Source organism: Nodosilinea sp. FACHB-131 (genome assembly GCF_014695395.1).
Taxonomy (GTDB): domain Bacteria; phylum Cyanobacteriota; class Cyanobacteriia; order Phormidesmidales; family Phormidesmidaceae; genus Nodosilinea.
Window position 1 is genome coordinate 57,672 of record NZ_JACJOF010000042.1, and the last position, 41,496, is coordinate 99,167.

The 41,496-nt window shown below is 52.0% G+C and carries 31 protein-coding genes (1 of these 31 cut by a window edge); 20 read left to right on the forward strand and 11 right to left on the reverse strand.

Annotated features, from left to right (window positions below):
- The 5 genes from mobF to H6F75_RS27045 all read left to right on the forward strand — a co-directional run.
- On the forward strand, nt 1-722 hold the final stretch of the coding sequence (gene mobF, locus H6F75_RS27025; protein WP_277874294.1) for a MobF family relaxase. 1,837 nt of this gene lie to the left of the window's left edge; the window shows 722 of its 2,559 coding nt (coding positions 1,838-2,559); its start codon lies off the left edge, out of view; the stop codon is at nt 720-722.
- Nucleotides 723-734: 12 nt separating this feature from the next.
- Nucleotides 735-1,211 carry a hypothetical protein gene (locus tag H6F75_RS27030; protein WP_190756391.1) on the forward strand — a complete coding sequence of 159 codons (477 nt, stop codon included), beginning with the start codon at nt 735-737 and terminating at the stop codon, nt 1,209-1,211.
- Nucleotides 1,211-3,310, forward strand: coding sequence for a type IV secretion system DNA-binding domain-containing protein (locus tag H6F75_RS27035; protein ID WP_190756393.1), 2,100 nt, complete (start codon nt 1,211-1,213; stop codon nt 3,308-3,310). The genes H6F75_RS27030 and H6F75_RS27035 overlap by 1 nt, the downstream gene beginning before the upstream one ends.
- A gap of 182 nt (nt 3,311-3,492) precedes the next feature.
- Nucleotides 3,493-4,494 carry a CBASS cGAMP-activated phospholipase gene (locus H6F75_RS27040; RefSeq protein WP_190756394.1) on the forward strand — a complete coding sequence of 334 codons (1,002 nt, stop codon included), beginning with the start codon at nt 3,493-3,495 and terminating at the stop codon, nt 4,492-4,494.
- A gap of 2 nt (nt 4,495-4,496) precedes the next feature.
- On the forward strand, nt 4,497-5,927 hold the full coding sequence (locus H6F75_RS27045; protein ID WP_190756395.1) for a cyclic GMP-AMP synthase DncV-like nucleotidyltransferase: 1,431 nt from the start codon (nt 4,497-4,499) through the stop codon (nt 5,925-5,927).
- A 21-nt stretch (nt 5,928-5,948) separates the two neighbouring features.
- Here the strand turns inward: H6F75_RS27045 and H6F75_RS27050 are convergent, their stop codons facing one another.
- From H6F75_RS27050 to H6F75_RS27075, 6 genes are all read right to left on the reverse strand, one after another.
- Nucleotides 5,949-6,665, reverse strand: a complete 717-nt coding sequence (locus tag H6F75_RS27050; protein ID WP_190756396.1) for a SprT family zinc-dependent metalloprotease — start codon at nt 6,663-6,665, stop codon at nt 5,949-5,951.
- The gene (locus tag H6F75_RS27055; protein WP_190756398.1) at nt 6,665-9,751 is read right to left on the reverse strand and encodes a type I restriction endonuclease subunit R; all 3,087 of its coding nucleotides are present in this window, start codon (nt 9,749-9,751) and stop codon (nt 6,665-6,667) included. The genes H6F75_RS27050 and H6F75_RS27055 overlap by 1 nt, the downstream gene beginning before the upstream one ends.
- Nucleotides 9,744-11,036: a restriction endonuclease subunit S gene (locus H6F75_RS27060; RefSeq protein ID WP_190756400.1), complete on the reverse strand. Its 1,293-nt coding sequence runs from the start codon at nt 11,034-11,036 to the stop codon at nt 9,744-9,746. Before H6F75_RS27060 ends, H6F75_RS27055 begins: the two co-directional genes overlap by 8 nt.
- Entirely contained in the window at nt 11,027-13,447 is a 2,421-nt protein-coding gene (locus tag H6F75_RS27065; RefSeq protein WP_190756402.1) for a class I SAM-dependent DNA methyltransferase, read from the reverse strand. Before H6F75_RS27065 ends, H6F75_RS27060 begins: the two co-directional genes overlap by 10 nt.
- A gap of 141 nt (nt 13,448-13,588) precedes the next feature.
- A complete protein-coding gene (locus tag H6F75_RS27070) occupies nt 13,589-14,599 on the reverse strand; it encodes a restriction endonuclease (protein ID WP_190756404.1) in 1,011 nt (336 codons plus the stop codon).
- 200 nt (nt 14,600-14,799) lie between these two features.
- Entirely contained in the window at nt 14,800-15,870 is a 1,071-nt protein-coding gene (locus H6F75_RS27075; protein WP_190756406.1) for a PDDEXK nuclease domain-containing protein, read from the reverse strand.
- 257 nt (nt 15,871-16,127) lie between these two features.
- On the opposite strand from H6F75_RS27075, the gene H6F75_RS27080 reads away from it, so the two are divergent.
- From H6F75_RS27080 to H6F75_RS27090, 3 genes are all read left to right on the forward strand, one after another.
- A complete protein-coding gene (locus tag H6F75_RS27080; RefSeq protein ID WP_190756439.1) occupies nt 16,128-17,036 on the forward strand; it encodes a tyrosine-type recombinase/integrase in 909 nt (302 codons plus the stop codon).
- Nucleotides 17,037-17,157: 121 nt separating this feature from the next.
- The gene (locus H6F75_RS27085; RefSeq protein ID WP_190756408.1) at nt 17,158-18,432 is read left to right on the forward strand and encodes a hypothetical protein; all 1,275 of its coding nucleotides are present in this window, start codon (nt 17,158-17,160) and stop codon (nt 18,430-18,432) included.
- Nucleotides 18,433-18,440: 8 nt separating this feature from the next.
- Entirely contained in the window at nt 18,441-19,553 is a 1,113-nt protein-coding gene (locus H6F75_RS27090; protein ID WP_190756409.1) for a hypothetical protein, read from the forward strand.
- A gap of 1,706 nt (nt 19,554-21,259) precedes the next feature.
- On the opposite strand, the gene H6F75_RS27095 is transcribed toward H6F75_RS27090, so the two are convergent.
- A complete protein-coding gene (locus tag H6F75_RS27095) occupies nt 21,260-21,466 on the reverse strand; it encodes a tetratricopeptide repeat protein (RefSeq protein WP_190756411.1) in 207 nt (68 codons plus the stop codon).
- A 179-nt stretch (nt 21,467-21,645) separates the two neighbouring features.
- Nucleotides 21,646-21,783 carry a diguanylate cyclase gene (locus H6F75_RS27100; RefSeq protein ID WP_190756413.1) on the reverse strand — a complete coding sequence of 46 codons (138 nt, stop codon included), beginning with the start codon at nt 21,781-21,783 and terminating at the stop codon, nt 21,646-21,648.
- A 175-nt stretch (nt 21,784-21,958) separates the two neighbouring features.
- On the opposite strand from H6F75_RS27100, the gene H6F75_RS27105 reads away from it, so the two are divergent.
- From H6F75_RS27105 to H6F75_RS27115, 3 genes are all read left to right on the forward strand, one after another.
- Nucleotides 21,959-25,459, forward strand: coding sequence for a PAS domain S-box protein (locus tag H6F75_RS27105; RefSeq protein ID WP_190756415.1), 3,501 nt, complete (start codon nt 21,959-21,961; stop codon nt 25,457-25,459).
- Nucleotides 25,460-26,448: 989 nt separating this feature from the next.
- On the forward strand, nt 26,449-29,085 hold the full coding sequence (locus H6F75_RS27110) for a PAS domain S-box protein (protein ID WP_190756417.1): 2,637 nt from the start codon (nt 26,449-26,451) through the stop codon (nt 29,083-29,085).
- Between the two features lie 519 nt (nt 29,086-29,604).
- The gene (locus H6F75_RS27115; RefSeq protein ID WP_347710719.1) at nt 29,605-29,970 is read left to right on the forward strand and encodes a response regulator; all 366 of its coding nucleotides are present in this window, start codon (nt 29,605-29,607) and stop codon (nt 29,968-29,970) included.
- Between the two features lie 138 nt (nt 29,971-30,108).
- Here H6F75_RS27115 and H6F75_RS27120 read toward each other — a convergent pair whose 3' ends face one another.
- A complete protein-coding gene (locus H6F75_RS27120) occupies nt 30,109-30,276 on the reverse strand; it encodes a hypothetical protein (RefSeq protein WP_190756421.1) in 168 nt (55 codons plus the stop codon).
- Nucleotides 30,277-30,564: 288 nt separating this feature from the next.
- Between H6F75_RS27120 and H6F75_RS27125 the strand changes: the two genes are divergently transcribed.
- The 3 genes from H6F75_RS27125 (at nt 30,565) to H6F75_RS27135 (ending at nt 35,585) form a co-directional block, all read left to right on the forward strand.
- Nucleotides 30,565-31,746: a HAMP domain-containing sensor histidine kinase gene (locus H6F75_RS27125; RefSeq protein ID WP_242020387.1), complete on the forward strand. Its 1,182-nt coding sequence runs from the start codon at nt 30,565-30,567 to the stop codon at nt 31,744-31,746.
- Nucleotides 31,747-31,911: 165 nt separating this feature from the next.
- On the forward strand, nt 31,912-32,160 hold the full coding sequence (locus tag H6F75_RS27130) for a helix-turn-helix transcriptional regulator (protein ID WP_190756423.1): 249 nt from the start codon (nt 31,912-31,914) through the stop codon (nt 32,158-32,160).
- Nucleotides 32,161-32,180: 20 nt separating this feature from the next.
- On the forward strand, nt 32,181-35,585 hold the full coding sequence (locus H6F75_RS27135) for a PAS domain S-box protein (protein ID WP_242020391.1): 3,405 nt from the start codon (nt 32,181-32,183) through the stop codon (nt 35,583-35,585).
- Nucleotides 35,586-36,228: 643 nt separating this feature from the next.
- Here the strand turns inward: H6F75_RS27135 and H6F75_RS27140 are convergent.
- A complete protein-coding gene (locus H6F75_RS27140) occupies nt 36,229-36,423 on the reverse strand; it encodes a hypothetical protein (RefSeq protein WP_190756427.1) in 195 nt (64 codons plus the stop codon).
- Between the two features lie 170 nt (nt 36,424-36,593).
- Between H6F75_RS27140 and H6F75_RS27145 the strand changes: the two genes are divergently transcribed.
- The 4 genes from H6F75_RS27145 to H6F75_RS27155 all read left to right on the forward strand — a co-directional run bounded on the left by H6F75_RS27145 (nt 36,594) and on the right by H6F75_RS27155 (nt 40,081).
- Nucleotides 36,594-38,510 (forward strand): bifunctional diguanylate cyclase/phosphodiesterase, encoded by a 1,917-nt coding sequence (locus H6F75_RS27145; RefSeq protein ID WP_190756429.1) that lies wholly within the window; start codon nt 36,594-36,596, stop codon nt 38,508-38,510.
- 383 nt (nt 38,511-38,893) lie between these two features.
- Nucleotides 38,894-39,052, forward strand: coding sequence for a hypothetical protein (locus H6F75_RS27150; protein WP_190756431.1), 159 nt, complete (start codon nt 38,894-38,896; stop codon nt 39,050-39,052).
- The gene (locus H6F75_RS28660) at nt 39,052-39,177 is read left to right on the forward strand and encodes a hypothetical protein (protein ID WP_277874295.1); all 126 of its coding nucleotides are present in this window, start codon (nt 39,052-39,054) and stop codon (nt 39,175-39,177) included. The genes H6F75_RS27150 and H6F75_RS28660 overlap by 1 nt, the downstream gene beginning before the upstream one ends.
- A gap of 202 nt (nt 39,178-39,379) precedes the next feature.
- Nucleotides 39,380-40,081 (forward strand): hypothetical protein, encoded by a 702-nt coding sequence (locus H6F75_RS27155; RefSeq protein WP_190756433.1) that lies wholly within the window; start codon nt 39,380-39,382, stop codon nt 40,079-40,081.
- Between the two features lie 598 nt (nt 40,082-40,679).
- Here H6F75_RS27155 and H6F75_RS27160 read toward each other — a convergent pair.
- Nucleotides 40,680-40,904 (reverse strand): hypothetical protein, encoded by a 225-nt coding sequence (locus tag H6F75_RS27160; protein WP_190707978.1) that lies wholly within the window; start codon nt 40,902-40,904, stop codon nt 40,680-40,682.
- Between the two features lie 142 nt (nt 40,905-41,046).
- Between H6F75_RS27160 and H6F75_RS27165 the strand changes: the two genes are divergently transcribed.
- Nucleotides 41,047-41,220 carry a hypothetical protein gene (locus H6F75_RS27165; RefSeq protein WP_190707975.1) on the forward strand — a complete coding sequence of 58 codons (174 nt, stop codon included), beginning with the start codon at nt 41,047-41,049 and terminating at the stop codon, nt 41,218-41,220.
- On the forward strand, nt 41,217-41,414 hold the full coding sequence (locus H6F75_RS27170; protein WP_190756435.1) for a hypothetical protein: 198 nt from the start codon (nt 41,217-41,219) through the stop codon (nt 41,412-41,414). The genes H6F75_RS27165 and H6F75_RS27170 overlap by 4 nt, the downstream gene beginning before the upstream one ends.
- The last annotated feature ends 82 nt before the right edge of the window (nt 41,415-41,496 follow it).

The following is a 41,496-nucleotide window of genomic DNA, read 5'->3' on the forward strand; positions in this document are numbered from 1 at the left end:
AGGAGTGGACCCGTGAGTCCGTTGACCTTTTCCGCACGGGGCATGCCGAGGCAGCGCTTGAGCAGTACGAGGCAAGGGGCATGGTTGTTGTTCGGCAAAACCGGATGAAAGCAATTGAGTCTTTAATCGCTGACTGGGCAATGGAGGCACGGCGAAACCCACGCGATCACCTCATGATTGCAGCGACCAATGAGCAAGTGACCACGTTAAATCGTAGGGCACAGCAGGAACGGTTTCGGAACTTTGAGCTCGGATTGGGATTTCTTCGTGTAGGAAAAGAGCGGTTCCATGTTGGTGAACGAGTGCTCTTTACTGAGAACTCGTACCGGGACGGGGTGTTTAACGGCGACCTGGGAACGGTGAAAAAGATTAACCCCCTCGATCGAAAATTCACCATCAAGCTTGATAGCGGCAAAACCGTTGAAGTGAATGCAAATCGGTACAAGGGATTAAAGCTTGGGTACGCCATTACGACCCACAAGGCCCAAGGGATGACGATTAAGCGCAATGCCTATGTGCTTGTAGAGAGCCTAATGCAGGAGCTTCAGCTGGTCTACGTGCAGGCGACACGGGCAAAGGAAAAGACCAAGTTTTACGTTGATAAACCGACTTATCAGCATTTCCGTACAGCAGCAAGTCAGGGCCGGGAGAAGCGGCTTGCGACCTCTGTTCTTAATGAAAAAACAACACAGCGAAGACACGAACAATCTTTAGAACTTTAGGCGGTAACTATCATGCGGCATGGTGTTATTTGGCTTTTGAAGATGATTGCCCTAGTGGGCCTTATTCCGATTGCAGTGGGAGGATATCGACTAGCAGACTACTACCTCCCTGATTCACTCCCTACTTCCATTGTTTGGTTTCTGAGTGTGTTTGCGAGTGTGCTCGCCTTGCAGCTCTACAACCATTACCTGGGGGGGCTCTTCTTTCAACTCGACATTGATAAGTCCATCCGCCACATCTGGATTGTGGTGTGTGTGGTGAAGTGGACCATCCTGTTTGGGCTTGGCGTTATATCCATTCCGCTCTGTGTCTACTTTTCGTACAGCATCTTTCTTCATCAGGTAGGAACGTCTTCATTCTTAAGCTGGGCACTCGGAGGCTTTTTTGGATTTGGGATTTCGCTCGTGCTTCAGGAATCGCTCGTGGTGATGTACCGAAATGCAATCGCCGAGAAAGTAGGGGCCGAGTACCCCCATCGGAGGAAGTGATGAACAAGATCGTTTGGTTGTGCGTTTCGTTTGCTCTCTATGGATTGGTTGGTTGTGTTCTTTGGCAGGGAATTCATCCGGCAGCATTGCTTATAACTGAGGGACTTACGTTCCTTGGGTTTGAGTGGATAACTGAAGGAGGCATTGTTCCGTTCCTTATTTACGGAGGGTATGCCCTGTGGGTGCTTTCGGTCGTAGGGTACAGCCTCACCTTGGTGCGGATTCGAGGGGAAGGTAAAGGGCTCGGATCTTGGCTCTTACTTGGCATTGGGGCAGGTGCTTTGGCGATGCTCTTCTGGGTACTTCCTATTGTGGGCGGTGTTCTTGCGTATCGTCTCGCGTTGTCTCAGTTGTCTGATGCGCCGCGATTAGCGGCGTTAGTCGGCATCATTTTTGGCGCAGGGGGAGTGTTTGGTTTTTTGGGGCCAGTGGTAGTGCGGGTGCCTGGGCAGCCATCAAGGGAGGTTCATCTTCGGGGAAGTCACCAGATTGGTTTCTCCAAAATGCGGCGGCTCCTTCAAAAGAGGGAGCGGTTTAGCCCCTTTTTGGGTGGCGTATATCTCGCAGTAGCAAGAGCTACCCAGCACTTTCTCTTTATCGGGCGTACGGGGGCAGGGAAGTCGTTCAGTATTGATGTGCTTCTGTGGAACGTGCTGCCTGCTGTTGGGAGGGAACCTGATCACCGAGCGCTCGTGTACGACCACAAAGGGGTGGCCATTCCCTTTGTGACTCGAATGGATGTGCCGTGGAAGCTTTTTAACCCCTTTGATATGCGGTCAGTGGCTTGGGATATCCAAGCTGATTGTGAAGACGAAGCCGGGGCTCGCGAGATGGCGGAGATACTTCTACCGCTTCGCAAAGATGCACAGCCTTTTTTCCCTATGGCAGCACAAGAGCTTTTTGTTGGGATTGCCATGACCTTCCTTACCAATGAGGAGACATGGGATCTGTTTGATGTAGTAAGCACGATGCGCGATCAGGAGAAGCTTAAAGCACTGTTAGCGCGGACGCCTGCTGGGCGGAATCTCATGGGGCTTTATTTTGAGATGCGTGAAGGTATTGAATCAAAGAGCGGCCACGATGTAAGAGCGACGGCGTTTACCTACTTAGGGAGGCTTGCCACGGTTGCTGCGGCATGGCGGAAGCTTGGGGAGATAAACGGTAGGATAAGCCTCCAATCGTGGGCTAATAATCGTGGCCGCGACAACTATGTACTTATCCTCGGGCGCGCGAACCGAAACGATGTCGTGATGCAGGCAATGTATCAGCTCATTTTTGCGCGTGTGGTGCAGGAGATTGAAGGCCAACAGGATTCAAGGAAGCGAAGAACCTGGGTGGTTTTTGATGAGGCATTTATGGTGGGGCGGTTGCCAAAGCTTGAAAACCTCCTTGTGTTTGGGCGCTCTAAGGGGGCGGCTATTGTTTGGGGCTTCCAATCATGGCTTGGCATTGAAGAGTTGTATGGGCGGGAGATCGCAAGCCAGATTATCGGCCAGTTCGGGCATTGTGGATTCTTCCGGATGGATGCTGATTCTGCGAAGAAGGTCTCTGATGCGATTGGGCAGCGGCAGCTTGAGCGGTATCGGCAGAGCCGCTCGGTGAATGGGAGTGATCGGAGTATATCGATCTCTCACCAGTGGGATGAAAAGATCGAGCCCTTGACACTCCCCAGTGATTTGTCTGGGAAGCAAATGCAGAAGCCAGGTGTCGGACTCCCCGGTTCTTATATGTCGGTTGACCTCGATACGGAGGTCGGGATGCTCTGGGAGCATACACTGTCGTCTTTGTGGGTCGGGTGGATGCGGCACCAGCTCTACGGTGAGCGGTTTCTCATCTTTCCTGCACAGCAGTCTAAAGAAGTGCCTGTAGAGCGCATTCCTTCTAGCTGGGCAACATCTGGGGACTGGGCCTTTGACGGTGGTGGTGGGGATAAGGAGAATGGTGTGGTGAGTATGAGTAGCGGCGAGGAGGGGTCTCCTCAGGTGGTGTATCCACTTATTTGGATGGAAGAAGAAGATGACGATGAGAATGTCGCTGAAAGTATGGGGCGTGGTGAAGATGATAGCGCCGCGCCGGGATATGATTTTCCACCGATGTGAGCGGTGTTCCGCGTATTAGTCATTAGGTTTATGCAGGCTTTTGCTAAGTAAATCCTGTAGTAAATTGAGCTTTGAATAGCCATTTAGCTATAACGACATTAGTTTGTAGGCAATATACTGGATTCGTCGTCATAGCTCTGCCTCATTTAGAATTGAGAGAGCTATAAATCCAGGTAATGTGAATGAATGAAGGTATAGTTGAGCAGAAAAAAAGACGTATTTTATCGATAGATGGTGGAGGAATACTAGGAACATTCCCTGCTGCTTTTCTTGCTGGAATTGAAAGCCAACTCGATAGACCTATTGGCGAATACTTCGACTTGATTACAGGTACTTCTACCGGAGGCATTATTGCTCTTGGCCTTGGGATGGGGCTTCGAGCAGCTGATATTCTAGACCTTTATGAAAGACGAGGCCCGGAGATCTTTGGACAACATCAGACTCCGCTCCAGAATCTTCTCAATAATAAGCTGCGTGCCATACGCTGGCTCTACCAGAGAAAATATAGTTCAGATAGCCTCCGAGCAATCCTCGTTGAACTTTTTGGAGAAAAGCGCTTGGGAGAAGCTAAGCATCGGTTAGTTATCCCTGCGTGGAATCCAATCGCGCAGACTGTCTATATCTACAAGACACCCCATCACTCACGGTTTAAGACAGATTATAAATCTCTTGTTGTGGATGCAGCTCTTGCTACTTCAGCAGCCCCTACTTACTTCCAGCAACACATTACCCAAGAGAGCGTGGGTCTTATCGATGGAGGAATCTGGGCCAATAACCCTATTGCTGTTGGCGTTACTGAAGCTGTTGGAGTTCTAAACTGGCCTGGAGACCAAATTTCTGTGTTGAGCTTAGGGTGTTTGGATGAGGTCTATACACTACCAAAAGCAGCTGGTATTGGCTCCCTTGGAACAAAACTCGTTTCCTTATTTATGAGTGGCCAGTCCCACGGGGCTATGGGAATCGCTAAGCTTCTTACCGGACATGAACATGAGCGAGACGCTATATTTAGAGTCAATCAGGCAGTTCCATCGGGAATCTACTCTATGGATGGAGTGTCTGCAATCAAAGATCTGAAGGGACTTGGTTTTTCCCACGCACGGGAGAGGTTCCCAAGTTTAGAGAGAGTTTTCTTTGCGGAACCTGCTGAGCCCTTTGAACCTCTGTACACACTTCCTGAGAATTAGTCATGAAACTAACTGAGCAATTTGAAACATTCCTAGAGGATGTCGTAAACCTCAATCAGACCCGAATCGATAGACTGGAAGGCCACGTCAAGGCAATTCAGGAGTTCCTGGAGCCCAGTGGCTATGAGGCAACAATTATCAGATTTTCGCCTCAAGGGTCATGGGCACATCAGACAATCATCAAGCCGCAGACTGACAAAGAGTTTGATGCCGATTTGGTGATGTTTGTGGAACGTCATCCTGACTGGGAGCCACAAGACTATGTGAACAACCTGTATGCTCTCTTCAAGGCCTCTGGGGTTTACGAAGATAAGGCAACCCGTGGAAACCGCTGCGTTGTGCTCGACTATGCGGGTGATTTCCACCTTGATGTCGTTCCATGTGTTACTACGGATTACTATAGTCAGGCGTTTGAGGTCTGCAATCGCAACGACAATGAATTCGAGGATGCAGCACCTGAAGCATACTCTGCGTGGTTTGCGCAGAGAAATGAGTGGACGGGAAACAACATGCTTATCCACTCAGTGCGGCTGCTCAAATACCTTCGAGATATCAAAGGTAGGTTTGGCGTTAAGTCAATTCTGTTGACTACCCTTGTAGGGAATATGGTTGAGGTTCTCGATTCCTATAATCGGGCTCTCCATTACCCAGATTTGCCTACGTCTCTAAAGACATTGGTAGATCGGCTGGATAACTTTCTTCAAGAGAACGAAGAAATGCCTCTGGTCGAGAACCCAGTGTTGTCTACCGAAACCTTTAACCGTCACTGGGATCAGGCAAAATACGATAACTTTAGAGACTGTATTCACCGGTACCGGGAGTGGATTGATGATGCCTACGATGAAGAGGATGAGAACGAAAGTATTCGGAAATGGAGGCGAGTATTTGGTGATGACTTTGCTAAAGGTGAAGTAATTGCAAGTGCCACCTTTTCAAAGACATTGCTGCTACAGACATTTCAAAGTCGTGATGTAGTAGCCGCAGTAATTTATCATGGGAGTGGCATCTTAGATGGGCTAATTTCGCCGAGGTTGCCTTATGTAGAGCGACTTCCTTGGCGGGTTGATAATCAACTCAATGTGGCGTTGCGAGTTACGGAGGTTTCTGGAAGACGGCGCAACGATAACCTGAGGCTTCTTCGCTCTGGGGATGTGCTGGACAAAGATCGATGGATTCGGTTTGAAGCATTTCAGGAAAATGGACTTTCCCTGCCAGCTAACAGCTTTGATGTACATTGGCAGGTTGTGAACACCGATCAGGAAGCGGCAATAGCAGATACTCTGCGAGGGGAGATCTACTCCTCTCATGATCCCGGCGTGCGGTGGGAATCAACCGAGTACCACGGAGCACACTGGGTAGAGGCTTTCGCGGTGTCTAAACGGACTCGGACATGTTGGGGAAGGAGCGGTCGGTTTTTCGTGGTGATTCAGTAACTATCAAGGGTGCTGCCAGGGCTACTTCTGCCAAGGCTCTGCCGCAAGCGGCAGCTCATTGAGCTCGGCCCGAGCTTCGCGCCAGGTAGGATAGTGCTCATTGAGGATGGTAACAAAGCGATCGCTGTGTGTTGGCTCCAAGAGATGCGCCATCTCGTGAACGATGACGTATTCGAGGAGATCCTTGGGCTTCTTTACAAGCTCAGTGTTGAGCCTGATATGGCCAGCCTGATGGTTACAGCTGCCCCACTTGGTCTTCATTCGCTGGAGAAAGTAGCTCTTTACCTCTACCCCAAGCTTTGGCTCCCATTTCTGGATGAATGATGGGATGACCTCGTGTAGCAATGACTTGTGCCACTCATGAAAGACTTCAGCTCGTTTCGTGGCATCGCTGCCAGGCCGAATGTGGAGGGTGATGCGCTTGTGGTCAAGCGTTACGTTTGGCTTGGCTTCCTGCTGAACAACAGTGAGCAGGTAGCGTCGTCCCCAAAGATAGTGGCTCTCTCGCTCAATGAGTTGTCGGGGAGTTTCCCGGGCCTGATTGAAGAGTTTGCGCTGCTGCTCTCGGATCCAGGTGAGTTTGCTAATCGCATAGGCACGAGCCACGTCAAGACGGGTAGATATGGGAGCGACCAGAGTCACGCGGCCATCGGGGGGATGAACAGATAGGTGAACGTTACGCACATCCTTGAGGGTGACGGTGATAGGGATTTCCCCAATTTGAATTGTTTCGGCCATCAGTAGCTGCCCTGATTCTTGATGATCTCGAAGATCGCCAGTGTCGCTGTTCGATCACGAGACATTATAGGGAATATAGCGTTGAGAACCTGGGCTTCGCGAGTTTCGTCACCTTTCCAGCCCGCTGGTGCTCGCTCGCGCATAGCCTTATCCAGTGTGAGGGCGAGCACCGCTATCTCCTCAGAGCTTTCAGGGCATTGGAAGGTTGTGGCCTCAATGGTTGGTAGGTTGTTAAACAAGACGATCGCCCCAGGCTTGCCATGTAATTCGGCAGGTACTCCGTCGGTAGGCTGCTTGCGCCCGAGCTTCTGGGCTAAAGCTTCAGCTGCTTTTAGGAACTCCTCGTAGGACTCGGTATCATCCCGTTTCTGCTTGATTAGGTCATCGAGCAGTTTCGACATCTCATCGTAGAATCTGGGATCGGTGAGCTGGTCTCGGATGATGGTCTTACGGACGTTGTTGATGATGCCTTCGGCGATCGCATTCTTCGAGAGATTCCCCTTCTTGTTAAGTTTTTGGGCAATCGTGTCATGGATGCCGGTGGCGATGATTGCGTCGGTGAGGGTGAGGTCGCTTAAGTTGCCGAGTGTCTCAGAGGGGTCAGCCTGGATGTAGGTGTTAATGAGGTGGCGCATATCAGCCTCATACGGCTTAATGTCTAGCTCCTCACCAGAATGCTTTTTAATCGCTGCTCGCGTGTCGGTGTAGAACTGTGCTTCCTGCTCTAGGCTAGCGATTTCAGCCGCAGAGTAGCCAGCGGATTCAAGATTGCGGCTCATGGCAGCGTAGGCCCTGAGAAAGGTGACTGTGGCCTTGTAGAAGGAGATACGAAGCGGTTCGGTGGTGCTGAGCGCCAATGGGTCGTCAGCACTGCCGCAGAAGTAATGGAGGTACTGCTCTAGTTCGCGGGGCAGTGGCACCGGCTCACAGAGGTAATGCAGCGCTTCGCGAGCGGCGTCGAGTTGGGCTCTTCCCTCCTGCACATAGTCCTTCACAATGACGTTTGCATTGTCGCCGTTGTCGGGGTCGAGTTTGTCGGAGTTGTAAACGGCAATGGAGTGCTCCACCTGCTCAAAGAGCTCTTTGTAATCGACGATATAGCCAAAGTCCTTATCGTCGCCATCTAAGCGATTGGTGCGGCAGATGGCTTGAAAAAGAGTGTGATCGCGCATCTCGTTGTCGAGGTAAATGTAGGTGCAGGAGGGGGCATCAAAGCCTGTCAGGAGCTTGCTCACAACGATCAGCAGCTTGCAGTTGGCGGGTTCCTCAATGAATCGGCGCTTTGCTTCATCCTCGTATTTCTTGGTGGTCTGACCGTGCTTTAGAACGTGCTTGGTGTAGGTGTCGTACTTGTAGCGTTCGTCGCTGTTGGCCGGTTCTTTTGAGATAGCTGTGGCATTGGGTTCATAGGAGGTGATGATGCCGCAGTATTCGCCAAAGGACGTGTTCTGGAAGAGGCGAAAGTAGTGGCAGGCATCGAAGATGGAAGCGGCTACTAGGATAGCGGTGCCGCGATTGTTATTGAGGCGAGGCAGTACGCCAAAGTCGTGAATGATGTCGGCGATGATGCGCTGCTTTCGTTCGCCAGCGCTCATCAGCTCTTCTAGCGTGGCCCAGCGCCTGCGGAGAACGGCTTGCTGATAGCTATTAAGCCCCTTGGTCTTTTGGTCAAACCAGGCATCAATAGCCTTTGGGGAGGTGAGACGCTGGGGAACGGCGCGAGCTTCGTACTTTAGATCCAGCACTACCTTGTCTGCCACGGCCTCATGGAACTTGTAGGTATGGATGTAGGTGCCGAAGACATCGCGGGTGGTTTCCTTGTCTCTTCGCAGGAGAGGTGTGCCGGTGAACCCGATGAAGATAGCATTCTCAAGCCAGCGCTTCATCTGTTTGTTAAGGTTCCCGCCTTGGGTGCGGTGGCATTCGTCCACAAAGACGTAGAAGCGCCCGTGAGGGGTTGGTGGTTCACTGTTGATGTTCAGGTCAAACTTGTGAATGAGGGCGCACAGCACGCGGGGAATGGGAGCTGTGAGCTTCTGCACGAAGTCAGCACGGGAGGTAATGCGGGGCGATGGCGAGTCGGGGCTAATAATGCCCGCGTTTTTCATGACTCCTTCGATCTGCTTATCTAGCTCGTCACGATCAGTGATGATGAGGATGCGGCCTTCGGGGTCGTGTTCTAGTAGCCACTTGGCAATGAGCACCATGAGGATGCTTTTGCCGCTGCCTTGCGTGTGCCAGATAACACCGCCTTCTCGTTGGCTGATGCGTTTTTGAGCAGCTTTGACCCCAGCAAACTGGTGGGGGCGGGGCACTTTCTTCTGGCCGCCGTCGAAGATGATGAAGTTGCGGATGAGGTCGAGCAGGCGAGATTTCTCGCACATTTCTGCTAGAGGCTGGTCTAGCAGAGAACCTGTGGTGGGTGGGGTGTTGCTAATGCGCTCACCTTTCCACTTCACGAAGAACTTTTCTGGAGTGCCGGTCGTGCCGTAGTAAAGCCCTTGGGAGTCGTTACCGGCAAAGACGAGCTGGACGGTGCTAAAGAAGCCCTTATTAAAAATCTCTTCTTGGTTGGTGATGAGCTGCCGCACGCCGTCGCCAATGCCGACTGAGCTGCGTTTGAGTTCGATGACACCGATGGCAATGCCGTTTAAGTAGAGAACTATGTCGGGGCGGCGCTCGTGACTGCCTTTGAGGGTGACCTCTTGGGCGAGGGCAAAGTCGTTAGCTTCAGGATGATCCCAATCAACGAGGTGCACCGTTTCGTGGGCCTGGCTGACGGATATTTGGACGGGGATGCCGTAGTGAAGCAGCTGGTAGGTACGGAGGTTAGCTTGATAGGGAGTGATGCCGGTTGCGTCGGCAGCGGTTTCGAGCTTTTGCAGGGCGGCAGAGATGTGAGCAGCAGAGTAGCCCCGTGTGGTCAGGTTTTGGCGCAGGAGTTCGGTTTCGATGGGGCGGTTGTTGGTGCGATCATGCCAATCGCCGAGATACCGATAGCCTAGGCTATCGGGGCGGGTGGTGTCAGTGAACAGCGCGACTACGCGATTTTGGGTATGGCGTTCGGAGCGGGGTTGTTCAGGCATGGACACCTCTAGGGGCGATGAGACGAGTCTTGCCAGTCAGTAGCTCTTGCATCATTCCCTGTTTGAGGGCGCGGATTTTGTCGCGGCGCTGCTCTAGGGTGGTGATTTCGGCATCCATGTCAGAGAGGATGGTGGCGATAGATACCTGCTCTTGAATTGATGGATAGCTGATATTAATTTTCTCGATATCGTTCATCCCAATGTTGCCCTGTGATGATGCATTGGTCAGCAAGACGACTTGCCTTACACAATCAAAGCTCTGCAACTGATAATATAGGAACTTTGCATCCAGCCTATAATTTACTCGAACCAAGGCGATTGGCGACCATATATTGAAGTCAAATTCATTCTCAACGATTGCTACCTTGCCAACAGAGGCTGCCTTTCCTATAAGAACATCGCCTTTCTTCGGTTTGCACTTCTTTGAAAAGAGTTGGTCGTCAGCCTTAGAAATGTAGCGCAGATCAGTTAGGTCGATTCGATTGTCACTAAGGTTATTAACAGAGAGGAAGGGAACACCACTCTTTAGGAAACGGGGTGTCATATGTGGCCCATCTGTGATCGGTATCTGAACGAGTTGTCTCAGTTCATCATGCTCCCACTCACCCTCAAACCCCGACAAGCGCGTCTTGCCTGTGAGGAGTTGCTGCATAGTGGCCTGCTTGAGGTCGCGCTTCTTGGCAATCAGACGATCCAAGGATTCCAGCAACGCATCGGTGTCAGAGAGGACGGTGGCAATGGCGGTTTGTTCGGGGAGGGGGGGAATAATTAGTTCCAATTTCCGTTGGGTGGTAATTGGAACTTGAAAGCGTGTAGATTGAGCCATTACAGACTGATACTGCCTAACAAATGACTCAGCCTGAAGCGCAACCTTGAAATATAGATTATGTAATTTTTCTGGATTGCACCTGAAATAAGTTGCAGTGGTACTAAGAATTACGAATGGTTCATTGGTGCGTAGCAACGCGACTGGACCTACAGTTGCATTGTGAGCGAAGAGAACATCTCCATCTCTGGCAATGCCCTTTCGGAATTGAACAGCTCGCTCATAGGCTAAAAACTTGCAACTCTCAAATTTGACGAGCCCTTCTACAAAGTCGTTTGCTCCAATATATGGTATTCCATATGTCTTAAATTCATGGCTACGTGGATACAGTTCACCATGATTTCCATCAAGATGATCAAGGATTGCTTGTTCGTCGATCAACTTACCGATCTTTTCAATGCGCCAATCCTCAGGAATCACCCCCACCTCAGTCAGCTTATATCCGGGCTTCAGTTCCATACCGCCCCCATCTTTTTAAGGTGTTCCTCCACACGTTCCGACAGGGTCTTAACTTCCTCCACCAGCTTCGGCAACGGTATGGAGTAGCGTTCTGCCAGTTGGCGAATTCGTCCCGTGAGCGTCTGCGACACGCGATCAAGTTCACCTTGCACGGCGGTTGCCAGGGTGGTCAGCCATTTGTCATCCACCACCAGCGTCTGAATCTCATCCACCGTAAGCTGCGGGTATTTTTTATAGGCGAGGGTATCGAGCGCTGCCTCAGCGTCTTTAATCGCCTTTTTGTAGCTTGCTTCTGCTGTGTTGAGTTTGAGCCAAGCTTTAAGCACGGCGGTTTCGTCTGTGGCTTCTTTGTCGTCTTTAATGTCCTTAAGCCGTGCGCTTACTTCAGCCTTATTGATTTTCTCCAACGCACCGAGGAAACCCTCTTCACCACCGTGTTCTTCCTCCAGCTCCGCAAGGCTTGCGGTGATGGTTTCGAGTTCCCCCCGCTTCGCGTCAATGGCAGCCTGTTCTGTGGCGAAGTAACGTGCCACAATCAAGGGCTTTGGCACCAAATCGCAGGCCCAGCCCTTATCTTTGGTCTTCCCCTTCTTGTCGATTTCCACAATGCGGTAGGTTTCAGTCACCCAGCCATCAGCAGAGAGGATGTAGCAATCGTCCTGCATGGTCTCAGTCCAGTAGTCCATCAGGTGCTGGTACAAGTCATAGGTATCTAGCAGCGGAGCCGTTTTGAAAAGGGCGAGTAAATCCTCGGCAATGGTTTCGATCAGCTCCTTCGGATGCCCATCTTTGCCAAAGTCAATGAGCCGTGGACGGTTTGCCGCTTTCCAATGCTCAAAAATCTTAGTAGCGGCAGCATTGAAGGCTGTGAATTCAACATGAGCGAAAATGGCAGACTTTATCTCAGCAATCTGAAGCCACAAGTGAAAGTACCCAGGGCGCTCCGCTGGCTGGAACAGGGCGGTCCGCACGCCAGGAATAACCTGCCAATATGCATCTAAGGCATCAATATCTCGCTCTGGGATGCCGCCGCGCAGGTGGCCATCAATATCTTGGAGGTCTTCTAGTTCGGTAGTGTCGATGTAGCGGGGGAGATTGAGGTTATAGTCGTTCTTCGGGTCGGCGATTCTCTCAAAGGGCACCATACGGGCATAGCGATCAACATCCACCTGCTTATTAAAGGCGTCCACAATGCGGTGAATATCTTGCTCCCGCAACCGGTTCTTGTTGCCATCCTTCTTAAAGCCTTTGGAGGCATCGATCATAAAAATGCCCTTGCGAGCGGTGGCATTTGCTTTATCCAGTATCAAAATGCAGGCGGGGATGCCGGTGCCGTAGAATAAGTTAGCAGGAAGGCCAATGATGCCTTTTAGGTACCCTGATCGCACGAGCTGTTGACGGATAACGGCTTCAGCGTTGCCGCGAAACAGCACCCCGTGCGGCAAAATGCAGGCAGCTTTACCAGTGCTCTTCATGGAGCGAATAATGTGGAGTAAGTAGGCATAGTCCCCCTGCTTGGTGGGTGGCACTCCCCAGGCGAAACGCTCGAAGTAATCGCTAGTAAGCGAAAGCCCCGTACTCCATGTCTTATCAGAGAAGGGTGGATTTGCGACCACATAGTCGTAGGTGCGAAGCTGCTCGCCGTCTTTGAACTTGGGCGCTGCGAGCGTGTTGCCCGAAAGGATGTTAGCCGTCGGAAAGTCATGCAGGATCATGTTCATCCGAGCAAGACCAGCAGTGGTCACGTCCTTTTCTTGCCCCTCTAGGGTGATGTGCTTCCCAGCCTCTGCCGCCACTTTCAGTAGCAGCGAGCCTGAGCCGCAGGTAGGGTCATAAGCTGTGGTAGACGCCACGGCGTTCTGAGGCGCGATGCCGATCACCTTAGCGATCACTCGGCTTACCTCAGATGGGGTGTAGAACTGGCCCTTACTTCTGCCACTTTCGGTGGCGAAGTGCCGCATCAGGTATTCGTAGGCATCGCCCAAGATGTCGTCATGCTCCGCACGGTTCTTGGAAAAGTCGAGTTCTGGTTTCTGAAAGATGCCAATTAAGTTAGTAAGGCGGTCGATCATCTCTTGGCCCTCGCCAAGCTTGTTGGGGTCATTAAAGTCAGGAAAGTCGCTCCGTGCGAGGCGAGCGTTGGCGTCAATGAGTGGCTGAATGATCTGAGTGTTTATCTTGTCGCCGATGTCGCTTTTGCCCTTAAGCGCAATCATATCTTTGAAGCTTGCCCCAGGCGGAATCACAACTGGTGGGGCAAAATCGTCAGAGTCACTATACTTGTCGGAGATGTATTTGATGAACAGCATGAACAGGACGTAGTCCTTGTACTGGCTGGCATCCATGCCGCCACGGAGTTCATCGCAGGAAGCCCAGAGGGACGAGTAGAGGTCAGACTTCTTGATGGCCATCAGTTATGCCTCCAGTGCTATGGCGAATTGAATGGCAGAGGCTCTGCACAGACGTTTCTCGATGGCTTTGATGGTTTCCAGTTGACTCATGCGTGTGCTCGTTTGTTACCTATTCTGCGGAAGGAGTTCCGTATCAGGGTGCTAATCTTCGGATCTTTGCAGAACCTCTGGCACGTAGACTCGCTTTAACGGCAGGAGTCCCTTATACCGCGAATCGAATTGCTCGTAGTGCTGGAGTACAAGTTCTACTAACTCGTTGCCGTCGATGAGTCGGAGGTTACTCTTGCCAAGGGCAAATGACACCGCCTGCTTAGTAAAGGTACCCAGAGTGACGATGAGGCCAAACTCGCCCGGGCCGACGTTGCCGTACAGAGCAGAGGCAACGGGGTTCCCGACGCTTCCCTCGTTGCTCTTGACCTGCACTTTGATGATGGGTGGCTCGAAGCCCAGTTCATCTTTGTGAGCGATGATATCGATACCGCCATCAGGGCCTGGAGGGCTTACACGAGTGCGGTACCCCATGGTGCCCAGTAAATGGGCAACAAAGTCGGCGAAGTCATGGCCCTTCAACTTCTGGGCCAGCTGCTTCAAAATGAAGTCGCGGGTAGTTTGCTCGATTTCATCAGCGACGATCGGAACGGTTTCATCATCAGTGCCTGCCTGTGGTGCTGGAGCACCTTGAGTGGCAGAGATAAACTCCTCTGCGTAGGACTTTACCTGGAATAAGCTCATTGCCGAGCCTATTTCGTAGAGAGCGCCTTGGGAGAAGCGGGTGCCAGGAACGCTTTTTAACCACTTCACCTCGTGAAGGTGAGGGTATCCAGGCTCAATAGCCGGGTCGTATCGGTAGGGACCTATGACTTCACCGATGTGGATTTCGCGATCACGCTTGGAGGGGTAGACGATGAGGTCACCCAGCTTTATTTCATGGACGAAGCGGAGGAGCTGGCCTGCATTATTGGGAATTGCACCAGGCTTTTTCTCTGGGTAGGTTTCTGCGACGCGGGCCTTAAACGCTTCTCGGTTTGGGGGAAGAGAAGTGAGACCACCCACTTTTGACCAGCCGACAGCGACGAACTTTTTCTTAAGAAACAGGGTGTCTGCATCACCGGTTTTTCCTGCATGTATGCCCCAGATAGTGACGTCGCCCATAAATGAATGGCTCTGCTACAGATAAAGATTATCGAAAGTGAATCGCTTTACGGTTGGGAGCTGTGGCTTGAGAATACGCCTCGAACCCCCACTGTTGTAACAGTCATGATGGAAAATGGGCTAGGAGGTATTGTCGGTGGGCGAGTAGAGAGGGTACGCGCAAAACTCGCACCACTGGTGCGAGAGCGTATTGGCGCTAACTAATCGTCGGTAGTGTCAACTTCCCCATCCTCCATTTCCTCAATAGCAGTGCTTAGTTCTAGATCAAATTGTTCCACCGTAGGCAAGCTGCTTTGGATATCTGGCGGAAGTTGTCCCTGAGTTTGAAAGGTTGAAACTCCGATCGGCTGCTGGGTCCCCTGGAGTGCATATTCCACGATGGTTTTGTCTTTGCTTCGACAGAGAATAATGCCGATCGTGGGGGCATCACGTTCGGTGCGCATGAGGTTATCGACCGCAGCAACGTAAAAGCTCATCTGGCCTGAGTGCTGCGGTTCAAACTCGCCCATTTTGAGATCCAGCACCACATAGCAGTGGAGCTTTACATGGTAGAAGAGGAGATCGAGGCGATACTCTTTATCACTCACCACGAGGGGATACTGACTGCCTAGGAAGGCAAAGCCCATACCGAGTTCGAGAAGAAAATCGCGGATGTGATCAACGAGCCCACGCTCAAGTTCTCGCTCTTGTGCGTCTTTGCCGAGGGTGAGGAAATCAAAGTTGTACGGGTCTTTGAGGAGCTGCTGTGCGAGGTCAGACTGAGGAGCAGGGAGTGCTCGCTCGAAATTGGTGACAGCACTACCTGTTCGTTCAAAGAGGCCGCTTTCGATCTGCATCTCAAGGATGTTTCTGCTCCAGCCGTTTTCAACGGTTTGCTGGACGTACCAGAGCCGTGCCTCTGGATTTTTTACCTTCTCTAGGATGCGTATGTTGTGGCTCCACGGAATTTGGCCAACAGCCTGTTGGCCAATTTGCTCCTCGGTGTAGGCCTCGGCAAATACCCGCATTGATTTAAGGTTTGATCGAGAGAATCCTTTTATGTCGGGAAACTCGCGTTTCAAGTCCCGAGCTAAATGGTCAATGACCTTACTGCCCCAGCTTGCCTGCTTCTGCTTGGCTATAATCTCTTGCCCAATATGCCAATAGAGAAGGATGAGTTCTTGGTTTACAGCGAGGGCTGCCTTGACCTGCGCTGTACGAATGCGCCGCTTTAATCCATCAAGAAAAGCAGCGTAGTTGCTATCTAACGAGAGGGGGGACTCTTTCGGCATGAAGAAGACTATAGCAGGAGACTAGGCTCCATACTGCCTGCGCAAAACGGATCCAATAAGACCACAGCATTATTTAGGATCCAACTCTCCTATCTATAATTTTTTCATTACATAATCCCTTTTTATGTCATACAATGAGCGCTGACTAATACACGTGATCTAAGCACCTTAGTGGATCCATTTTGAGTAACCTCATTCGGCCCCCAAGTAGTAGTTCGTCTGTACTTCCAGGCAGTGAGTTTTTCTTGCCAGCAATCTTGGGTCGAGCTGGTGAGCGAACCACTTACCGTTACCTTGAGTTTTTCACGGCTGGGATCCGAAACCCGAACACCCGACTTGCGTACTACCGAGCCCTCACCCGTTTCTTTGACTGGCTTGAGGAGTGTTGTCCCGGACTCGAACTCCACCAGGTGAATTCGATCGTCGTTGCGCAGTACGTGGAGATTCATCCAGGGTCTGCGCAAACGAGAAATCAGCATCTCTCTGCCATTCGCTCGCTCTTCCGGTGGCTAGTTATCGGTGGCGTGATACATGAGAACCCAGCAGCCGAGGTACGTGGGGTGAAGCATCGCGTGAAGCGCGGTAAGACACCGGTGCTCAGCGATGATGAGATGAAGGTACTCCTCGCAAGTATCGACACTGACCACGTTGTGGGCCTACGCGATCGCGCACTAATTGCGGCGATGTTTTTTAGCTTTGCCCGCATCGGCGCTGTGCTTGGAATGAACGTTGGTGACTATTTCTCAAAAGGCAAACGGTACTGGTTCCGGCTTCACGAAAAAGGTGGCAAGTATCATGAAGTGCCGGTTCACCATACCGCTGAAGAGTACCTCGACCTCTATATGGATGAGGCACATCTCCGGGAAGAGAAAACTACTCCCCTCTTCCAAACGGCACCTCGTCGCTCTCGCACACTCACTGGTGTTCGGTTACAGCGCCAGGAAGCTTGGGCAATGGTAAAACGCCGCGCGCTGGCAGCCGGAGTCAGCACCGATGCGTGTAATCACACGTTTCGTGCAAGTGGAATTACCAATTTCCTGCGCAATGGTGGTAGCCGCGATAATGCACAGAAGATCGCGGCGCATGAGGATATTCGGACGACTGCTCTGTATGATCGTCGGGAGGATGCAATCTCGCTTGATGAGATTGAAAGAATTCACCTTTAATGAACGGATTTTAAGATCATCATTGAAGATGATACTGATGGAAAATTGCCGTTTCGATACAAACTGTGCTTCCGACAGGCCAGGATGTAAATTATCTAATAACCACTCCCAGGAGCAGTAAGTGGATAGCAAGCAGCTAGTTGAGCTTTCCTATGATATTCAGACGGGGCTTGGACGACTTGATGTCCCTGATTTTGACCAGATGCGCATTATGGGAATGGCAGCAACCCTTGCTGTTCATATCCGTGGATTGGGCGAAATTAATTATGAAATACTCAGAAAGGTGAGTGACCACTACTTCAATATTCCATCTTCAGCTCTTAAGGAAGTAGTGAATATACTTGGTGAAGTAGAGTACATTCAGATAACTAAGGTTGGAAAAACTATTTCGTCAATCATTCCTGACGTCCCACGTTTTCAAGATGTCTATGCAGGCGTGGGAAGCTATTTCTCGTTTTCCGAGCTGAACGAACATGAGCAAGGAACTCTATTAATTCTATCAGAACTTCAAAATAAGCCTGAAAATCTAGATAAGATAAAAAACTCAATGAATTTTGAGAACAAATTGCTGGAACGATGCCTCGATATAGGAGCTGATGGAAACTATATTAAATCGTTCAGAGCCCGAGGAAAAAATATTCTAGCAAGTCCTTTCTATTTCGCAGATAACTTAGAGTCTTTGGTTGATGTAGCTGCAAAAAGTGGCGCTACTGATATACAAAAAGTAATTGAAGTCGTAAAAAGTAACCAAGGCTGGCCTCTCTCACTTATAGAGCAATCTCTTGAGATTGGGGGAACAAAGTTGACCGAGATCCAGAAAAGTCTTCTTGTCCATCTCTGCCAAGAGAGCGTTTTAAAGCCACCATCTCTTAAGTTTGGTGATAATCAGGAGACATTCGTTTTCACTCCATCACCAGGCAACGCTCGATTGAATTTGGCAAATCGAGAGATATACGAGCGGGCAATGGCTTTGATTGCGTGTGTGAGAAAGGGGCAATTGCTGCCGAAGGCGTTTAGAATAAGGATGCCTGTTAAATTGCTTCAGTCTTTAAGGGAGAAGGGTTATCTCAGAAATAATTCAGAAGCGGGTATCCAATACAGAGAACTGGTTTTCTTGAAAGTTGGAAAACTAAAGCAGCTTGGTTCCGATAGGTGGGAATTTCATCTTGTTAGGACAGAAGAGAATGAAAAGGCTTTAACGCTTGCCATCGATCTTCTCCGGACTGGAGAGCTGGCTAATCTAGAGGTTGATCAAGATGCACGTTTAGCTCTTTCAAAAGACGATGAATATATCCAATCAGTTCTTTCTGCGGCAGAGTTGAAACAGCGAAGAAAGAGTAAGTTAAACGAAGAGGCAGCTGAGCAGTTTGATCAGATGATTCTGGGATTCGATTAGGTGTAACTATGGGTAGTCTTGATAAGGATCTTTTTCAAAAACAGAGCGCAATACGCTTTTGTCTTCTGACGCAGCATCTGCCTTTCTTAGAAGTTGTTGTAAAGAACCACAGGGAGTTGTCCGATATCTCTACGGTCATCACTGATATAGATGTTCTCGGAATCTCTGTCGATGCAAATGGTACCAAAAGAAGGATTATATTTGATTGCAAGACCTTAAAAGGTGTGAGTCCAATTAATCGATCTTTTTGGGCAGCTGGATTGATGAAATATGTGTCTTGTGATGATGCATATGTGATACTTAAGAAACGCTCGACCGAAGCACACCGTCTTTCTGCAAAACGAGTAAATGTCCATCTTTTTGATGAAACGCAGTTTTCAAACTATGCTGAGTCACACTCATTAAATTTCAAGATTGATTATTGCTACTCAACAAATATTGAAAATTGGATTGCTTATTATCAGGTTTTTTCAAAGAATAGTTTCTTTGAAAAGCTAGGACAGTTTCTCAATAGCGAAGTTTCATTAGAGATGGATGCAACCAGAGGAATTAGAAGACTTCTGGTCGCTCTACAAAAAGGTAAAGGAGAACTTAATCCAGACAAACCAGAGCACCTAGCTATATTTCAACATGCGGTAATGGTTTTCTCTTTCTTTATAGCGCAAGTAATTCAAGACTTGAAGAATATTGTTGATTATGATTCGAATCAAAACGATTTTGAAAAACTCTTGAAATACTACATTTGGGGAGGGAAGGAATCTTTTAACCAAAAGCAAGAAATGAGAAAACTCTTTGCTGACATCAATCAAGATTCTTCCTTTCCTGATTTGGAAATATCGGAGTGGCCACTTTTTCTAGAGTTAGTCAGAAAGCTGTTAGACTCTCCGACAGATATATTTAAGTGCTGCTTTCCTATCCGAGAAATATCCTTCCGCAATCTGGCTTCTAAGGATCCCAAGAAAGATATTTATCTAGCAAAATCAATAGCAGAAAATACTAGAATACGTCAGTTTTTGACATCGCAAGCGAGATATTTAGTAAGAGCAACAAAACTGCCAACTGAGTTTGAAGAAATGCTCTCGTCTGTTTTTGATGAGCTTAAGCTTGTAAAGCCCAGTTGATTTTAGATGTTATATTTACTAAAAATCAGTTAGCACACACCAGTTGTTGTTTGACTACGGAAAGTGCTCTTATAGAGCATAAAGAATCGTGCTAGGATCATTTGCCATTGAGGCAACTGTAGTAGTGCCTCATTTGGCTTTCCCACATTGGGGATAAAACGACTGATCATTACACCGGCTTTTCGCAAACGCATAAGCTGGTTAACGCAGTGCCCTGTTGAAGGCGGCGCTTTGCTGATGCAAAGCTTCAACAGTAGTTCTGAGGCATTCCTGGTAACCCAATACCGAGGATAAATCTTGTTTGGCCTCGCCTTTTTCATTTACACACCTTGCGCTTCCGTCCCTTCACCTTGCTGCACTCCAGACGGAGGATAGCGAAGATGTGTACCTGGGCATTGGGCACGGCGAGCAAGCTCTGTCTTAGTCATGTGCCGGGCCTCGCGAACGGCTCAGGCGATAGACCGAGTTGTTCGCCTTAAGGAGCCAGAGTAAAGGTGGGTGTCAAAGAGGAGCCTGGACACTCGGCTCGCGGTTATTCCGCTACCTAAATCGCTTTATATACAGCTTCCTCATTCCACCATTGAAGGGGATGGTATAAGCTACACATCTCGCACTGTGGTGCGAGTTCTGCTTGAACTTCAAAGACAGTCCATCTCATTTCCCGCAGCCGAGACTCTCCTTGTTTAGTGTTTCAGCGATTGGGTAAAGCGGGCTATTAGATAGCAAGTATGCAGTGTCTTGAAGAGCATGGACTGACTAAACATTCAAACTAAAAAGCTTGGTTAGACGATTTTTGCTGGCTGTTTCGCTTTTCTATGGAGCGGCAGTATAAGGAGATTTATCCAGTAGTGCGTATCAAAAGCCGCAAGCCTGCTTTGGACTAGGGCGAGCACTAGAATGATTAGGTAGTGATGCACCTGATACAAAATCCACCTCACAAGCGGGCTTCTTCTCGGCCTAGCCAGCTCTCCAGCACCTAGCGAAATAGTGGAACGATAACGCTACCTAATGTTGCGTTGTTGAGGCTACCTACACGGACTACAAGACTATGGCCAATAGTCTATGAATCGGAAACACAGAGGAAGCCTGCCTAGACTAGAAGCTGGAATATTTGTTTTTTGGAGAGGGTACTATCAGAAGCGAGTGACGATGAGGTTTACGAAGAGGCAAAGTATGCCAAAGCTTTCCTGCTGTGATCGGTGTAAGTACTTTGCTCATAGTCTTTACCTTGTCTGTGCTGAGCACCCTACCGGCGTTGATGGGCACATCTGCGACGACTTTAGCCTTAGGGGTGAGGATGCTCGCGAGATAGATGATCCGCTTGCCTGGTACGACGACGACGAGCAATGGCACCCCGCAGGGGCAAGCTACTATGCTGGTGACCTCTTCTTAGATCCTGTGGAGCGCCTTACGCTTGACCAGCGGCTTCATTTACTTGACACCCATCCTCTCTTTACAGGCCGATGTCACCATTGTGAGAGGCCTCTTAAACAGACCTATCCAACTCCTCGCATCCACTGGGATTGTGAGCACTGTGGATGGGTAGATAACTCCCTATAACGAACGAATGACAGTACTTAGCCATAAGTAGCGAAGCTGGCGATTTAGGCCTATTTAGTACTTTTGTGCTGATGAGTGGTCGCGGCGCGGGGTGACTAAACCAGGACTTAGAGTTGTTTCACTAGGTGTCTCCTCTTGCAACTGACTCATAGTTCCGCCACCAGTCGTTCCAGATTCTGACGAACAGTTATCGTCTCTGGATGGGCCTCGCCCAAGAACTGCTTCATCATCGCTGAAGCTTCTAGGTAAAGGAGTTCGGCCTCCTTATAACGCCCTTGGGATTCGTAAAGCAAAGCCAGGTTATTGAGGCTTCGGGCGATAGCGGGATGGGCCTCGCTCAAGGACTGCTTCATCAGCAGGAGCTGACATAGCTGAGTGTAGTGTCGGACAAATTTTGGGACGTTTCACGAAAGAGCTGTCGAGAGCGGTTGTGATGCTGCTCTGCGGCGCGGGGCAGCTACTCCACAGGCGACCAGAGGGCTAGAACCGAGACAGAAAGGGGATAGCGCGAGCTTTAGTAGACGAGCTCGGCTCAACGAGATTTCGATGACTTGCAAGTATGGTCTCCCGCTTCATGACCATAGGTGTCGTTGAACCGCTTGAAGTGGTCTACATCGACCATAATGACGCCAATGGGTTGCTGGTGCCGCTGAGCCCGCTGCTTTTTCATGCCCCATCAATACACTGTCATCATCGCTTTAGTTGCGAACTGCTAAAGCGTGTATCGAAGCATGAAGACATTGGCTTGATTTGTTCTCACCCTTAGCAGATGGCCCATCCTAAATCATGCCCTGCTCTTTTCACCTCTAACTTAGAAGGTATACAGGTGCATCCTGAGGAGTACCATGGCTCTACCGTTCCCGCCAGAATCTTCTAGGCCTGGGATTGGGTCTTCTGCTGAGGATAAAAACCGTAGGATTCAAGACACCTCTGCGCAGAACGAGCAGGCAAATGACCTGGATCAGAGCCTCCGGGACCGGCAGCTGCGGGCCTTCTTTGAAGGGGCACTTGATGCCATGGTGGTCTGCGACGATGAGGGGCATTACCTGGATGTGAATGTCGCTGCTTGTGAGCTGCTGGGGCTTCCCCGGGAGGAGTTGCTGGGCCAAAAGGTCAGCCGGTTCGTGCGGGCTACAGAATACACCGATGTCTGGCATCAGTTTCTAGACGATGAGCGCTTGACGGGAGAAATCGAGCTGCTGCGGGCCGATGGCACGGTGCGGGAGGTCGAGTTCGCTGCCACGGCCAATTTTTTGCCCCATCGCCACCTGTCGGTGATGCGCGATGTCACCCGGCGCAAGCAGCTGGAGCGCTCGTTACACCAGCTCAACCAGGAGCTGGAACACCGGGTGGCGGAACGCACCGCCGCCCTGCAGCAGAGTAATGCACAGCTGCAGGCCGAGATTCAACAGCACCACCAGACGGAACAGCGTCTGAGAGAGTCTCGGGCCATGCTGGAAGTGGTTCTGGATAACGCCATTGCCTGTATCGGCTGCTTCAGAGTGTTTGCCAATGGCGATTGGGTCTATGACTATTGCTCGGCGGGCAGCCTGGACTTATTTGGCTTCTCTGCCGAAGCCGTCATGGCGGATCAACACCTGTGGATGAATGGAGTAGAGCCAGAGGACCTCGAAGCCCTGGTACCCCGGCTCTATGAGAGCGTCTATGCTGAGCACAATACCGAGGAAGAATACCGATTTCACCACTGGGATGGCAGTCTGCGGTGGATCTGGGCCCGGTACGCCAGCCGCTACGATACCGAAGCCCAGTGCTGGAGGGTCACCTGCGTCCATACGGATATTAGCGAGCGCAAGCGCAGCGAATCTCAGCTCCGCACCAGCCAGCAACGGCTCTATGAGGCCCTGGAATCGGCCCAGATCGGTATCTGGTACTGGGATCTCACCAGCAACATCATCCACTGGTCTGACACCAACTACCGGCTCACAGGCTACGAGCCCAGCAGCGACGATAAACCCTTTGATGTATGGAGACAGGCCACTCATCCAGAGGACTGGCCCCGGGTGAACGGACAGATTCAGCAGGCTTTAAGTTCCCAGGACGACATGCAGATAGACTATCGGGTGCGGCTGCCCGATGGCAGCGTTCGCTGGCTGCGCAGTCAGGGCCAGATGATTCTGGATGACAACGGCGAACTCTATGCCATCGCCGGTATCCAGATGGATATGACGGAAGCGCAGCAGAACAAAGCTGCACTGGTGCAGGCATCCACCCTCCTGAGCCAGGAAATCACCCGGTACCGTGAGCACGAAAACCGGTTTCAACTGGCCCTGGAAGGCTCCGGGGATGGGCTGTGGGATTGGACTATCGACACAGGCAGGACTCTCTATGACCAGCGCTGGCTCGCCATGCTGGGCTATGGCGTAGGGGAACTGCCCCAGCATGTCAGCACCTGGGAGAACCTGATTCATCCAGACGATAAACCGAGGGCAATGGCAGAGCTGGCGGCCCATCTGCGGAATCAGAACTCTGGTTATCGGTTTGAGTATCGACTGCGCACTAAATCCGGTGACTGGAAATGGGTTGAGACCTATGGCAGAGTAATCGCCCAAGATCCCGAGGGCAACCCCCTGCGGATGGTCGGCACCCATCGCGACATCAGCGATCGCATTCATGCCCAATCTGCCCTGCAAGAAAGTGAAGAGCGGTTTCGAAGTGCCTTCGACCATGCTGGCATCGGTATGGCGCTAGTGGGGCTGGAGGGAGCGTTTCTCCGGGTAAATCGGTCATTCTGCGACATTACTGGCTATTCCGAGGCAGAGCTACTGCTGCTGGACTTTCAAACCATCACCCACGCGGATGATCTGAAGGCCGACCTGGCCCTGATGCGGCGGCTCCTGGCTGACGAGATTCCGTCCTATCAAATGGAGAAGCGCTACCACCACAAGCAGGAGTTTGTCGTGAGGGTTTTGCTGACGGGCTCTCTGGTGAGAGACCAGCACCAGCAGCCTCTCTATTTCATTGCTCAGGTTCAGGACATAACCGACCGCTTTACCGCTGTTGAGGAACTGCGCCATTCGGCCATGCACGATGCCCTTACCGACCTGCCCAACCGCAATCTGCTGATGTCGAGTCTGGAATTTGCCCTCCAGCGGCAGCAGCGGCAGCCCAATTTTCAGTTTGCGGTGCTGTTTTTGGATTTAGACCGCTTCAAGCTGGTGAATGACAGCATGGGGCACCAGGCCGGGGACCAACTGCTGAAAGCCGCCGCTGCAAAAATTCTCCACATCGTTCGCCCGCTGGATATCCCCGCCCGTTTGGGTGGCGATGAGTTCGTAATTCTCCTAGATGGCATTGATGGCCTCTCAGAGGCTACCCAGATTGCAGAACGGTTGCTGGATGCCCTCTGCCTACCTTTTCAGATTCAGGGACGGCAGGTTTACATTACCGTCAGCATTGGGATTGTGCTAGCCTCCGCCCAATATCTCCACCCCTCAGATCTGCTGCGCGATGCTGACATTGCAATGTATCAGGCCAAAGCTCAGGGGAAAAACTGCTATGCCCTGTTCGACCCTGATTTTCATACTCGGGTGGTGCATCGTATGCAGCTTGAGCACGAGCTACGGCAGGCCATTGTCCACGAGCAGTTCACCCTTTACTACCAGCCGGTTGTTAACCTCAGTACTGGCGATATCACCGGGTTCGAAGCCCTAGTGCGGTGGAAACATCCTGAACTGGGGCTGGTTCCTCCCTGTGACTTTATTCCCATCGCTGAGGAAACCGGACTGATTATTGGTCTGAGCCGCTGGATTTTGCGCACCGCCTGTGAGCAACTGCAGGTCTGGCGGCAGCAGTTTCCGGCCCTGAGCCATTTGAGAATAAATGTCAACCTATCGGTTGAGCAGCTTAACCACCAGGGCTTCTTGTCTGAAGTCGAGCAAGTGCTCCACCAGACCGGTCTGGATGGCCAACACCTGACTCTAGAAATTACTGAAACCATGCTGATCAGCAACACCGAGGCCATCATTGAGCTGATTAATCAGCTGCAATCCCTGAATATTCGCGTTGCGATCGATGATTTTGGTACAGGCTACTCTTCCCTTAGCTACCTGCACCGCCTGCCGATCAACTCGCTTAAAGTTGATAAATCCTTTACTCAGCAGATGCACCAGGACCAGATCAATCGCGATATCGTAGTTACTATCCTGACGCTGACGGAGCGGCTAGGGCTGCAGGCAGTAGCCGAAGGGATTGAAACCGCTGACCAACTAGCTTTGCTAAAAGCGATGGGCTGCAAACAGGGGCAGGGCTACTACTTCGCTAGACCTCTGCCAGCCCATGAAATTCCGCCGCTGCTAGCTAGGGGTACCATTTCACCTGAGAGTTAAGGCTCATCAGAGTTGATGCTTATCGTCCCCTTCACTGCATTGGATTCTATTCTTAATGGTTTTTCTACAGCGAACCTGTTTTAGCCTTTTTGCTGGCCGCCTCAGTTGTGGGTTTACGGCAAAGATCTACGATCTACGACTGTTGGTAAAGCGTTGAGAGAAAAATTCAGTCTCAAGGTCTTTGTACACCTGGGGTATTCCGTACACCAGCACTAAAATAACTTGCTCATAGGCCTCATCTGTCGATACCGGAGGGTTAAAGCCATTCAGGCAGTGCGCCCTTTCAGTTAACGATGAACTGATATGTGTCCAAACTTGAGTAGTACACAGCTCGTTTTCGACTATTTTTGGCACTGACATCCTCAATTCTTTCGTTGGATAGCTGCCTGCTGTCTGTCAAAACATGCGGCCGAATAGGTCAAAAGCGCAACCTCGCTACTTTAGGGCCTCTAGCTGTGATGAATAGTTGCTCCTGTGATGAATAGTTGCCTGCGCGCAATGAGTCAATCTGGCTTACCCCACGCCTGTACTCACGAAAGAGCTGCCAAGAGAGGCTTTGATGCTGCTTTGTGGCGCGGGGCAGCTATTCTAGGCAATTCTGTGGCTTGACCAGGGCTAGTCCCAGTCGCTGGAGCTTTAGGAAACAACCACTCCACCGTAATCTTGAGATTTGCATAAGAAGCTTAACCACTTTCGTTGCAGGCACTGTGGACCACCACCCAATTACGTCTTCTGGTCTTAGCCTGATAGAGAGTTCATCAGCGACTTTACCACATCAATACCCTTGCCTCCCTTGGTTAGGAAAGCTCGCCACCCCCAGCTGCGGGTGCTGTCACCTCTGGCTATGCCGAGAACATCTTGCCCCACTGAAAGGGCTAGAGACAGAGATATACCTGCTGCACAAACCCTACCAGCAGGCCGAGTCGGCCTACAAAATCCATCAAGCTCTCACCGGAGGCTAACCATGAGATATTTCTCACCGTACCGCTATGACCTCCCCAGTTCCCATTCCCTCCCCTCGTCTCACCAAAAGGTTTGTCCTCGCTGGGCTGGCGTTGGCGTTTGCCACTGATACCTTGACGCCTTTAGGGTTTGCCCACGCTAACCTGTACCCGCTGATTGTGGCGGCAGCGGGCTTCTCTCGCAGCGATCGCTGGGTGCGAATGGCTGCCGTTGCCAGTCTGGGCTTGACGGTGGCGGGCTTTTTTGTGTCGCCGCCAGCTCCCCCCGATTTTGCCATTGCCTATGTGATTGGCAATCGACTGCTGGCGGCTGTGACGATCGCTATAACCAGCGGCCTCACCCTGGAAGTTTTGCGATACATCAAGCAGGTCGACACCTCTCAGCAAGCGCTTAGCGACGCTTACGACACCCTGAACTTGCAGCGGACCCTGCTGCAAATTGCAGGTGAAATAGGCCGCATTGGGGGCTGGCTGGTGCCCCTCAATAGCCCCACTGTGATCTGGTCGGAAGAGGTGTGTCGCATCCACGAGGTCGAGTCGGGGTTTGCCCCTACCCTGGCCCAGGCGATCGAGTTTTACTCGCCCGAATATCGCGATCGCATTGCCACCGTCGTTACAGCCTGTATCGAGACTGGCTTGCCCTTTGATGAAGAGCTGCAAATTATCACTGCCCGCCAGCGCCGGGTGTGGGTGCGCGCCATTGGTCAGCCCGTGCGCAACGACCAGGGAGTAATCGTGGCGATACAGGGGGCCTTCCAAGACATTACGGCCCAAAAGCAGGCCGAAGAATCCTTAGAGCGTAGCGAGCAACGATTTCGTCAGCTGACCGACGCCATGCCCCTGCTCGTTTGGACTGCCGAACCCGACGGCACTATTGACTACACCTGCTACGCTCTGCGGGTCTACACCGGCATCTATGAACCCGAACCCCATCCCGGTCAAACCTGGCCGATGCTGCTGCATCCCGACGATCGTGACCCTTGCCTGGCCGCGTGGACCGCAGCGTTGCAAAGCTCCATGCCCTACCGTTTTGAGTTGCGTCTGCGGCGCTACGACAGGGACTACCGCTGGCACCAGGTGCAGGCTGTCCCTGTTCGTGATCAAGACGGCACTATCATCAAGTGGTACGGCACTGCGGTCGAAATTCACGAGCAAAAGCAGCTTGAACATGAAGCTCGCCAGACTGCCGATCGCCTCAACACCACTCTAGAGAGCATCACCGACGCCTTTTTTACCCTCAATCACGAGTGGCGCTTCACCTTTCTCAACCGTCAAGCCGAAGAGCTCTTGCAGCGCCAGCGGTCTGATCTCCTCGGCAAGTATGTCTCGCATGAGTTTCCAGAGGCGGTCGGCAGTGTTTTTCATCAGCAGTTTGAGACGGCTATTAAAGAGGGGCGCTCGGTCGAATTTCGAGAATTTTATTCGCCTCTAAATGCGTGGTTAGATGTACGAGCCTACCCCTCCAGCGAGGGCCTGACCGTGTATTTTCGAGACGTCACCGATCGCCTTGCCTTAGAAGAGCAGCTGCACCAGTCCCAGCGGCTAGAATCTATCGGCCAGCTGACGGGTGGCATTGCCCATGACTTTAACAATCTACTCACCGTCATTCTGGGCAACGCTGAGTTGCTCAGCGAAATGCTGGCCCCCGACCCTCGACTTCAGCCCCTAGCGGAGATGATTGCCAGCGCCGCTCAGCGGGGAGCCAACCTCACCCAGCGGCTACTAGCCTTTGCCCGTCGCCAGGCCCTCGCCCCCGAAGCGGTGGATGTCAACCAGCTGATGACCACCATGGACGGGCTACTGCGCCGCACCCTAGGTGAGCATATCGACATTGAAATGGTACTTGAGGCCGGTCTGTGGCTTGCCTTGGTTGACCCGGTCCAGCTTGAAAGTGCCCTGCTCAACCTCTGCCTCAACGCCCGCGACGCCATGATTCAGGGGGGGCAGCTTACCCTTGAGACCACCAACACCGATCTCACCCAAGTCTATGCCGACCAGCAGGCAGAAGTGGTGCCGGGGCCGTACGTTATGGTGACGGTGTCAGACACAGGGTTGGGCATTACCCCCGAGAATCTGGAGCGGGTGTTTGAACCCTTCTTTACGACCAAAGAAAAGGGCAAGGGCACCGGGTTGGGCCTGAGCATGGTTTACGGATTTATTAAGCAGTCGGGGGGCCACATCAAGATCTACTCTGAGCCGGGTCAGGGTACCACCATCAAAATGTACCTACCCCGATTTTCGGGCGATACCGAGCCTCAGCCCCGTCAGGTAGATAGCTCCGTAGTGGGTGGCTCAGAGCTAATTTTGCTGGTTGAAGACGACGAATTGGTGCGCCGCTATGCCCACGATCAGCTGGTAGATTTGGGCTACCGGGTGCTGGTGGCCACCAATGGTCCCACTGCCCTGATCCTGCTGCGTCAGCGAGACGACATCGACCTGCTATTTACCGACATGGTCATGCCCGGCGGCATGAGCGGACGTGAGCTAGCCTATCTGACCCGGCGATTTAGACCAGAGTTAAAGGTGCTTTATACTTCGGGCTATAGCGAGAATACCATTGTCCATCAGGGCCGATTAGACCCTGGGGTACAGCTGTTGAGTAAACCCTATGGCCGAGTAGAACTCTCGCAAAAAATTCGTGATGCGCTGGCTGCGCCACACTGACTATGACCGTGCCGGCCCTTCCCTGCCTATTTCAGAGCAGCTGCGGTTTCAGATGCTGCGACTGCACTGGAGTGTGGTACAAAAGATGACCCCAGCGATGACACTGGGCTTAATCACTCGTCCAATCTAAATGCATGAATTGCTTAATTTCCAATGCCTTGAAGCCTTCCTACTTCAATGAACTAGTGCCGTCGTTGCACTCTCACCCGTTGGCACTGCCTTTCAAATTACCTGTCCCGCGTAGGCTCCCATGGAGGAAAACCATTCTGGTTGTAAAAGATGAATTTGTCACGTCCTCATGCTCACCCTTGAAGGTAGTCTGTGCGCTCGTCAGATAACTCATTCACAAATTGTAAATATGTACTTTAATAAATAAGAAAAATATCTATCTAAGGTAGAGGGTGAAGCTTCATCATTTAAGTGAAAGTAGGCAGGACAATTGTGATAGGTTTTTTCTTGTCCATCGTCTCTAGGTAAGCCTCTCGAATGTGTGGCGCTCAAACCTTCCATATACTGGTTGTGGATGACATCATTGACAACTTATTTCTGCTGCAAACTGTTTTGGAAGCAGCAGGCTACCAGGTTGACACAGCGGACAACGGCAGAACAGCTCTTGTGAAAGTAGAAGCTTCGCCACCCGATTTGATTTTGATGGATGTGATGATGCCTGAAATGAGTGGATATGAGACAGTTAAAAAGATTCGTCAAAACAAAAACATACCATTTATTCCTATTTTAATGGTGACTGCCCATGAAGATGCTAGTCGCATTCAGGGACTAGCAATGGGTGCAAACGATTTTATTCGTAAACCAGTAGAGATCGATGAGCTTTTAGATAGAGTTGCAAACTTTTTGCGGTTTGGGCAACAGGCCACCTCTTCTTAATGTCTGAGCTTATTACAGCTGGTAATCCACCTTTATCGATTGTTCATGACGCCTCCGCCCTGATTATTCCTTGAGTGTTTGGATGACTGAGTTCAAGAGGCAAATTTTCATCTATGGTGTGGCGAATCTCGACAGGCATTACCCTACTACCCATCCCTTAGTTTTTTCCACCTTCATGCGATCGTATTGGGACGACATGACTAGGCCATCTAGTTCTCTCATCAACGCTTCAGCAGTACTCATGTCTCCGTCATTCGAGGCCTGAATGTAGGCGTCTAGCAGAATGCGAAATTCGTTGATTATCATTTGCCACCCTTCTTGATGCTGCGTCAGATTGATTGCTCCGTTTACGAGATAACACTCGTAGTGATTGAGGAGCTACAACCGAACGGCGGATTTTCCGGGAAGTCCGCCTATTGGTGCTGACTGCGCTAGCAATCGAGTGCCTGTACTAGAAAAAATGCTGGTGGTGGGTTTATTTTGGTCTTTTGAATTCCGAACGGCTTAAAATAGGGCACAAAGCAAGCTCAGCCAAATCACCACAGGTGGCATCCTTTTGAGCACTCTTATGGATATCAGGCCTCTATTCCCAAAATGCTCCCAACAGAAAAATCGATGCGTCTGGCAGATTTCATTCTCGGGAACGTCGAGCTGATTCTCTCGGAATGGGAGACGTTTGCGCGTAGCCTCGCGCCAGGGGGAAAGATGACCAAGCTCGCCTTGCGTAACGATGCTGAGGCAATGCTGCGGGCCACCGCGCGCGATATGCAGAGCGGCCAGACCCTTGCACAGCAGGCAAGTAAGTCCAAAGGCCGCGGCGGCGCTGTTGGTGAAGAGAGCAATGGGCTCGACCACGCCTCAGTGCTGCACGGTGTGGCCCGCATGGGCTCGGGCTTTGACATCATGGAGGTCATCTCCGAATACCGCGCCCTGCGCGCCAGCGTGCTCCGCCTGTGGACTGAGAGTCACTCGCAATTTGACATCAACGATGTCAACGATATCACCCGCTTCAACGAATCGATCGATCAATCGCTCGCCGCAGCTGTCGGCAGCTACACGCATCGCGTCGAACAGTCGCGCCGCATGTTCCTGGCGATTCTCGGCCACGACTTGCGCAGCCCACTGAACTCTATCAGCATGGCGGCACAACTAATCTCGCGCACCTCAGGCGAACACCCGGCCTCTCCTAGAGCCCTGTCGGTGATCAAGACGAACACGGAGGCGGTCACACGGTTGATCTGCGACCTGCTTGACTTCGCCTCGACGGGGCAGGGCAATAGGATGCCGCTGACGCGCGAGCTGGTCGATATAAAACTACTCTGTCGCCAAGTCTTTGAGGAATTTTGCGTTGCCCATCCGCAGCGCACGCTGCGCTTTCACTCAGACGGCAATCTTACGTGCGACGGCGATGCGGCTCGACTCCGCCAGGTCGTCTCCAACCTCATGGGCAACGCAATTCAGCATGGGTCAGGCGAGGGGCCGGTGGACCTATCACTCACTTCAGAGGGAGCAACCGTGGTTTTGAGCGTGCATAACGAAGGGCTGCCAATTCCATTAGAGATGGTGGACATAATCTTTGATCCACTCACGCGCCACACCTTGCCAGAATCGACAGCGCAACGAGTTCCAGGCAGTGTTGGTTTAGGGTTGTACATCGTGCGTGAGATCGTCGTCGCCCATGGAGGTACGGTAGAGGTCACCTCGACAGCGGAGGAGGGCACAACCTTCACCGTCCGCCTGCCACAGCTGCGCCCGGTAGGGGGCGAGCGGCAGTAAGCGTAAGGTTCTGCTGCTCTATGGCGCAGGGCAGCTACTCCGAAATCGTAGGCACAAAGCTCTTAACTTTTCCTAAAACCAACTATGCTGACAGTATAAAGGACTATATAAAGTGTAAGTGCTGTGGCTTTTCATTGGAACTGCTCAGGGATCAAACAGCCCGCTATGGGTCAACTGATTCGAGAGCTGCGGCAAACCTTAAAGCTAACCCAGGAGAAGTTTGCGGCTCAACTTGGAGTCTCCTTTCCCACCATCAATCGTTGGGAGAACGGACATGCCACCCCTTCTCCCTTAGCACTCAGACAACTTGAAACCTTGCTGAACCAGTTGGCAGAGTCACCTGATAGCGCTTTGCGGGAACGCAGTCAGGCTATTCAAGGAAAATACTTGCCTCCAAGGAAACTAAACGCATGAGGGTAGAGGAACGCCAGGAAATGCCCGACAAGCCTTTTGGAGACGGTGGTGAGATAGAAACATTCCTGCGCTCTCACGATTGGTCGCAAACGCCATTAGGAGCTATCGAAACCTGGTCAGACGACTTGAAAACGGCAGCGCAAATTTTACTGACCGAGCTAGAGCAAGTACGGTCAGCCACAGAGAGGCCGCAAGACCATGCCTTACACCAAGCCAATCAGCTCAATGCGTTTCGAGTCAAACTAGCAGAGGCCCTTCGGCCGATTACTGATGCGTCAGAAATTCAGGCGGTCGCCGCTCGCATTTTAGGTGAGTCTCTGGGCGCAACTCGCGTCATTTATATCGAAGTTGTATCAGAGGGTGAGGAGGTCGTCGTTCGTTGCAACTACACCCATGGTGTAGCTCCCTTAAGCGGACGGTACCGATTGGAGGACTACCAGCGCAACCTGACTGCTGATCATGAGGCTGGGCGCACTCAAGTCGTCACCGATATTCCCAACGACTCCACCTATACAGACGCCCAGAAAAAGAAATACCGCGAGATTGATATCGCGGCCCACATTGATGTGCCGCTAATCAAAAAAGGTCAGTTTGTGGCCCTGCTGGCCGCTCAACAATCCACGCCACGTCAGTGGACAGAAGCTGAGGTCAAACTGGTTGAAGAAACCGCAGAACAGACGTGGGCAGCCACTGAACGGGCCTATGCCGAAGCCGCCCTGCGTGAGTCGGAAGCCAAATATCGCACCTTGTTCGAGTCGATCGACGAGGGCTTTTGCATCGTCGAGGCGCTGTTTGACGAGAACGACACGCCCGTTGATTACCGCATCTTAGAAGTTAATACCGTGTTTGAGCAGCAAACCGGATTGCAACAAGCTGTCGGTAAAACAGCGCGTCAGTTAGTGTCTGATCCAGAATATTTTTGGATCGAAACCTACGGCAGAGTTGCCTTAACGGGAGAACCGACTCGCTTCGAGAGTCATTCTGCACCGATGAACCGCTGGTTTGATGTCTATGCCTGCCGCACTGGACAACCGGAAGACCGAAAAGTGGCGATTGTATTCAAGGATATTAGCGATCGCAAACAAATAGACGAAGCGTTGCGGCAAACCACAGCCGACCTCGAGCGTCAAGTGCGAAAGTTTGATGCAACGCTTTCGACCATCACCGAACTAATATTCAGCTTTGACCGCGATGGGCGGTTTCTTTACGCCAATCAAGTGTTGCTCGACTTGTGGGGAATCACCGCAGCAGAGGCAATTGGCAAGACGATGGCTGAACTTAATTATCCCGCAGCCGTTGAGCAGCAAGCGCTGGATGATATGCGACGAGTCTTTGAGACCGGAGATACCGTTAGAAACGAGATTGCCTACACCAGTCCAACCGGGATTGAGGGCTACTTTGAGTATATTTTTAACCCAGTGTTTGCCGCCGATGGCACCGTAGAGTCTGTTGTCGGTTCAGCCCGCGATATCAGCGAGCGCAAGCAGGCAGAACTTGAAATTCAAAAGTTTGTTTCCCTAGCCGATAACAGTGGAGTATTTATCGGCATGTACGATATGAATTTTGTCCCGTTTTATGTCAATCCAGCGGGTCAGCAACTAGTGGGACTGGACAATGTCCAGCAATACATCAAAACTTCAGTTAAAGACTTCTTTTTTCCTGAAGATCAAGACTTCATCATCAATGAGTTTCTTCCCCATGTATTGCAGGAGGGGCAAGCAGAGGTAGAAATTCGGTTCCGTCATTTCAAGACAGGCGAAGCGTTGTGGATGATCTACAACGTCTTTCATATCAGAGATGAACACAACCAGCCGATCGGGTTAGCCACCGTCAGTCGCGATATTACCGATCGCAAACAGGCAGAAGCTGCCTTGCAAGAGAGTGAAGAACTAAAGCAACGCATTTTAGAGAGCAGTCAAGACTGTATCAAAGTTTTAACGTTAGAGGGCCGACTCGTTTACTTGAATACAGGCGGCTTTAATCTCCTGGAAATTGACGATCCGACCTCTGTTTTGAACGCCAAATGGCTCGATTTCTGGCAGGACGAAGATCGCCAAAACGCAGAGGCAGCGTTCATAGCCGCCAAAGCAGGCAATGCTGCTCAACTTCAAGGATGCTGCCCCACGGCAAAGGGCAACTTGAAGTGGTGGGATGCTATCGTCACCCCTATTCAAGATGCATCTGGCAAGGTTGCACAACTGTTAGCAATCTCACGCGATATCACCAGGCAAAAGCAAGCTGAATCGAAGCAAGAGCAACTGCTAAAACGAGAACAAGCGGCACGAGAAGAAGCAGAACGCGCCAACCGGATTAAGGATGAGTTTCTCGCAGTGCTGTCTCATGAGCTGCGATCGCCCCTCAACCCGATTTTGGGCTGGACCCAGTTGCTGAAAACCGGCAGATTCGACCAAGCCCGCCAAGCGGAAGCACTCGCGACGATCGAGCGCAATGCCAAACTGCAGTCTCAACTGATCGAAGACTTGCTTGACATCTCCCGCATCATGCAGGGCAAGCTGACCTTAAATCCGACTCACGCCAGTTTAACGTTTGTGATTTCTGCGGCCGTCGAAACCGTGCGGTTGGCAGCAGAAGCCAAGAATATTGAGATTGCACTTGACCTCGATACGCAAGTTGCCCCCATCTTTGGCGATGCTGCCCGGCTCCAGCAAGTGGTCTGGAACCTGCTGACCAATGCCGTCAAATTCACGCCCAAGGGCGGGCAAGTAACGGTCGAACTGCGGCAAGTGGAGCAATTGGCGCGAATTCGGGTAATCGATACAGGCATTGGCATCAAGGCTCAATTCATCCCTTATGTGTTTGAGTATTTTCGGCAAGAAGATGGTTCCACCACCCGTAAATTTGGCGGTCTGGGGTTAGGGCTCGCCATCGTGCGGCAGATTGTGGAACTCCACGGCGGTACAGTGGCGGTAGAGAGCGATGGTGAGCAGCAAGGTGCAACCTTTATCGTGCAGCTACCGGTCCTGAAGCGGCCAACACCCGTTCTCTCTAAATCAACCCAGCCTCAACTTAACTCAGAAACACTCCTAGACAACGTTCAAATCTTGCTCGTTGATGACGACGCTGATACCCGCGAGTTTCAGGCTTTTCTGCTAGAGCAATACGGAGCAAGGGTAACGGCGGTGCCTTCTGGCTTAGAAGCGCTGCAAGCCTTGGAGCGGTTGGTTCCTGATGTGATTGTTAGTGATATTGGCATGCCAGAGATGGATGGCTACGGGCTGATGCAGCAGATTCGCTCCCGTCCACCCGCTCAGGGCGGGACCGTTCCCGCGATCGCACTCACGGCTTATGCTGCAGAAATTGACCAAAAAAGAGCCCTCGAAGTTGGATTTCAAACACACTTGACGAAACCGTTAGAGCCAGAACGATTTGTCGGCGAAATTGTAACCCTGCTCCAGCTGAATTGAGTCTAGACATTGTGCCTCGCCACAAGCGGTGCCACCTCGGCTAGCTCCACTAGCTCGATCTTCTCCACTAGCGCCACCATTAACCCTAAGTGATCGAGAGGCTCGCTCTTTAACGGGCGTTCCCTGCTCGCGCAGCTAGTCAGGTTGCCTATGTCCTGGCTTCCGATTGAGGACCAAGCAAAACAAAACCCCAGCGATCGCCAGGGGCAGATGTGAAATTCCATGTACGCCAAACAGCTTACCCCTGCTACCATCCCCACTGACAAGGGCATCCTAGGCAAGTAACGGGCAGAAGTCTTGAAGTCGTAGATGCACCCTAAGAACCAACCCCCACAGGCACCGCTGGCCCATGGGGTTTTTTGTTTAGCATCTCCGTAGGCACTACCCCACCGTCCATCCTTTAGCTTTTTCTGTCTTCATACGATCGTATCGAGATGACATGACTAGGCCATCTAGTTCTCTCATCAACGCTTCAGCAGTACCCGTGTCCCCGTCATTCGAGGCTTGGGTGTAAGCGTCTAGCAAGATGCAAAATTCGTTGGTTATCATTTGCCACCCTTCTTAGTGCTGCGTCAGGTTGATTTCTCCGTTTACGAGATAACACGCGTAATTATTGAGGAGCCACAACCGAACGGCAGATTTCTCAAGGCACTACAGCAGACTCAATTGCTGCACCCTGGGCTGTCCCATTTCGATCGGCACGGCTGGCGATCGCCTCCCTGACCTGGGCACCATAGACCGACAGCGGCGATCGCATGTTTGCGTAGATGCACCCGAACTCCCCACCCCTACGGCACCGCTGGTCCCTGGGGGTTTTGTTTTGAATGTCGATCGCCACGGCTCATCTTCTCTCAATGTGGCGGGCCGCAATGGTTGGCAGAAGGTTTGTGCCCAATGGCCTTAACCTGCTTAAGGGTTAGATAACAATTAGTACGTTTATGCCTGCTTGGCCGCTTCGAGGCCCAAGCTAAAAGCGGACAGGGGCATTGTTGTAGAAGAGAGTTAAGCATGGAGCTTGTTGCCAACGGCGCGATTGCGGCGGCGTATTTCATCATTCCCCTAACGCTGTTGCCGCTGCTGCTCAAGGCCAAGCGCGACATTTGGCTCAACCTGCTGCTGCTGATCCTGTTTATCTTTAGCTGCGGCATCGGCCACACCCTCAGCGCCATGAACCTGCACAACGCCCTCTGGCACTGGGTAACGGCGGGAGTGTCTTGGGCGGCGGTAGTGGCCCTACTCAAAAGCCAAACCCGCCTGCGCTATCTGGGCGAAACCTTTAGCTTGCTAGAAGCCACCTGGGAGCAGGCCCTCACCGGCAAGCTGCTGTTTGAGCGCACAGGCGACGACCTCAAGGTGCTCAAGCTCAACCCCGCCGCCACGGCAATCACCCAGAAATTGCTCCAGCCGGGCGATCGTCTCTGCGAAAAAATGCCTATTCATCGGCAGCAGGTCTACCCCTATCGGGTTTCGCTCATTGACCTTTACCTGGCAGCCCTTGAGTCCGGTGAGCCCAAGCGGCTGGAATACCAGTACAAAGGCGAAATCTCGGGCTGGTACATGACCCTAGTGACCCCGCTCTCCCCAGAGCTGCTCTACATGACCTTTACGGAGGTGAGCGGTGTGATCTACGACCCGCTCACGGGTCTTTACAACCGCCGCGTGCTGGAGATGGAGCTAGAGGCTTGGGAGGTGTGCCTCTTCATCGATCTCGATCGCTTCAAGCTGATCAACGACCAGCGGGGTCACTACCTGGGCGATGAGCTGCTTAAGGCCGTTGCTGGGGTATTACAAGACCAGGCGCAAACCCAAAACGGCGTTGCGGTGCGCAACGGAGGCGACGAATTTTTACTGCTGCTGCCTGCCCCCGATGCCGACTCTACCGAACCTTGCCCCATCCCAGCTGCGATTGCCGAAAAGGTGCTGAGCGATATTCTCGCCATTGAGGTTGAAGGAGCCAGCATTAGTGTTTCCATTGGCGTCGCCAGCGGCACGATTGATGCTTTTCAGGAAGATATGCCCATCAACCGGCTGCTGCAAGCGGCCGAAACCGCCCTGAGGGAGGCCAAACGCAACCGGCGGTCGAACCTACCCCAACACCGTATTCAAGTGTGGAATAGCGCCTTGGCTCGACGACGGCTGCGCCAAATTACCCTGGAAGCTTACCTAGAACAGCGCAGCAGTGAGCTGGAGTTTTGGCTCGCCTACCAACCCATCTGCCACATGCAAACCGGCGCGATTGTTGGAGCCGAAGCCCTAATTCGATGGGATTCGGCCCGTCTGGGTTCGGTATCGCCGTCGGAGTTTATTCCGGTGGCCGAGGCGACAGGGCTGGTACACCGGATTAGCGACTGGGTGCTTTGTCACGCCCTAGAGCAGCTGGCCCAGTGGCAGGAGATATCAACCCAGTTCAATCTTTCCATCAACATCAGCCCCCTAGAGCTGGAAGATGATGACTTTTTAGACCGCATCATGCAGCGGGTAGCGGAGGCAGGTATTGCCAGCAACCGCTTTGGTATTGAAATCACCGAGCGGGGCATCTACAACAACCTGGATCGCTACTTGCAAAGCCTGCAAGAACTGCGTGCTATGTCGCTGCGGCTCAAGGTCGATGACTTTGGCATGGGCCAGTCGGGTCTGGCCCAACTCTTGCAGTTTCGCTTTGATGAAGTCAAAGTCGATCGCTACTTTATTCCCACCAACGCTCAAAACTTAGAAAAAGTGGCAATCTGTCGGGCGATCGCTAACCTGGCCGAGGGCGTTAACTTTGACTTGGTGGCCGAGGGCATTGAGCATGCCGAGCAGCGCAGCCTCATGCTGGGGATGAACTACAACTACGGTCAGGGCTATCTCTTCTCTAGGCCAATGACGGCGCAGAACCTGACGACGCTGCTGCGGGAGGGGACGTGTTTGGCTGCAGGGGGTTGAGGTGAGTGGGTGAGTAGCTGAGGTGACATCGATAAGCCGAGTGCTCAATGGCCTTAACCTGCTAAGGCTTGTGGGTTGGGTAGTTGCCTGCGCGCGCAGCTAGCCTATTTGCTGTTATCGCAACCAGTCAACGAGAGAATAAGGGTTTCAGCTGTTTTCGTAGTCCGTCGGTGGGCATATGACAGTTAGGGGTCACAAGCCTTAAACTACCCGCTCTACCCCTGCCCGACCCTTGGACAGTCGGAGCAACTTAGTCTCACCAGATTTGTGAAACTCTTGAGATTTTCCCACTGGCTGCACAGGCTGGTGGGATTTATTTTGGCAGAGTCTAAAACTCCACCCCCACGCCTGCCAGAGGCGACGGCTGAATGATGCCGTAGCGATTGACTAGCTCACCTGTTGCCTCACCACGCCACTACTCTGAGCCCGGGCTCGATCGCACCTACCCCAACCTGGTGGATGGGGCATTAGTAATCATGTTCCAGCAGGCTTTGACGGCGGGAAGACTAGCAAGTATTTACGAAGCGCAAGAAGGGCAGTAGTGGCGGTAGTTATAGGGGCCGTAATCGCGGCGTCTGTGCTGGTTGGTATGGCGGCATTGCTGGTGCTGCTGCACTGGGCCATGATTCACTGGATGGTTGAGGGGGATGAAGACCCTTGGGATTAGGGCGGGTAAAGTGTCCGAGCTATCCAGTCAACGAGCAACTACTCAACCCTGGACTGGTAGCCAAAATTGGTAAGCCCCGTCTGGCCATTCGTGAAGGGCTGGTCAAGAGTTAGTGGGTTGTCCAGCGCACTTTGCAGTCTGCTGGCAATGTTGAGGTTGGAGCACTAAGGCCCGGCCCATTCTCACGCGAAGCAGAACCGCAATGACCAACACTCAAAACGCCGTTGCGGTAATGGCATTGCTGTTGCTCAGCTCATGCCAATCTGCTGCACCACCCCCTGCACCTGTAGCAGAACTGCAAGAGCAAGCAGAGGTCGTTGAGACCCCGGTAGAGACAATCGACTACCTAACCCAAGGCAAGCAGCAGGGCTATGAGGCCGCAGTCGCCGCGCAGACCGCTGTAGATGACCGCTGGAAAGATGTGTCTGCACATTGGGATCTAGCGATTGCCTCCCTCGGGCAGGTGCCAACCGATAGCCCCGACTACGCCACGGCCCAGGCCAAGATCGTCGAGTACACCGCTAACCGTGACGTGGCAGCGGAACGCTACAGGGCCTACCAGGTCAAGGTTGCTGCTCCTGTGCCTGCACCTCAGGCACCTAGGGATACGGGTAAATCGTCTGATCAATCCCTTGAAGAAAAGATGGCGCTAATTGATGGGCTCCCAGGCCGTGAGAGCACATATGCAAGGTTGCTAGATCAAGTAGACGCAAAATGCACTCAAAACAGAGCGGAGATCGGGGACATCGCAGCGCGGTCTGTTGAGGTGGCTGCCCAATACGGCCATAGAACCAACATCTTAGACATGCTAGAAGGTGGGCATATAGCTACAAGAAACACTGATTTTCAGTTCGACTGCGTGGAAATTTTTAGCCTCATCGTCACGACGATGGATGCTCAATAAGAGCTAGCCGCCTCATATCCCAAACCGCCTACACGCTGCCTCAAACAGTGCAGCAGCCCAAGCGGCGATCGCAACCTCACCAGCATCTCCCCTTGCGATGGCCGCTTGCTGGTGACGGAACTTGAGCGGCTACTGCATGGCCCTAGCTTGATCAGCGGTGGCACGGCGGCGGCTGTTTACTCTTGTTAGGCCATGACGAGCCGACGAAAGGCTAGATCAGATTGCATCACTCACCGCACTTGGTGGTCGCCACCCAAATCGCACCTATAGCGATCGTCGTAGTTAAGAGATGCACTCCCCATCTTTCTATTTGAGAGATTTCCTTCAGCAGGTCTGGATTAACTGACAAGCTAATGGAGCCTATAGAGGCTGCAACAGCCACGAGCGCCCATTGCCAGTAGCCCCATGGGGTTTTACTCATATCACCTGAATAACCGAATAAGCGAATAGGCAAAGATAGCGCACTAAACCGCTACTCGCTGCGGCAATGTCCGTGGCCTGCCAATGCAGTGCAGCAGCACCCACGGCGATCGCAACCAACAAAACGCCCCGGCGCAGGGCCGGGGCTGTGTGCTCATTAGCTGTAATAGTAAGCGGTCTATGCTGCGATCGCCCAGGTGTCTACCACCTCGAGGTCGGGGTAGTGCTCGGACACATGGGCCACGATCGCGGCCTGCTCACCCCAGCCGTAGTGGCCACCGCTGGTTACCTCGACGTTGATGCCGTCGATGATAGTCTGACCATTGGCAACGTGCGCTGTGATGACGCGATACCAACGAGTGCGAGTGCGGCGGGTTAGATTTTGAACGGTTGCAAGTACCATGTAATTACCTATCACTTTGGGTAATCCCCTGCCATGACCTTGAAACATTGGCAGGGGTTTTTGCATTGGTGCCCTCTTTTAACGCCGTGGGCTGACAGCGTGGCCCCTATGCCAGGGCCTTAAGCATTTCCGCCTTCCGTAGGTGCTTGCCCTTGCCGTGGGCATTCCGCCAGGCGATACCCCAGCGGCTGCACTCCTTCCGCAGCTCAGTGCTGGTCATGTCCTGGTAGTCAGTGGCGGCCACCTCGACCCGTGCGATCGCTACCTGGTGCAGCCGTCTGAGTTTATTGAGTGGGTTGATGGTGAGGTGGGATGACCATAGAAGAGCTGGCCCAAATCATTGCTACCGGCGACGTGCCCCTCTCAATCCGCATGAGACAGGACGACGGCGACGCGATTGGCATTCGGGTAGCGTTGGATATGCGCCAATCGGGTCAATACGACAGCATGAACTACGAGCAGGTGTTGGCCCCTCTGAAGACGACGGCGACGCGATTGGCATTCGGGTAGCGTTGGATATGCGCCAATCGGGTCAATACGACAGCATGAACTACGAGCAGGTGTTGGCCCCTCTGAAACGGCATCGGGCTGA

What these genes read in the sequence shown, in the direction of transcription:
- H6F75_RS27030 (WP_190756391.1), top strand. Translation starts at nt 735, where the DNA reads ATGCGGCATGGTGTTATTTGGCTTTTGAAGATGATTGCCCTAGTGGGC.
- H6F75_RS27035 (WP_190756393.1), top strand. Translation starts at nt 1,211, where the DNA reads ATGAACAAGATCGTTTGGTTGTGCGTTTCGTTTGCTCTCTATGGATTG.
- H6F75_RS27040 (WP_190756394.1), top strand. Translation starts at nt 3,493, where the DNA reads ATGAATGAAGGTATAGTTGAGCAGAAAAAAAGACGTATTTTATCGATA.
- H6F75_RS27045 (WP_190756395.1), top strand. Translation starts at nt 4,497, where the DNA reads ATGAAACTAACTGAGCAATTTGAAACATTCCTAGAGGATGTCGTAAAC.
- H6F75_RS27050 (WP_190756396.1), bottom strand. Translation starts at nt 6,665, where the DNA reads ATGGCCGAAACAATTCAAATTGGGGAAATCCCTATCACCGTCACCCTC.
- H6F75_RS27055 (WP_190756398.1), bottom strand. Translation starts at nt 9,751, where the DNA reads ATGCCTGAACAACCCCGCTCCGAACGCCATACCCAAAATCGCGTAGTC.
- H6F75_RS27060 (WP_190756400.1), bottom strand. Translation starts at nt 11,036, where the DNA reads ATGGAACTGAAGCCCGGATATAAGCTGACTGAGGTGGGGGTGATTCCT.
- H6F75_RS27065 (WP_190756402.1), bottom strand. Translation starts at nt 13,447, where the DNA reads ATGGCCATCAAGAAGTCTGACCTCTACTCGTCCCTCTGGGCTTCCTGC.
- H6F75_RS27070 (WP_190756404.1), bottom strand. Translation starts at nt 14,599, where the DNA reads ATGGGCGACGTCACTATCTGGGGCATACATGCAGGAAAAACCGGTGAT.
- H6F75_RS27075 (WP_190756406.1), bottom strand. Translation starts at nt 15,870, where the DNA reads ATGCCGAAAGAGTCCCCCCTCTCGTTAGATAGCAACTACGCTGCTTTT.
- H6F75_RS27090 (WP_190756409.1), top strand. Translation starts at nt 18,441, where the DNA reads ATGGGTAGTCTTGATAAGGATCTTTTTCAAAAACAGAGCGCAATACGC.
- H6F75_RS27095 (WP_190756411.1), bottom strand. Translation starts at nt 21,466, where the DNA reads ATGAAGCAGTCCTTGAGCGAGGCCCATCCCGCTATCGCCCGAAGCCTC.
- H6F75_RS27100 (WP_190756413.1), bottom strand. Translation starts at nt 21,783, where the DNA reads ATGAAAAAGCAGCGGGCTCAGCGGCACCAGCAACCCATTGGCGTCATT.
- H6F75_RS27105 (WP_190756415.1), top strand. Translation starts at nt 21,959, where the DNA reads ATGGCTCTACCGTTCCCGCCAGAATCTTCTAGGCCTGGGATTGGGTCT.
- H6F75_RS27110 (WP_190756417.1), top strand. Translation starts at nt 26,449, where the DNA reads ATGACCTCCCCAGTTCCCATTCCCTCCCCTCGTCTCACCAAAAGGTTT.
- H6F75_RS27120 (WP_190756421.1), bottom strand. Translation starts at nt 30,276, where the DNA reads ATGATAATCAACGAATTTCGCATTCTGCTAGACGCCTACATTCAGGCC.
- H6F75_RS27125 (WP_242020387.1), top strand. Translation starts at nt 30,565, where the DNA reads ATGCTCCCAACAGAAAAATCGATGCGTCTGGCAGATTTCATTCTCGGG.
- H6F75_RS27130 (WP_190756423.1), top strand. Translation starts at nt 31,912, where the DNA reads ATGGGTCAACTGATTCGAGAGCTGCGGCAAACCTTAAAGCTAACCCAG.
- H6F75_RS27135 (WP_242020391.1), top strand. Translation starts at nt 32,181, where the DNA reads ATGCCCGACAAGCCTTTTGGAGACGGTGGTGAGATAGAAACATTCCTG.
- H6F75_RS27145 (WP_190756429.1), top strand. Translation starts at nt 36,594, where the DNA reads ATGGAGCTTGTTGCCAACGGCGCGATTGCGGCGGCGTATTTCATCATT.
- H6F75_RS27155 (WP_190756433.1), top strand. Translation starts at nt 39,380, where the DNA reads ATGACCAACACTCAAAACGCCGTTGCGGTAATGGCATTGCTGTTGCTC.
- H6F75_RS27160 (WP_190707978.1), bottom strand. Translation starts at nt 40,904, where the DNA reads ATGGTACTTGCAACCGTTCAAAATCTAACCCGCCGCACTCGCACTCGT.
- H6F75_RS27170 (WP_190756435.1), top strand. Translation starts at nt 41,217, where the DNA reads ATGACCATAGAAGAGCTGGCCCAAATCATTGCTACCGGCGACGTGCCC.